At 64.3% G+C, this 57,671-nt stretch carries 49 protein-coding genes and 1 riboswitch (1 of these 50 running past the window's edge); of the genes, 26 read left to right on the top strand and 23 right to left on the bottom strand.

Features of this window, described 5'->3' with window-relative positions; all coding sequences use genetic code 11:
• The first annotated feature begins 257 nt into the window (after positions 1-257).
• The 5 genes from RBA41_RS12770 to bluB all read left to right on the top strand — a co-directional run bounded on the left by RBA41_RS12770 (position 258) and on the right by bluB (position 5,995).
• Positions 258-719 (top strand): RidA family protein, encoded by a 462-nt coding sequence (locus tag RBA41_RS12770; protein WP_099876827.1) that lies wholly within the window; start codon positions 258-260, stop codon positions 717-719.
• Between the two features lie 110 nt (positions 720-829).
• Positions 830-2,023, top strand: coding sequence for an aminotransferase-like domain-containing protein (locus RBA41_RS12775; RefSeq protein ID WP_167084908.1), 1,194 nt, complete (start codon positions 830-832; stop codon positions 2,021-2,023).
• 120 nt (positions 2,024-2,143) lie between these two features.
• Positions 2,144-4,258: a TonB-dependent receptor plug domain-containing protein gene (locus RBA41_RS12780; protein ID WP_306624293.1), complete on the top strand. Its 2,115-nt coding sequence runs from the start codon at positions 2,144-2,146 to the stop codon at positions 4,256-4,258.
• A 205-nt stretch (positions 4,259-4,463) separates the two neighbouring features.
• Positions 4,464-5,267, top strand: coding sequence for an alpha/beta fold hydrolase (locus tag RBA41_RS12785; RefSeq protein ID WP_306624295.1), 804 nt, complete (start codon positions 4,464-4,466; stop codon positions 5,265-5,267).
• A 68-nt stretch (positions 5,268-5,335) separates the two neighbouring features.
• Entirely contained in the window at positions 5,336-5,995 is a 660-nt protein-coding gene (gene bluB / locus RBA41_RS12790; protein WP_306624296.1) for a 5,6-dimethylbenzimidazole synthase, read from the top strand.
• A 62-nt stretch (positions 5,996-6,057) separates the two neighbouring features.
• On the opposite strand, the gene RBA41_RS12795 is transcribed toward bluB, so the two are convergent.
• From RBA41_RS12795 to RBA41_RS12805, 3 genes are read right to left on the bottom strand one after another with little or no spacing between them, the layout of a single operon-like run.
• Positions 6,058-7,620: an FGGY-family carbohydrate kinase gene (locus RBA41_RS12795; RefSeq protein WP_306624297.1), complete on the bottom strand. Its 1,563-nt coding sequence runs from the start codon at positions 7,618-7,620 to the stop codon at positions 6,058-6,060.
• An 18-nt stretch (positions 7,621-7,638) separates the two neighbouring features.
• Positions 7,639-9,213 (bottom strand): glycerol-3-phosphate dehydrogenase/oxidase, encoded by a 1,575-nt coding sequence (locus tag RBA41_RS12800; protein WP_306624298.1) that lies wholly within the window; start codon positions 9,211-9,213, stop codon positions 7,639-7,641.
• Positions 9,210-10,805, bottom strand: coding sequence for an FAD-binding oxidoreductase (locus tag RBA41_RS12805; RefSeq protein ID WP_306624299.1), 1,596 nt, complete (start codon positions 10,803-10,805; stop codon positions 9,210-9,212). Before RBA41_RS12805 ends, RBA41_RS12800 begins: the two co-directional genes overlap by 4 nt.
• 100 nt (positions 10,806-10,905) lie before the next feature.
• Between RBA41_RS12805 and RBA41_RS12810 the strand changes: the two genes are divergently transcribed.
• From RBA41_RS12810 to RBA41_RS12825, 4 genes are all read left to right on the top strand, one after another.
• Positions 10,906-11,946 (top strand): AraC family transcriptional regulator, encoded by a 1,041-nt coding sequence (locus RBA41_RS12810; RefSeq protein WP_306624300.1) that lies wholly within the window; start codon positions 10,906-10,908, stop codon positions 11,944-11,946.
• A 61-nt stretch (positions 11,947-12,007) separates the two neighbouring features.
• Positions 12,008-13,228 carry a succinyldiaminopimelate transaminase gene (dapC, locus tag RBA41_RS12815; protein ID WP_306624301.1) on the top strand — a complete coding sequence of 407 codons (1,221 nt, stop codon included), beginning with the start codon at positions 12,008-12,010 and terminating at the stop codon, positions 13,226-13,228.
• Between the two features lie 45 nt (positions 13,229-13,273).
• Positions 13,274-14,101: a 2,3,4,5-tetrahydropyridine-2,6-dicarboxylate N-succinyltransferase gene (gene dapD, locus RBA41_RS12820; protein ID WP_306624302.1), complete on the top strand. Its 828-nt coding sequence runs from the start codon at positions 13,274-13,276 to the stop codon at positions 14,099-14,101.
• 31 nt (positions 14,102-14,132) lie between these two features.
• Positions 14,133-15,278, top strand: coding sequence for a PilT/PilU family type 4a pilus ATPase (locus RBA41_RS12825; RefSeq protein ID WP_306624303.1), 1,146 nt, complete (start codon positions 14,133-14,135; stop codon positions 15,276-15,278).
• Positions 15,279-15,438: 160 nt separating this feature from the next.
• Here the strand turns inward: RBA41_RS12825 and RBA41_RS12830 are convergent, their stop codons facing one another.
• Positions 15,439-16,743, bottom strand: coding sequence for a hypothetical protein (locus RBA41_RS12830; protein ID WP_306624304.1), 1,305 nt, complete (start codon positions 16,741-16,743; stop codon positions 15,439-15,441).
• A gap of 296 nt (positions 16,744-17,039) precedes the next feature.
• A complete protein-coding gene (locus tag RBA41_RS12835) occupies positions 17,040-17,270 on the bottom strand; it encodes a hypothetical protein (RefSeq protein WP_306624305.1) in 231 nt (76 codons plus the stop codon).
• Positions 17,271-17,402: 132 nt separating this feature from the next.
• Between RBA41_RS12835 and RBA41_RS12840 the strand changes: the two genes are divergently transcribed.
• From RBA41_RS12840 to RBA41_RS12855, 4 genes are read left to right on the top strand one after another with little or no spacing between them, the layout of a single operon-like run.
• Complete coding sequence (locus RBA41_RS12840; protein ID WP_306624306.1) at positions 17,403-17,756, top strand: ArsC family reductase; 354 nt, start codon at positions 17,403-17,405, stop codon at positions 17,754-17,756.
• A gap of 19 nt (positions 17,757-17,775) precedes the next feature.
• Positions 17,776-18,927, top strand: a complete 1,152-nt coding sequence (gene dapE / locus RBA41_RS12845) for a succinyl-diaminopimelate desuccinylase (RefSeq protein ID WP_306624307.1) — start codon at positions 17,776-17,778, stop codon at positions 18,925-18,927.
• 13 nt (positions 18,928-18,940) lie between these two features.
• A complete protein-coding gene (gene prmB / locus RBA41_RS12850; protein WP_306624308.1) occupies positions 18,941-19,831 on the top strand; it encodes a 50S ribosomal protein L3 N(5)-glutamine methyltransferase in 891 nt (296 codons plus the stop codon).
• Between the two features lie 26 nt (positions 19,832-19,857).
• Entirely contained in the window at positions 19,858-21,855 is a 1,998-nt protein-coding gene (locus tag RBA41_RS12855; RefSeq protein ID WP_306624309.1) for an ATP-binding cassette domain-containing protein, read from the top strand.
• An 82-nt stretch (positions 21,856-21,937) separates the two neighbouring features.
• Here RBA41_RS12855 and RBA41_RS12860 read toward each other — a convergent pair whose 3' ends face one another.
• Positions 21,938-22,426, bottom strand: a complete 489-nt coding sequence (locus tag RBA41_RS12860) for a chemotaxis protein CheW (protein ID WP_306624310.1) — start codon at positions 22,424-22,426, stop codon at positions 21,938-21,940.
• 199 nt (positions 22,427-22,625) lie between these two features.
• On the opposite strand from RBA41_RS12860, the gene RBA41_RS12865 reads away from it, so the two are divergent.
• Together RBA41_RS12865 and arfB are read left to right on the top strand one after the other, a co-directional pair.
• Complete coding sequence (locus RBA41_RS12865) at positions 22,626-23,681, top strand: HDOD domain-containing protein (RefSeq protein WP_306624311.1); 1,056 nt, start codon at positions 22,626-22,628, stop codon at positions 23,679-23,681.
• Positions 23,678-24,076: an alternative ribosome rescue aminoacyl-tRNA hydrolase ArfB gene (gene arfB / locus RBA41_RS12870; RefSeq protein ID WP_306624312.1), complete on the top strand. Its 399-nt coding sequence runs from the start codon at positions 23,678-23,680 to the stop codon at positions 24,074-24,076. Before RBA41_RS12865 ends, arfB begins: the two co-directional genes overlap by 4 nt.
• Positions 24,077-24,112: 36 nt before the next feature.
• Here the strand turns inward: arfB and RBA41_RS12875 are convergent, their stop codons facing one another.
• Positions 24,113-26,014, bottom strand: a complete 1,902-nt coding sequence (locus RBA41_RS12875) for a flagellar assembly protein A (RefSeq protein WP_306624313.1) — start codon at positions 26,012-26,014, stop codon at positions 24,113-24,115.
• Positions 26,015-26,213: 199 nt separating this feature from the next.
• Positions 26,214-26,606 (bottom strand): hypothetical protein, encoded by a 393-nt coding sequence (locus RBA41_RS12880; protein WP_306624314.1) that lies wholly within the window; start codon positions 26,604-26,606, stop codon positions 26,214-26,216.
• 270 nt (positions 26,607-26,876) lie between these two features.
• Here RBA41_RS12880 and ompR point away from each other — a divergent pair, with 270 nt between their 5' ends.
• Positions 26,877-27,578: an osmolarity response regulator transcription factor OmpR gene (ompR, locus tag RBA41_RS12885; protein WP_229413824.1), complete on the top strand. Its 702-nt coding sequence runs from the start codon at positions 26,877-26,879 to the stop codon at positions 27,576-27,578.
• A complete protein-coding gene (locus RBA41_RS12890) occupies positions 27,578-28,951 on the top strand; it encodes a sensor histidine kinase family protein (RefSeq protein ID WP_306624315.1) in 1,374 nt (457 codons plus the stop codon). The genes ompR and RBA41_RS12890 overlap by 1 nt, the downstream gene beginning before the upstream one ends.
• A 51-nt stretch (positions 28,952-29,002) precedes the next feature.
• Here the strand turns inward: RBA41_RS12890 and RBA41_RS12895 are convergent, their stop codons facing one another.
• The 3 genes from RBA41_RS12895 to RBA41_RS12905 form a co-directional block, all read right to left on the bottom strand.
• Positions 29,003-29,743 (bottom strand): hypothetical protein, encoded by a 741-nt coding sequence (locus tag RBA41_RS12895; protein ID WP_306624317.1) that lies wholly within the window; start codon positions 29,741-29,743, stop codon positions 29,003-29,005.
• Between the two features lie 167 nt (positions 29,744-29,910).
• Positions 29,911-31,359, bottom strand: a complete 1,449-nt coding sequence (locus RBA41_RS12900; protein ID WP_306624319.1) for a flavin-containing monooxygenase — start codon at positions 31,357-31,359, stop codon at positions 29,911-29,913.
• Positions 31,356-31,907, bottom strand: a complete 552-nt coding sequence (locus tag RBA41_RS12905; protein ID WP_306624321.1) for a hypothetical protein — start codon at positions 31,905-31,907, stop codon at positions 31,356-31,358. Before RBA41_RS12905 ends, RBA41_RS12900 begins: the two co-directional genes overlap by 4 nt.
• A 157-nt stretch (positions 31,908-32,064) precedes the next feature.
• On the opposite strand from RBA41_RS12905, the gene RBA41_RS12910 reads away from it, so the two are divergent.
• Entirely contained in the window at positions 32,065-32,436 is a 372-nt protein-coding gene (locus RBA41_RS12910; protein WP_374709547.1) for a YXWGXW repeat-containing protein, read from the top strand.
• A 120-nt stretch (positions 32,437-32,556) separates the two neighbouring features.
• Here the strand turns inward: RBA41_RS12910 and RBA41_RS12915 are convergent, their stop codons facing one another.
• Entirely contained in the window at positions 32,557-32,907 is a 351-nt protein-coding gene (locus RBA41_RS12915; RefSeq protein ID WP_306624323.1) for a hypothetical protein, read from the bottom strand.
• A gap of 273 nt (positions 32,908-33,180) precedes the next feature.
• The gene (locus RBA41_RS12920) at positions 33,181-33,492 is read right to left on the bottom strand and encodes a thioredoxin family protein (RefSeq protein ID WP_099876759.1); all 312 of its coding nucleotides are present in this window, start codon (positions 33,490-33,492) and stop codon (positions 33,181-33,183) included.
• Between the two features lie 139 nt (positions 33,493-33,631).
• On the opposite strand from RBA41_RS12920, the gene RBA41_RS12925 reads away from it, so the two are divergent.
• Positions 33,632-34,423, top strand: coding sequence for an oxygen-binding di-iron domain-containing protein (locus RBA41_RS12925; protein WP_306624324.1), 792 nt, complete (start codon positions 33,632-33,634; stop codon positions 34,421-34,423).
• Positions 34,424-34,589: 166 nt separating this feature from the next.
• The gene (locus RBA41_RS12930; protein ID WP_306624326.1) at positions 34,590-35,423 is read left to right on the top strand and encodes an SGNH/GDSL hydrolase family protein; all 834 of its coding nucleotides are present in this window, start codon (positions 34,590-34,592) and stop codon (positions 35,421-35,423) included.
• A 16-nt stretch (positions 35,424-35,439) separates the two neighbouring features.
• Here the strand turns inward: RBA41_RS12930 and RBA41_RS12935 are convergent, their stop codons facing one another.
• Together RBA41_RS12935 and RBA41_RS12940 are read right to left on the bottom strand one after the other, a co-directional pair.
• Positions 35,440-36,339: a LysR family transcriptional regulator gene (locus tag RBA41_RS12935; protein ID WP_306624328.1), complete on the bottom strand. Its 900-nt coding sequence runs from the start codon at positions 36,337-36,339 to the stop codon at positions 35,440-35,442.
• A 65-nt stretch (positions 36,340-36,404) separates the two neighbouring features.
• A complete protein-coding gene (locus RBA41_RS12940; protein ID WP_306624329.1) occupies positions 36,405-36,542 on the bottom strand; it encodes a hypothetical protein in 138 nt (45 codons plus the stop codon).
• A gap of 440 nt (positions 36,543-36,982) precedes the next feature.
• On the opposite strand from RBA41_RS12940, the gene RBA41_RS12945 reads away from it, so the two are divergent.
• On the top strand, positions 36,983-38,188 hold the full coding sequence (locus RBA41_RS12945) for an MFS transporter (protein ID WP_306624330.1): 1,206 nt from the start codon (positions 36,983-36,985) through the stop codon (positions 38,186-38,188).
• Between the two features lie 154 nt (positions 38,189-38,342).
• Here the strand turns inward: RBA41_RS12945 and RBA41_RS12950 are convergent, their stop codons facing one another.
• Positions 38,343-39,053, bottom strand: coding sequence for a glutathione S-transferase (locus RBA41_RS12950; RefSeq protein WP_306624332.1), 711 nt, complete (start codon positions 39,051-39,053; stop codon positions 38,343-38,345).
• Positions 39,054-39,182: 129 nt separating this feature from the next.
• On the opposite strand from RBA41_RS12950, the gene RBA41_RS12955 reads away from it, so the two are divergent.
• Both RBA41_RS12955 and RBA41_RS12960 read left to right on the top strand, forming a co-directional pair.
• Positions 39,183-40,340 (top strand): iron-containing alcohol dehydrogenase, encoded by a 1,158-nt coding sequence (locus RBA41_RS12955; RefSeq protein ID WP_306624334.1) that lies wholly within the window; start codon positions 39,183-39,185, stop codon positions 40,338-40,340.
• Positions 40,341-40,408: 68 nt separating this feature from the next.
• Positions 40,409-40,507, top strand: a riboswitch (TPP riboswitch).
• Between the two features lie 76 nt (positions 40,508-40,583).
• The gene (locus RBA41_RS12960; RefSeq protein ID WP_306624337.1) at positions 40,584-42,692 is read left to right on the top strand and encodes a TonB-dependent siderophore receptor; all 2,109 of its coding nucleotides are present in this window, start codon (positions 40,584-40,586) and stop codon (positions 42,690-42,692) included.
• Positions 42,693-42,743: 51 nt separating this feature from the next.
• On the opposite strand, the gene RBA41_RS12965 is transcribed toward RBA41_RS12960, so the two are convergent.
• The 3 genes from RBA41_RS12965 to RBA41_RS12975 form a co-directional block, all read right to left on the bottom strand.
• Complete coding sequence (locus tag RBA41_RS12965) at positions 42,744-43,265, bottom strand: AAA family ATPase (RefSeq protein ID WP_306624339.1); 522 nt, start codon at positions 43,263-43,265, stop codon at positions 42,744-42,746.
• Positions 43,262-43,858, bottom strand: coding sequence for a nicotinamide riboside transporter PnuC (gene pnuC / locus RBA41_RS12970; RefSeq protein ID WP_306624341.1), 597 nt, complete (start codon positions 43,856-43,858; stop codon positions 43,262-43,264). Before pnuC ends, RBA41_RS12965 begins: the two co-directional genes overlap by 4 nt.
• Before the next feature lie 86 nt (positions 43,859-43,944).
• Positions 43,945-46,092 carry a S46 family peptidase gene (locus tag RBA41_RS12975; RefSeq protein WP_306624342.1) on the bottom strand — a complete coding sequence of 716 codons (2,148 nt, stop codon included), beginning with the start codon at positions 46,090-46,092 and terminating at the stop codon, positions 43,945-43,947.
• Between the two features lie 214 nt (positions 46,093-46,306).
• Between RBA41_RS12975 and RBA41_RS12980 the strand changes: the two genes are divergently transcribed.
• The 3 genes from RBA41_RS12980 (at position 46,307) to RBA41_RS12990 (ending at position 53,330) form a co-directional block, all read left to right on the top strand.
• Complete coding sequence (locus tag RBA41_RS12980) at positions 46,307-48,067, top strand: WG repeat-containing protein (RefSeq protein WP_306624344.1); 1,761 nt, start codon at positions 46,307-46,309, stop codon at positions 48,065-48,067.
• 74 nt (positions 48,068-48,141) lie between these two features.
• Complete coding sequence (locus tag RBA41_RS12985) at positions 48,142-51,384, top strand: WG repeat-containing protein (protein ID WP_306624346.1); 3,243 nt, start codon at positions 48,142-48,144, stop codon at positions 51,382-51,384.
• A 62-nt stretch (positions 51,385-51,446) separates the two neighbouring features.
• Positions 51,447-53,330 carry a WG repeat-containing protein gene (locus RBA41_RS12990; protein ID WP_306624348.1) on the top strand — a complete coding sequence of 628 codons (1,884 nt, stop codon included), beginning with the start codon at positions 51,447-51,449 and terminating at the stop codon, positions 53,328-53,330.
• Positions 53,331-53,538: 208 nt separating this feature from the next.
• Here the strand turns inward: RBA41_RS12990 and RBA41_RS12995 are convergent, their stop codons facing one another.
• The 4 genes from RBA41_RS12995 to RBA41_RS13010 all read right to left on the bottom strand — a co-directional run.
• On the bottom strand, positions 53,539-54,894 hold the full coding sequence (locus RBA41_RS12995; protein ID WP_306624349.1) for a DUF4214 domain-containing protein: 1,356 nt from the start codon (positions 54,892-54,894) through the stop codon (positions 53,539-53,541).
• A gap of 122 nt (positions 54,895-55,016) precedes the next feature.
• Entirely contained in the window at positions 55,017-55,508 is a 492-nt protein-coding gene (locus RBA41_RS13000; protein ID WP_306624350.1) for an SET domain-containing protein, read from the bottom strand.
• 9 nt (positions 55,509-55,517) lie between these two features.
• Positions 55,518-56,903, bottom strand: a complete 1,386-nt coding sequence (locus RBA41_RS13005) for an efflux transporter outer membrane subunit (RefSeq protein WP_306624351.1) — start codon at positions 56,901-56,903, stop codon at positions 55,518-55,520.
• Positions 56,904-56,911: 8 nt separating this feature from the next.
• On the bottom strand, positions 56,912-57,671 hold the 3' portion of the coding sequence (locus RBA41_RS13010; protein WP_306624353.1) for an efflux RND transporter permease subunit. The gene runs 2,450 nt beyond the window's last position; the window shows 760 of its 3,210 coding nt (coding positions 2,451-3,210); its start codon lies off the right edge, out of view; the stop codon is at positions 56,912-56,914.

Raw genomic sequence — 57,671 nt, forward strand, 5'->3', positions numbered from 1 at the left:
CAAGTTTTCGTGGGCGAGCAAAGTCGACACACCCGATATGCGTCCACACTGTTTCCGATCAAAAATGGTTTGCATTGAAGTAAAGCAAATGTTTCGAGTCAGAGCTCTGACCCCGGTTGTAGGCGCTTTAGAAGTTGTTTAGCCGGAGTTTGCCGCCGGTTATGCGAGGTTCTGGCAGGGCGCGATTCCGGTGGGCAGCCGGTCGTGCCCGACGTACAATACTGCCTTGTTCTTTCTTATCGCATCGAGGAATCGCCATGACCGTCTACGACAAACTGAAATCGCTCAATATCACCCTCAGCCCGCCAGCCGCACCCGTCGCCGCGTATGTGATGTACGTGCAAACAGGAAATCTGGTGTTTATTTCCGGACACATCGCGAAGAACGCCGATGGTTCCGTGAACGCCGGTCAGCTGGGCAAGGAAATCACCACCGAACAGGGCGTCGCCGCCGCGCGCGCGATTGCGATCGATCTGATGGGCACGCTTCAGGAAGCGTGCGGCGGCGACCTCGGCAAGGTCAAGCGCGTGGTTAAGCTGATGAGCCTGGTTAATTCGACGCCCGGCTTCACCGACCAGCACATCGTCACCAACGGCGCCTCGGAACTGCTGGGCGAGGTGTTCGGCGATGCAGGCAAGCATGCCCGCTCGGCCTTCGGCGTGGCGCAGAATCCACGCGGCGCCTGTGTGGAAATCGAAATGATCGTCGAAGTCGCTTAAACCATCAACATCCGGACGCTGCTTATCCGGCGGCGTCTTTCCAGCCGCTTACCCAGCGTGCTCTATAATCGGCCCAGTGCGAACCCGGCCGCCTTGACTGTGAGACCAGTATGAAAATCGAAAATCCAAACCCCATCGAGTGGCGTTTTTCCGAGCGCGCCAGCCAGCTTCAGAGTTCGTTCATCCGCGAAATCCTGAAGATCACCCAGCGTCCGGAGATCATCTCCTTCGCCGGCGGCCTGCCCTCGCCTGCCACCTTCCCGGTCGAACACATGAAGGCGGCCTTCGACAAGGTCCTGTCCGAAAACGGTAAAGTGGCGCTGCAGTACGGCCCGACCGACGGCTACCCGCTGCTGCGCGAGTGGATCGCCAATTCGCTGTCGACGGCCACCTGCAAGATCCTGCCGGAACAGGTCTTGATGACCTCCGGCTCGCAGCAGGCGCTCGACCTGCTGGGCAAGGTGCTGATCGACGAAGGCAGCCGCGTGCTGGTCGAAACGCCGAGCTACCTGGGCGCGCTGCAGGCGTTCTCGGTCTACCGTCCCGAATTCAAGTCGGTCGCCACCGACGAGCATGGCCTGGTGCCGTCCTCGATCGCGGCCGTGGCCGAAGGCGCGCGCCTGCTGTACGCGCTGCCGAATTTCCAGAACCCGACCGGCCGCAGCCTGTCCATCGAGCGCCGCCAGGAACTGGTCGAAACCTGCGCCCGCCTCGGCCTGCCGCTGATCGAGGACGATCCGTACGGCGCGCTGAGCTACAAGGGCGAGCCGTTCCCGAAGATGCTGAACATGAATCCGGACGGCGTCATTTACATGGGCTCGTTCTCGAAGGTGCTCACGCCCGGCATCCGCCTCGGCTACGTGGTCGCGCCGCTGCCGCTGGTGCGCCGCCTGGAGCTGGCCAAGCAGGCCGCCGACCTGCACACCGCGCAGCTGACCCAGATGGTGGTCTACGAAGTGGTCAAGGATGGCTTCCTCGACCAGCACATCCCGACCATCCGCGCGCTGTACGCCAACCAGTGCCAGGCGATGCTCGATGCGATCGCCGAATTCTTCCCGGCCAGCGTGACCTGGACCAAGCCCGAAGGCGGCATGTTCATCTGGGTGACCCTGCCCAAGCATATCGACGCCATGAAACTGCTCGACCAGGCCATCGCGGCCAAGGTGGCTTTCGTGCCGGGCGCGCCGTTCTACGCCAACGAAGCCGAAACGAACACCCTGCGCCTGTCCTTCGTGACCGTGCCGCCGGAGCGCATCCGTGAAGGTGTCGCCATCCTCGGCAAGCTGATCGCCGCGCAGCTGTAAGCGCCGCTTCACCAGTGCCAACGCCGTCCCCCAGCTCACTGGCGGACGGCGTTTTTGCATTTGTATGCCGCATGGGTCCCATGTTATCTTGAGGCTAATTCAACAGCGTCGAGGAAGCGGATGGTCAATCGGATCGCGAACGCACGGCTGGTGGCCTTGTCCATCGCGCTGGCCTGGCCCGGCGCGGCCATGGCCCAGAGCACCGATGAAGAGGAACTGGCGCTGACCTACGGCGAGCGCGCCGTGGTCAGCATCGCCACCGGCACCCGGCAGCCGCTGGCACGCGCGCCGGCGGTAGCCTCGGTCATTTCCGCGGCCGACATTGCGGCCATGGGCGCGAGCGACCTCGATCAGGTGCTGGAAAGCGTGCCTGGCCTGCACGTGTCGAGCTTCTCGGCGCCCTTCAATCCCATCTACAGCATCCGCGGCATCCACACCGGCTACAACCCGCAGGTGCTGATGCTGGTGAACGGCCTGCCGATCACCTCCGTCTTCGCCGGTAACCGCGGCCAGGCCTGGGGCGGCATGCCGCTCGAGAACGTGGCGCGTATTGAAGTCATTCGCGGCCCCGGCTCGGCCCTGTATGGCGCCGATGCCTTTTCGGGCGTGATCAACGTCGTCACCAAGACCGCGGCCGACCTCCGCGGCGTCGAATCGGGCGTGCGCCTGGGGAGCTTCAACAGCCGCGACGCCTGGGTGCAGTCCGGCCACGCCTGGGGGCCGCTGCGCGCGGCGCTGTATCTGCGCGCCGGCGGCACCGATGGCGCCAAACGCGTCGTCGAACAGGATGTGCAGAGCGGCCTCGATGCCCTTTTCGGCACGCGCGCCTCGCGCGCTCCCGGCACGGTCAGCGCCAGCCGCCGGGCGTTCGATGCGCGCACCGATCTCGAATGGGGCAACTGGCGCCTGCGCGGCGCGTACCAGAAGCGCGAAACGGGCATCGGCGTGGGCCTGGCCGACGCGCTCGACCCGGACGCGCGCGTACCCGAGACGCGCACCTACCTGGACCTGAGCTACAGCAAGGCGGGCTTCGTTCAGCACTGGGACTTGTCGGCGGTGCTGGGCTACCATGCGCTCAACAACCGCCCGGGCGACCCGGCCTACCGCCTGTTCCCGGCCGGCGCCTTCGGCGGCGCCTGGCCCGATGGCGTGGTGGGCAATCCCGGCCACGCCGAGCGCCATTACAACGCCAGCGTGTCGGCCTTCTACACCGGCTTCGATGCGCACCGCATCCGCGTCGGCGCCGGCTACCGTGTCGATGACCTCCACAGCGCCACCGAAACGAAGAACTTCAGCTTTGCGCTGGTACCGGGCGTGGGCGCCACCCTCACTCCCCTGCCCGCGCTGGTGGACGCCACCGGCAATCCGGCGCTGGCCTACCTCACGCCGCACAAGCGCGACATCCAGTACGCCTTCGTCCAGGACGAGTGGCGCATCGCCAACGACTGGACCCTGACCGCGGGCGTGCGCCACGACCGCTATTCGGACTTCGGCGGCACCACCAATCCGCGCGCGGCGCTGGTGTGGGACGCCGCGTACAACGTCATCGTCAAGGCCATTTACGGCCGCGCCTTCCGCGCCCCGCATTTCGTCGAACAGTACACGATCAACAACCCGGTCAACGTGGGCAATCCGAACCTCAATCCGGAAACCATCGAGACGGGCGAGCTGGCCGTGTCGTGGCAGCCGGCCGGCGACTGGCGCACCAGCCTCAATCTGTTCCGCTACCGCATGCGCGACATCATCGTGGCCGCGCCCAACGCCGATCCGGGCACCGGCAAGACGTTCCGCAACACGGGCGACCAGAGCGGACGCGGAGTCGAGTTCGAGGCCGCCTGGACGCCCGTGCGCGCGCTGCGCCTGGCCGCCAGCATGTCGTACCAGCGCAGCATCGATGAAGCCAGCGGCAGGGATGCCGGGCTGGCGCCGCACCGGCGCCTGTTCGCGCGCGCCGACTGGCGTGCGGCGCCGGCGTGGCGCATCGGCGCCACCGTCAACCACGTGGCCGACCGGCGCCGCGAACCGGGCGACACGCGCGCGCCCATCGCCGACTACACCACCACCGACATGAGCGTGCTGCGCGAGCGCCTGTTCGGCAACTGGGAGCTGCGTGCTTCGGTCCTCAATCTGTTCGACCGCGACGTGCGCGAGCCGAGCGTCGCTCCGGGTAATATCCCGTTCGACCTGCCGATGCCGGGGCGCGCATTGTCGCTGCAGATCAGGCACGCCATGTAAGCGGCGACCAGATAGTTCCCATCGGAAGGATTCAGATCACCAGCGCATGACACGTGCAGCAAGCGGCGCCATTTACCCGTGAGGCATAAAGCCACACAATCGCCGTAACAGACACAACTGAATTGATAACAGGAATACAATTAGCCGACAACAGCGCGCTCTGATAGGTACGGGAGCAAATGCTGGGCACACTCGTGGATGCGCCATGAATATTGAGCATCGCAACAACGTCACCTGTTACGGGAACGGTCCCTCGACCCTGGTATTCGGTCACGGTTTCGGCTGCGACCAGAGCATGTGGCGCAAGCTGCTGCCCTCTTTCACCGAGCGCTACAAGGTCATCCTTTACGATCTCGTCGGCAGCGGCAAGTCGGACCTGTCGGCCTACAACGAACTCGACTACGCCACCCTGCACCGCCACGCGGAAGACTTGCTCGAAATCATCCACGAATTTTCCAACGAGCCGGTGGTTTTCATCGGCCATTCGGTCAGCGCCATGATCGGCATGCTGGCCGCGATCCGCGAGCCGGCCATGTTCGCCGGCCAGGTCATGGTCGGCCCATCGCCCTGTTTCATCAACGATGGCGATTACATCGGCGGCTTTAACCGCGAAGACATCGACGGCTTGCTGGGCCTCATGCACGACAACTACCTGAAGTGGGCCGCCAACATCGCCCCGATGATCATGGGCGCGCCGGACCAGCCCGACCTGCAGCAGGAGCTGACCGCCAGCTTTTGCCGCAACGATCCCGAAATCGCCCGGCACTTCGCGCGCGTCACGTTTTTGTCGGACCACCGCGCCGACGTGCCGCGCTCGCACACGCCGACGCTGGTCCTGCAAAGCACGGACGACATGATCGCGCCGCGTGAAGTCGGCGAATACATGCGCAAGCACCTGCCGGTGAGCTGGCTGGCCTTTGTCGACAATATCGGGCACTGCCCGCACATGAGCGCGGCGAGCGAAAGCACGGAGCTGATCCAGACCTTCATCACGCGTTTGCTCAAGTAGGCGCGCTGCCGGATAATGCGGGTCGAAGCGGCGCACCTCGCGCCGCCGCGACAACCTGCGAGAAGACCTTGACCGACCAATTCAACCAGAGCGATATCGACGCCGTCTACCGGGTTATCGCCGCGCGGCGCGACGTGCGGCACTTCGTGCCGGGCGCCATCGACGAGGCGCTTTTCGCAAGGCTGGTCGAAGCGGCGCACCAGGCGCCCAGCGTGGGGCTGATGCAGCCGTGGCGCTTCATCCGCATCCGCAGCGGTGCGGTGCGCGAAGCCATCGTGAAGCTGGTCGACGAGGAGCGCCTGGCCACGGCCGACGCGCTGGGCGAGCGCGGATCGGAATTCATGCGGCTCAAGGTCGAAGGCATCCGCGAATGCGGGGAACTGCTGGTGGTCGCGCTGATGGACCGGCGCGAGGAGTATGTGTTCGGCCGCCGCACCCTGCCCGAGATGGACCTGGCGTCGGTCGCCTGCGCACTGCAAAACATGTGGCTGGCCTCGCGCGCGGAGGGGCTGGGCATGGGCTGGGTGTCGCTGTTCGATCCAGACAAGCTGGCGGCGCTGCTGTCGATTCCGGAGGGAGGCAGGCCGGTTGCGGTGGTCTGCATCGGGCATGTGGCGCAGTTTTATCCGATGCCGATGCTGGAGATGGAGGGGTGGGAAAAGCGCCGCAAGCTGGAGGATCTGGTATTTGTGGATAGTTGGGAGCAAAAAACCGCGCCGTCCGCGTAAGCGTGTGGCCGTTCTCGCCCCCCTGGCCCGTCGGTTCTGACAGTGCCAGAACCGACGGGGCATCAAGGCTTCCTCGGATACCCCGTAATCTCCGCAATCTGCGCATACATCGGCTGCAGACACGCGTACATCTTGCGGTACACCTGCTTGTACAAGCGGTCGTACATCGCCTGGTTCGCCGCAATCGGCTCGAACACCCGGCCGATGCGCGTCATCCCAGCAATCGCCGCCGCAAAGTCCGGATACAAACCCAGCCCCACCGCCGCCGCGATCGCCGCTCCCAGTCCCGACGTTTCATACACATGCGGCCGCGCGGTCGGCAGCCCGAAAATGTCGGCCGTCAGCTGCATCGCCGCGTCGCTCTGCGACCCGCCTCCCGACACGCGCAACTCGGTAATCGGCACCCCGCTGCGCTTTTCGGTGCGTTCCTTCCCTTCGCGCAGCGCATACGCCAGCCCTTCCAGGATCGCGCGGTACACATGCGCGCGCGTGTGCACATCGCCAAAGCCGATAATGGCGCCCTTCGCCTCCGGCCCCGGCACGCGGATGCCGGGACTCCAGTAAGGCTGCAGCATCAGCCCCATGGCCCCGGCCGGGACCGCGTTCACCAGTTCATCGAACAGCTGCTCCGGCGCCACATCCTCTTCCAGTGCGCGCGCGCGTTCGTGGTGGCCGAACTGCTCCTTGAACCAGTTGACCATCCAGTAGCCCCGGAAAATCTGCACCTCGGTGCTGTAGGTGTCCGGAATGGCCGCCGGATACGGGGGAATGAAGGGCGTCACTTCCACATAGCGCTTGCTGGTGGTGTTGATGGTGGCGGTGGTGCCGTAACTGAGGCAGCCGATATGCGGCGCCTGGCAGCCCGCCCCGATCACTTCGCACGCCTTGTCGGCCGCCGCCGCCAGCAGCGCAATGCCGGCCGGGATGCCGGTCAGCGCGGCCACCGCGTCGCCAATCACGCCGATCACGGTACCGGGCGCCACCAGTTCGGGCAGCATCTGCGGCGTGATCGCGAGCGCCTGCCACTTCCAGTCGCGCGGCCCGGCCCAGCGCTGGCGCTTGTAGTCGAACGGCAGATACGCCACCTGCGAACCGGTCGAATCGACGTAGCGCCCGCACAGCCGGTAATTCAGGTAGCCGGACAACAGCAGCACCTTGTGGGTGCGGTCCCACACGTCCGGCTGGTGCGCCTTGATCCAGTTGATCTCGGCCTCGCCGCGAAAGTAGTCGATCGTGCCCTTCACGCGCGCCAGCCGGAACGCGGCGTTCCACCACATGCCCACGGGCGGCGCCAGGTCGGTGCGGCGCTGGTCCAGCCAGGTGATGGCCGGGCGCAGCGCCTTGCCATCCTGGCCGACGTTGATCACCGTGCCGCGCTGGGTGGTGACGGCCACGCCCTGCACCAGCGCCTTGTCGGCACCAGGCTGCTCCCATAGCTGCTTGCAGGCGCGGCACAGCGACTGCCAGTAGTCTTCCGGGTCGTGTTCGGCCCAGCCGGGATGCTCGGAAAAATAGCTCTCGAAGTGCACCTGCGATTTGGCGACGATATTACCCTGCAGGTCGAACAGGATCGCACGCACGCTCTGCGTGCCGTTGTCGATGGCGAGGATGGTCTTGTCAATCATGGCTGTTCATCCTCTCGGTCAGGCTGGAAGGCCGTAGTGCGCCCGCCATAATGCCAGATAGGCCGCTTCGCTCGCGTTCCAGCGCGCGTCGTCCCATTCCAGCTCGCGCTGGCAGATGGCGCGGATGCGCGCCATGTGGCGTACCCCGCCGCCGCGCAGCTGCAATCCAAGCCGCGTGCGGCGCAGCAGCAGGTCTTCCAGATGCTGCACCGCTTCGGTGCGCGCGGCCCAGCGCAGTTCGGCCCACAGCGATTCGGTGCCGGGAATGGTGTCAAGCTCGCCCTTTTCGGCTGCGTCGATCAATGCCTGCGCGTGCGCGCCGTAGCGCCCCCGCAAGCGCCGCACCACCGCCGCGCGCAGCGGTGCGACCAGCGACGGCGCTGGCGCGAACACGGGGCGCGGCGCCAGGTCGTCGCGCCAGCCTGCCAGCAAAGGCATGGCGTGGCGCAGCGCATCGAGCGCGATGACGCGGAAGGTGGTCAGCTTGCCGCCGGTGACGCTCAAGAGCCCGTTTTCCAGCCACACCGCATGGTCGCGCGATGCCTTGGACGGATCGCCCGCGCCGCTGTCGATCACCGGCCGCACGCCGGCGTAGGTGGCAATCACGTCCGACTCTTGCAGCGCCAGCTGCGGAAACTGCGCGTGCAGCGCCGCCATCAGATAGTCGAGTTCCGCCCGCGTGATGGCCGCTTCGCTGGCCAGGCCGTCGCCATGATCGACGTCGGTGGTGCCGACCAGCGTAATGCCTTCCCACGGAAAGGCGAACACCGGGCGCCCGTCGGCCGGGTGCATCAGGCTGACCGCCTGCGCCAGCGGCAGGCGCCACGCCGGCAGCACCAGGTGGCTGCCGCGCAGGGGGCGCAGGCGCGGCGCGGCGCCGGCATGGCCGCGCAGTTCGTCGGCCCAGGCGCCGGTGGCGCTGATGACCACGCGCGCACGCACCTCGTGGGTGGCGCCATCGCGCCCGTCATGCAGCAGCGCGCCATTGACCGTGCTGCCACTTCTCAGCAGCGAGCGCGCGGCCATGTAGTTGATCGCCACGCCGCCATGGGACTGGGCTTCCTGCAGCACGCGCAGCACCAGGCGCGCGTCGTCGGTCTTGGCGTCGGTGTAGAGCATGCCGCCCTGCAGTCCGGTGCGCGCCACGTTGGGCGTCATCATCGCGAATTCGCCGTCGTCGACATAGTGGCGTTCACGTTTTCCGGCCATCAGGTCGTAGATCGCCAGTCCGAGCAGGAAGGTCTTGCGGCCCGGTTTGCGGCCCACGTAGTCGCCGAAGGCAAAGCTTTGCGGTTCCACCAGCCCGGCGGCCCCGGCCAGCAGCGCGTCGCGCTCGTGCACCGATTCGCGCGTGAGAGCGAATTTGCCCTCTTTCAGGTAGCGCAAGCCGCCGTGCACCAGTTTCGACGAACGGCTTGATGTACCCCACGCAAAATCGCGCTGTTCGACCAGCAGCGCCTTCAGGCCGCGGCGCGACGCCTCCAGCAGGATGCCGGCGCCGGTGATGCCGCCGCCGATGATCAACAGGTCCCATTCGCGCGCCAGCAGCACTGGCAAGGTCTCATGCCAGCCGTTCCGCCAGTGGGCAGTCACGGCGACACCAGCTTGCCCGGGTTCATGCGCCCGTCCGGATCGAAGTGGCGGAACAGCGTGCGCATGGCGCCCATGCCCAATAAGCCTTTTTCGGACGCGAGGTACGGCGCGTGGTCGGCGCCAACGCCGTGCTGGTGGCTGATGGTGCCGCCATTGATGACGATCGCTTCCGACACGGTGCTCTTCAAACGGCGCCAGCGCCGCAAGTCTTCTTCGTAGCTGCCCGACAGGCGGTACACGAACGTGGTGTAGACGCTGGCGCCCTGCGCGTACAGATGCGACAGGTGGGTGTAGGCGTGCACCCGCTCGCCGCAGGAGGCCATGGCCTGCGTGGCGGCTTCTTCCAGCGCCTGCATCATCGGGGTGACGCCCGGCCAGTCGACCGCCGTCTCCACCGTGTCGATGGCGTAGCCCTGCTCCCATGCGGCATTGCGCAGGTAGACGTTGCGGAAGCGGTTCTGCTTCCATTTGTCGCCCATGGTGCGGCCCACGTGCACGCCGCCGCCGGCGCGCGCGACCGCCAGGGCGGCGCGCAGCGCGTGTTTGGCGTTGGCGGCGGTGCCGCTGGCGCCGATCATCAGCATGCATTTGCCGTCGGCGCAGCCGCGCCAGCGCAACCAGGTTTCCAGCGCGCCGATCAGGCGCTTGTGGCCGGCCAGGGTCAGCATGGTCAGCGTTTCGAGGGGATTGGACAGGCGCAGCATCGACAGCGGCAGCCTGGCCTGGGCCAGTTCGCGCGTGGCGGCGGCCGCCGATTCCCAGTCGGGGAAGAACACGGCGTGGAACGCTTCGTACTGCGGCAGGCGGCTCACGCGCACCGTCGCTTCGGTCAGGATGCCCAGGCGTCCTTCGGAGCCAAGCACGATCTCGCGCAGGTCGGTTCCCGCCGCCGACGCCGGAAAGGTCGGCAGGTCGAGCGTGCCGGCCGGGGTTTCGACCCGCCCGCCGGCGAACAGCTGTTCGATGCGCCCGTAGCGCAGCGACTGCTGGCCCGAGGAGCGCGTGACCACCCAGCCCCCCAGGGTCGAATATTCGAACGATTGCGGAAAGTGGCCCAGCGTGTAGCCGAAGGCGCGCAGCTGCGCTTCCAGGTCCGGCCCCAGCACGCCGGCGCCGAACGTCGCCAGCTGCGCTTCCTTGTCCAGATCGATCATGGCGCGCATGCGCGTCATGTTGATGGTGAGGACCGGCGCCGCTCCCGCTTCCACGCCGACATGGCCTGCCACGCTGGTGCCGCCGCCGTAGGGAATCACGATGGCGCCGCTGCGTGCCGCAAAATCGAGCAGGTCGCGCACTTCTTCCCCGCTTTCCGGATACGCCACGCCGTCCGGGGCGGTGTCGATTTTGCCGTAGCGAAGACGCAGCCAGTCGGGCAGGCTCTGGCCGAGCGCATTGGCCAGGCGCGCGCCGGCCGAGGTGTCGACCAGCGGATGCGGCGGCAGGCGGCTGGCGCCGATGCGCGCGCAGGCGTCGGCGTGGCTGGTCTCGGCACCCGCGGTCCCGGGCCCGAGGCGCTCGCCCAGAAACGCCAGCGCGTCCGCATTCAACGCAAATTCAATGGCGTCGTCGCCCCATCCGTTCCACCGCTTCATCGTTTTTTCCCGTTATACTTGGCTGTTCATCCACGGCCGCCAGCGTATGCGAAGGCGGGCTTCACGTATTGCGCTTTTATGACAACCGCCTTGTTCAAACATGCCAGCGATGCCCCCAGTGCTTCGGCCTGACGCGCGCCGCGTCACCGGGTCCTATCTGCAGCCGCTGCTCGAAGCGGCGCAGGCGCGCGGCGTGGCCCCGGCCGCGCTGGCCGGCGCCGCCGGCCTGCCCGCGACAGCGCTCGACCGGCTGCCCGACTCGCTCGGCGCGGCCGACTACGTGCGCCTGCTGGGCGCCGGGGCCGAGCTGGCGGACGATCCGCATTTCGGGCTGCACGTCGGCGAACGGGTAAAACTGGGCACATACAGCGTGTACGGACTGATTTTGCTGTCCTGCCGCGATTTTGGCCAGGCTTTCCAGCAGACCTTGCGCTACGAGCAGCTGGCGCACGACCTGGGGCGCTCGCTGCTGCATCTCGATGGCGAGCAGGCGCACTACGAATGGGTCAGCAACTACCCGGAGGGCAACCGCCACCTGGTCGAAAGCGTGTTTGCCGGCATCCGCACCTTCAGCACCTGGCTGGCCGGGGCCGCGCTGCCGGCGCCGCAACTGCGGTTCACGCATGCGCAGCAGGCCGACGGCGCCGAATACGAACGCATTTTCGGCGTGCTGCCGCGCTTCGGGGCGCCGGTCAACGCGGCCGGTTTCGACGCCCAGCTGCTTGGCTGGCCGGTGCCGAACGCCGATGTGGGGCTGTATCCGGTGCTGCAGCAGCACGCCGAACAGCTGCTGCGCGAACGCAGCCGGCGCGACGATGGCGTGGCGGCCCAGGTGCATGCGGCCATCATCCGCAACCTGGCGCACGACCGGGTGCGGCTGGCCAGCATCGCCGAGGAACTCAAGCTCTCGCCGCGCACCCTGCAGCGCAAACTGAGCGAGGCCGGGGCCAGCTTCCAGCAGGTGCTCGACCAGGCGCGCTACGCGCTGGCCACAGATTACCTGCGCCAGGGCAGCCTGTCGCTGGTCGATATCGCGTTTTTGCTGGGCTATCAGGAGCAAAGCGCGTTCTCCCACGCGTTCAAGGAATGGTCCGGCGTAAATCCCGGAGCATGGCGCGACAGCGGCCATTTGCGCCTATAATACGTCGCTGTTCCGATCTACGCTAACCCTGCGCTTCCCCTGCGCCAAACCTGGCAACGCCGTGAATCCACATCTCGACAAACTGCACCCCTACCCTTTTGAAAAACTGCGCCAGTTGTTCGCGGGCGTGACCCCGAACCCGGACTACGCCGCCATCAGCCTTGGCATCGGCGAGCCGAAACACCCGACGCCCGCCTTCATCCAGAAGGCGCTGGCGCACGGGGTGCCGGGACTGGCCACGTATCCGACCACGGCCGGCAGCGACGCCTTGCGCGGCGCCATCGCCGGCTGGCTGGAACGCCGCTACGGCGTGCCGGCACTGAACGCGGCCACCCAGGTGCTGCCGGTGAACGGCTCGCGCGAGGCCCTGTTCGGGATCGCCCATTGCGTCGTCGATGCGTCGAAACCGGCGCCGCTGATCGTCTGCCCCAATCCGTTCTACCAGATTTACGAGGGTGCGGCCTACCTGTCCGGGGCCACGCCGTACTTCGTCAATTCGGAGCCGGGCCGCAATTTCGGCTGCGACTACGCCAGCGTGCCGGACGATATCTGGCCGCGCGTGCAGTTGCTGTACCTGTGCACCCCGGGCAACCCGACCGGCGCCACCCTGTCGCTGGAAGACTGGAAGCAGCTGTTCGCGCTGTCCGACCGCCATGGCTTCGTGATCGCGGCCGACGAATGCTATTCCGAGATTTACCACACCAGCAGCGCGCCGCTCGGCGCGCTGGAAGCGGCGCACCAGCTCGGGCGCAGCGGCGGCGAGACCCCGTACGCGAACCTGATCGTGTTTTCCAGCCTGTCCAAGCGCTCCAACGTGCCGGGCATGCGCTCGGGCTTCGTGGCGGGCGATCCGGCCGTGATCAAGAAGTTCCTGCTGTACCGCACCTACTGCGGCGGCGCCATGTCGCCCCCGGTGCAGGCGGCGTCCATTGCGGCCTGGGGCGATGAAACCCACGTCCAGGAAAACCGCGTCAAGTACCGCGAAAAATTCGCCCTCGTCACCCCGCTGCTCAAGGAAGTGATGGATGTGGAACTGCCCGACGCCGGCTTTTACCTGTGGGCCGATGTGCGCCGCAGCGGCCTGTCGGACACCGAATTCGCGCGCCGTCTTTACGCGGAATATAATGTCACGGTCCTGCCGGGCAGCTACCTGGCGCGCGACGCCCACGGCATCAACCCGGGCAGCAACCGCATCCGCATGGCCCTGGTCGCCGAAGTCGACGAGGGTGTCGAAGCGGCCCAGCGCATCGTCCAGTTTTGCAAGGCCCTGAAGTCGCACTGAATCCGTCGAACCGAATCCGCCATACCACCTAATAAGATACCGATCATGACCCAACAACTTCAAAACCTTATCGACACCGCCTGGGAACAGCGCGCCGAGATCACCCCGGCCAACGGCACCGCGGAACTGCGCGAGGCAGTGGCCCACGTGATCGCCGGCCTGGACGACGGCAGCATGCGCGTGGCGCAAAAAACCGGTGCCGACTGGGTCGTCAACCAGTGGATCAAGAAAGCGGTGCTGCTCTCCTTCCGCCTCGAGAACAACAGCGTGATGACGTCCGACGGCACCATGCAGTTCTACGACAAGGTACCGACCAAGTTCGCCAACTACACGGCCGACGATTTCGCGCGCGGCGGTTTCCGCGTGGTGCCGCCGGCAGTCGCCCGGCGCGGCAGCTTCATCGCCAAAAACGTGGTGCTGATGCCGTCGTACGTCAACATCGGCGCCTACGTCGATGAAGGCGCCATGGTCGATACCTGGGCCACGGTCGGTTCGTGCGCGCAGATCGGCAAGAACGTGCACCTGTCCGGCGGCGTGGGCATCGGCGGCGTGCTCGAACCGATGCAGGCCAATCCGACCATCATCGAAGACAACTGCTTCATCGGCGCCCGTTCCGAGATCGTCGAAGGCGTCATCGTCGAGGAAAACTCGGTCATTTCGATGGGCGTGTACATCGGCCAGTCGACCAAGATCTACGACCGCGCCACCGGCGAAGTGAGCTACGGCCGCGTGCCGGCCGGCTCGGTGGTCGTATCGGGCAACCTGCCCTCGGAAGATGGCAGCTACAGCCTGTACTGCGCCGTGATCGTGAAGCGTGTGGACGCCAAGACACGCGCGAAAACCGGTATCAACGAATTGCTGCGCGGTATCTGATACAGTAAAAGTCCAAACCAGGAGAAAAAAAATGGCAATGGACCGCTTGTTCCATCTGATGAAAGAAAAAAACGCGTCGGACATGTTCTTCGCGGTCAATTCGCCCGTCCACATCAAAATTAACGGCAACCTGATTCCCATCAACCAGCAAAAACTGGAGCCGGAAAACATTTCCGCCCTGCTCGCGGAAATCTGCACCCAGGCGCAGATGGATGAGCTGATGCGTGAAAATGAGCTGAACCTGGGTATTTCGGTCGCCAACCTGGGCCGTTTCCGCTTGTCGGCCTTCCGCCAGCGCGGCACCATTTCGGCCGTGTTCCGCTTTGTGCCGGCCGTGATTCCGGCCCTGGAAGACCTCGGCCTGCCGCACGTGCTGGCCGACCTGATCATGGAAAAGCGCGGCTTGCTGCTGCTGGTCGGCGCGACCGGCTCGGGCAAGTCGACCACCATCGCCTCGATGCTGGACCACCGCAACGAATTGCGCGCCGGCCACATCCTGACCCTGGAAGACCCGATCGAATACCTGTTCAAGAACAAGAAATCGATCGTCAACCAGCGCGAAATCGGCAGCGATGCCAGTAGTTTCTACACGGCACTGCGCAATTCGATGCGCCAGGCGCCCGATTGCATCCTGATCGGCGAGATCCGCGACAAGGAAACCATGGCCGCCGCCCTGGCCTACGCCCAGTCGGGTCACCTGGTACTGGCGACCTTGCACGCGAACAACTCGTACAACGCGCTGAACCGGATCATCAGCTTCTATCCGATCGAAAACCGGCCGGCGCTGCTGCAGGATCTGTCGTCGGCGGTCAAGGCGATTGTCTCGCAGCGCCTGGTGCGCTCGGCGGCCGGCGGCACGCGCCAGGCGGCGGTCGAAATCATGGTCAACACGCGCTATATCGCCGACCTGATCGACAACGGCGAGATCGGCCAGATCAAGGAAGCGATGGAAAACAGCCTCTCGCCCGGCTCGCAGACGTTCGAGTCGGCCTTGTACGAGCTGGTCAAGAGCGGCCTGATCACCCAGGAAGAAGGCCTGGCCAATGCGGACTCGGCCACCAACCTGTTGTGGCTTCTTAACAACGGTCCGGAAGTGCGCGCCGCCAGCACCCAGGAGGCGGCGCCCAAGCCGGTCGAGGAATCGTCGTCGTTTACCGAGTTCACGCTCAACAGCTGATGCCGGCGGCGCCCGCCGCCCCCCCCTGCGCCGCCCGCGTGCAGGGGATTTTTTTCCGGCCGCGCCGGCATGGAGCGGCATCGGCCATGTGCCGGGCGTGAAGGACAAGCAGCCTGCCCTCTTCAATCGAGCTTGCTTTTGACAGCGCCGCGCCACAAGTTCATTCAAGCAGTTGCCGTTCCAGTATCCTTTGGATAAACTGGCCCCCACCGGGTTTTGCTGCAATCAACGCCCGCACATCCGCTTTCCCCACACTCTCATCGACGCCAGCAGCGCCGGCCGCCGTTATCACGGCCGCATACGCGTCCAGCACGTCGATACCTGTAATGTCGTAGCCCCATCCATTGGCAATGCCGCGCAGCGCCGTCATGCCGGCCGCTCGCGCAAACTCCGGCCTTTCTACAGCAAAATCCCTGGCCGCGCGTATGAGCGTGCGCGGGTCTGACGGGCTCCGATTTGCCAACTCAATGGCCAGCTCGAAGAAGCCCGCATCCTTTGCGGCAGCAAACCATTTCCCCTCCTGGCCAGGCTGGCTTGCAACCAGGTCGCGCAAAATGACCTCCCTCGGCATGGCCGGGTACTTCTTCACGATGGCCTTGAATGTCGCCACATTGGTCGTGGCGTACGTCGCCTGAACCGCGTAGCGCGAATATGCTTCGTCGGGAAACCCCGAGTCCAGCAGAACACCTTCGCAGAACGCCGCAATCGCCGCCAGGGGCGCGTTCAATCCTTTCGAGTCCTCGGCGTACGCAATTGCCTCTGCGCGCTTTCCTGCCGCCGCCAGGGCCCTGGCGCCCCACACCCTGTTGTGCCAGCACTTGTGCCGGTACTCGGACTTTGCAATCAATGCCAGCAGCTCGTCGTGGCGGCCAGCCGCATACATCGCGCTCAGGCATGCGCTCGTCCCCTTGAAATACCCAAACTCCCCACTGCGCGCGCAGTGCTCCCACATCGCCGTCAACGTTGGCGACAGGTAGTCGGCCCGGCCCGATGCAATTTCCGGCGTGGTGCAAAGCTCGCCCCAGAAGTCCCCGAGGTACTCGAGGTAGGGGATGTCATCTTCTTGAAAGGCTTCCCACAGACGGTCCAGCCATTTCTCTCGCACCGCGCGGCTGACCGTGGCCCTCGCGATGATTGGCACCAAGGTCTCGATGGCGCGGTTGACTGCGGAACCAATGCCGCCCGAGCTGCTGTCTACCTGTTCAATAGCCGGCGCCACCTTCTCCAGGAATAGCACAGCCCCCTCGGCGGCCAGTATCGGCTCCTTCTTCGCGACCGCCTTGATCTCGCTGATGGCTTCCTTGATGCGCAGAATTGGCGTGTTGGACTTCCAACCGAAGGCTCTGCGACGAAAGCGCGGCGCGAACTGAAATTTGTATGCTGTAGCCATTGTTTGGAACTTGCCCTGTAAGGTTTTTTTGACGGCCGTCGCGGGCCGGTCTGCCGCTGAGCCGTATTCCGGCATGGTTGTCGAAGCCAGGCCATGAATCGCATGAACGATTTATCTTGAAATGTTCACTTTCGCCGGCCTGCTTCAAAGGTGGTTAGCAGCTCCACGATGTCTTTGACACTTTCGCCAGACTCTTGTTTCCAAGCGACGCAGTCGGCTACCCGGGCCGGCCGCCCCCCCTCGGGCTGTTGTAGAGCTCAATGATACTTATCTATGATGGCGTGGCGGGCGCGATTCCTGGCCTGACATTTTAGCTGAGCCTGGTTCTGTTTGGGGGCGCGCCCTGGGCAAGGGCATCGTACGGCTTGGACTCAGATATTGCGGCCGGGAGTTGCCGCTTCATCGCTCCATTCGGCAATCCGGTCCAACTCTGCGCGCCGTTGATGAGCGCGCGGATCGCGCAAATGAACAAATGCATCAATCAGCGGAATCGGTCCGTTTGCCGTTTTCCCCGTCCAAATATCGAGAAAAGACGCCTTTCTCAGCGAGTTTGCAAGCAATATTTCAGGACCTTGGACCCGGGGCGACGGCGACGCCTTCATGCAATCGCCCTGGCCCCTCCCCGGCGGCGGCGCTGGCAGGGTCGCGCCTGTGGTATCCTCCCGGATTCCCCAAGAATACTCTGGCCAGCACGTCCGCATGCGGGCGCCGCTTGTCCACGCTCCTGATCGACCATGAAAAAAACCCTGTACGGCATTCCCAACTGCGACACCGTCAAAAAAGCCCGCACCTGGCTGACGGACCACGAGCAGGTTTTCGACTTCCACGACTTTAAAAAGCAGGGGCTCGAACGCGCCACCGTGGCCGCCTGGCTTGAGCAGCTCGACTGGGAAGTGCTGGTCAACCGCAAGGGCACCACATGGCGCAAGCTGCCCGACGAGCGCCGCGCGGCCATCGTCGACAAGGCCAGCGCGCTCGAACTGATGCTCGAACAGCCTTCCGTCATCAAGCGCCCTGTCCTCGCGGGCGCAGGCAAGCTGTCGGTCGGCTTCTCCGACGACCAGTATCGCCAGATCTTTTCACTGTAATGCCCTGCCAAAGACCCCAATGACCTTTTCCCGTACCCTCGCGCTGACCGAAAAACTGATTGCGCTGTCGTCGGTCACGCCCGATGACAAAGGCTGCCAGCAGCACCTGATCGACCTGCTCTCGCCGCTCGGCTTCGCGTGCGAGACCATCGAATCGAACGGCGTGACCAACCTGTGGGCGCGCAAGGGCAGCAGCGCCCCGGTATTCGTATTCGCCGGCCACACCGACGTGGTGCCGACCGGCCCCGTCGAACAATGGCAGTCGCAACCCTTCATTCCGACCCAGCGCGACGGCAAGCTGTATGGCCGCGGCGCGGCCGACATGAAGACCTCGATCGCGGCCATGGTCGTGGCGTGCGAAGAATTCATCGCCGAACACCCGGACCACACCGGCTCGATCGCCTTTCTCATCACCAGCGACGAGGAAGGCCCGGCCACCGACGGCACCGTGGTGGTGTGCCGCCTGCTGGAAGAGCGCGGCGAAAAGATCGATTACTGCCTGGTGGGCGAGCCGACATCGGCCAGTGTACTGGGCGACATGATCAAGAATGGCCGCCGCGGTTCGCTGTCGGGCAAACTGACGATCAAGGGCATCCAGGGCCACATCGCCTACCCGCAGCTGGCGCGCAACCCGATCCACCAGGGCGCCGCGGCGCTGGCCGAACTGGTCGCCGAACAGTGGGACGCGGGCAATGAATACTATCTGCCGACTTCCTGGCAGATGTCCAACATCCACGCCGGCACGGGCGCCAACAATGTGATCCCGGGCGACGTGGCGATCGACTTCAACTTCCGCTTTTCGACCGCCAGCACGTTTGAAGACCTCAAGGCGCGCGTGCATGCGATCCTCGACAGGCACGGCCTCGAATACGACCTGGCGTGGACCTTGTCCGGCCTGCCCTTCCTGACCCCGCGCGGCACCCTGTCCAATGCCTTGTCGGCCGCCATCCTCACCGAGACCGGCTTGCAGACCGAGTTGTCGACCACGGGCGGGACCTCGGACGGGCGCTTCATCGCCCGCATCTGCCCGCAGGTGATAGAATTCGGCCCTCCGAATGCCAGCATCCACAAGATCGACGAGCACATCGACGTGCGTTTCATCGATCCGCTCAAGAATATCTATCGCCGCACGCTCGACAACCTGCTGGCGCCTGCGCCGCACAACACATGACCCGAGAACAGCCATGACCACTACCCTGTTTACCACCCCGCGCGACCTGCTGCGCTATGCCATCACCCGTTTCAACGGCGCCAAGCTGTTTTTCGGCCACGGCAGCGCCGAAGCGCTGGACGAAGCGGCTTACCTGATCCTGCATACGCTCAAGCTCCCGCTCGACAAGCTCGATCCCTTCCTCGACGCGCGCCTGCTGCCTGACGAAGTACTGCAGGTGCTGGCCGTGATCGAACGCCGCGCCAACGAGCGCGTGCCGGCCGCCTACATCACCAACGAAGCGTGGCTGGGCACTTATGCCTTCTACGTCGACGAGCGCGTGATCGTGCCGCGCTCCTTCATCCATGAACTGATCCCGCACCAGTTCAGCCCCTGGGTGGAAGATCCGTACGCGGTCGAGAACATCCTCGAACTGTGCACCGGGTCGGGCTGCCTGGCGATCATGATGGCCGACGCCTTCCCCGACAGCGTGGTCGATGCGGTCGATATCTCGACCGATGCGCTGGCCGTGGCCGAGCACAATATCCGCGAATACAAGCTCGAAGGGCGGGTCAACCCGATCGCCTCGGACCTGTACCAGAATGTCCCGTTCAAAAAATACGACCTGATCATCTCGAACCCGCCGTACGTCAATTCGGCGTCGATGGCGTCGCTGCCGCCCGAGTACCTGCGCGAGCCGCAGATTGCGCTCGACGGCGGCGCCGACGGCATGGACCTGGTGCGCAAGATCGTCGCCGGCGCGGCCGAACGCCTCACGCCGAACGGCATCCTGATGGTCGAAATCGGCAACGAGCGCGATTACGCGGAAGCGGCCTTCGGCCACCTCGGCCTGACCTGGGTGACCACCAGCGCCGGCGACGACATGGTTTTCCTGCTCACCGCAGAACAGTTGCAAGCACAGTAATCCTCACTCATTACAAAAAGTAGAACATGATCCGTTTCCTGAACGTTAGCCTGATGCGCGGCACCAAGCCGCTGCTGGAAGGCGTCGACCTTACCCTCAACCCGGGCGATAAAATCGGCCTGATTGGTGCCAATGGCGCCGGCAAATCGAGCCTGTTCGGCATGCTGCGCGGCGAACTGCACCCGGACCAGGGCGAGATCGATTTCCCCGCCAAATGGCGCATGGCTTACGTGGCCCAGGAAACGCCGCCGCTCGAACGCGCGGCGCTCGATTACGCCATCGACGGCGACGTCCACCTGCGCAAGCTCGAAGCGGAACTGGCGCGCCTGGAATCGGAACCGGAATCGACCGACAACGGCATCGCCATCGGTGAAATCTACAGCGCGCTGGCCGACGCCGACGCCTACACGGTGCAGTCGCGCGGCGAACAGCTGCTGCTGGGCCTTGGCTTTTCGCTATCGCAGATGCAGCAGCCGATCGCCAGCTTCTCGGGCGGCTGGCGCATGCGCCTGAACCTGGCGCAGGCGCTGATGTGCCCTTCCGACCTGCTGCTGCTCGATGAACCGACCAATCACCTGGATCTGGACGCGATCATCTGGCTGGAAGACTGGCTCAAACGCTACGCCGGCACCCTGATCATCATTTCGCACGATCGCGACTTCCTCGACGAAATCGTCAACGTCATCGTGCACATCGACGAGCGCAGGCTGAAACGCTACTCGGGCAACTACTCCGGCTTCGAGCGCCAGCGCGCGGCCCAGATGATCCTGGCCGCCGGGGCGCTGGCCAAGCAGCAGCGCCAGCGCGCCCACCTCGAGTCGTTCGTGAACCGCTTCAAGGCACAGGCCTCGAAAGCGCGCCAGGCCCAGAGCCGCATGAAGGCACTCGAAAAGATGGAAGAACTGGCGCCATTGCGCGCCGCCGCCGAATTCTCGTTCGAGTTCCGCGAGCCGCTGGCCGCACCGAATCCGCTGCTGGTCATGGAAGACGTGGATGCCGGCTACCACATCCTCGACGAGCATGGCGACAAGGTCGGCGACAAGGTAATCGTCTCCGGCATCAAGTTCTCGCTGCAGATCGGCCAGCGCATTGGCCTGCTGGGTGTGAACGGCGCCGGTAAATCGACGCTGATCAAGACCATCGCCGGCGAACTGATGCCGCTGACCGGCGACGCCACGCTCGGCAAGGGCCTGTCGATCGGCTACTTCGCCCAGCACCAGGTGGAAATGCTGCGCCATGACGAATCGCCCCTGTGGCACCTGGCGAAAATTGCGCCGACCGTGCGCGAGCAGGAGCTGCGCAACTTCCTGGGCGGCTTCAACTTCCCGGGCAATATGGTCACCAGTCCGATCCGCCCGTTCTCCGGCGGCGAGAAGGCGCGCCTGGCACTGGCGCTGATCGTCTGGCAGCGCCCTAACCTGCTGCTGCTCGATGAACCGACCAATCACCTGGATCTGGAAACGCGCGAGGCGCTGACCATGGCGCTGGCGCAGTTCGAGGGCACGCTGGTGGTGGTATCGCACGATCGCCACCTGCTGCGCGCCACCACCGACCAGTTCATCATCGTCGCCGACGGCAAGCTGCAGCCGTTCGACGGTGACCTGGACGACTACAAGGACTGGCTGTTCCAGACCAAGCTTGGCAAGGGCACCACCGTGCTGCCGGCGGCGGGCAAGGACAACAAGACGGCCTTCCCGGTCGCGACAGCGGTAGCCATGCCAGCGGCGCCGGTGGCCGACAAGAAGGACCAGAAGCGCCAGGACGCGGAGCTGCGCCAGCGCACGGCCGCGCTGCGCAAACCGATCGAGGGCAAGATCAAGCGCCTGGAAGAGCAGATCGCCAAGCGCAACGAGCAGAAGGCGGAGGTTGACGGCAAGCTCGGCGAAGCGAGCATCTATGAAGCGGCCAACAAGGCCAAGCTGAAAACGCTGCTGGCGGACCAGTCGTTCTACAAGAAGGACCTGGCGCAGCTGGAAGCGGAATGGATGGAGCTGCAGGAGCAGCTGGAAGGTTTGGCGGCTTAACTGTCAGCGCGTCGCCCCGCGCCAAGGCGGGGGCGACGGCGCGCAGGTTCGCGCGAGCGCGAAAATGCCGCGGCGAGAGTTCTTATGCGGCCTTTTGCGCGCCGGCGACGGTCTCGCGCCGGATCGACATCAGCTTGTCGATGTCCACCAGGATCAGGCGCCGGCCATCGGTTTCGCCCAGTCCCATCAGGTAGTCGCAATCGCTGTCGCGGGTCAGGCCCGGAATCGGCATGATCTGGTCCGGATACAGGCGCACCACATCGGTTACCCCATCGACCACCATCCCCATCACGCAGGTCGACAACTGCAGGATGATCACGTCGGTCATCGGGTCGGGCGAAGCGGCGCGTTCGTTGAACGCGACCCGCATGTCCACCAGCGGCATGATCACGCCGCGCGACACCGCCACCCCTTTGACGATCGCACCTTCGGACGCGAAGCGTTCGAGCGACTTGAACGTGCGCAATTCCTTGACCTTACGAAAGTCCACCCCGTATTCCATCCCCCCCAACTGGAAGCTCAGGAACTCCATCTTGCCGATGGGGGCAGACTGCGTTGAAATCGTGTGCATGGTGGTCCTTTCGTCTCTGCGGGGCTGCGGCAAGGTCGCGAAACCCCATCGTAATGCGCGTGTGCAAGCCTCTCGTTGAGCCCGATCAAGGTTTCCGGCGGTCTGGCTGGGCTTGCAATGCAAGCGGAACGCTTTACAATGGGGCGGCAATATTCCGGGGGACAATTGCAAATTTGAAGGGTGGATAATGTATCAATGGGTGAAGCGAATTTTTTCGGCTTCCGAGCCGGCGCGGGATGCGCCCGGCCAGGTGCCAGGCAGCCAGCCGGCACCCGCCGTTGCCGCAAGCGCGGCGCCAGTGGGCAGCGCAGCCCAGCTATCTTTCGAGCAACGCGACGGGGTCAACGGCAGCTACTTCAATTGGCTGTTCGACAATGCCGACGTGCCCGGCCTGGACACCACGCCGCATGAAAACCAGGTGCTCGATGCGCTGACGGCCATCCTGGCGTCGCAGCAGTCGGGCGCGGCGCTGGTGCGGCGCCTGCCCGGCCTGCTGCCGCAGCTGCTGCAAAGCCTGCGCAGCGATAACTTTTCGGGCGCGCAACTGTCGCGCACCATCTCCAACGACGTGGTGCTGGTGGCGGCCGTGATCCGCATGGCCAATACCTCGTTCAAGGGCAGCGGCACCACGATCAGCAGCGTCGAACACGCGGTCATGCTGATCGGCCAGGAAGGCTTGCGCCACCTGCTCACCAGCGTCGCCTTCCGCCCCATCATCGACCTCAATTCGGGCCGGTACACGCGCCTGCTGGCGCCGCGCATCTGGGACCAGTCCGAGCGCTGCGCGGTGGCCAACCGCATGCTGGCCGAGGACATGGGCATCGATCCCTTCGAGGCCTTCCTCGCGGGCCTGGTGCAGAACGTGGGGCTGATCGTTACCCTGCGCATCATGGACCAGATGAGCCGTGGCGAGAAGGAACTGGGCTCGGAGATGTTCTGCGCGCGCCTGGTGCGCGACGCCCGCATCCTCACCTGCAGCATCGGACGCGAATGGAATTTCCCCGACAGCGTGGTCACCGCCATCGGCGAACAGGCAGGCATGCGCAAGGGCGTGACGGTGTCGCCGCTGGGACGCTTGCTGACCCAGTCCGATTACCTGAGCAAGGTGCGCATCCTGGTCGACAACGAGCGCCTGGACAAGGACGATCCGGTGCTGTTCAAGGGCCTGTCGCCACGGGCGATGGCGTGCTACCGCGAGCTCGATGCGATCGCTGACGATGCGGTAGCGCCTCCCGCCGCGGCGCCGGCGCCGTGAGTGCGGCCATCGATCCGGGCGAAGTGGAGTTTTCCGCGATCCGCGCCCAGGGACCGGGCGGGCAGAACGTGAACAAGGTGTCGTGCGCGGTGCACTTGCGCTTCGACGTGGTGGCGTCGTCGCTGCCGGACGCCATCAAGGAACGGCTGCTGGCATTGTCGGACCAGCGCATCACCCAGGCGGGCGTGGTGGTGCTCAAGGCGCAGCAGTCGCGCAGCCTGGAACAGAACAAGGAAGACGCGCTGCGCCGGCTGCAGGAACTGGTCGACAGCGTGGCCGTGCTGCCCACGGTGCGGCGCGCGACGCGGCCGACCCGCAGCTCGCAGCGCAAACGGCTCGACTCCAAGACCCGCAGCGGGCAGACCAAGGCGATGCGGGGAAAGGTCAGCGAGTAAGCGGCCGTGTTTCACGCCATTTGCCGCAGCGCCGCCTCATGCGCCCGATGCACCGCTCTGCCAGTCCACCGCCCCCTCTTCCGCCACTAAAATCACATCGCCCTCGGCGCGCTTGGTGCGCAGCTTGAGCTTGATGTCCTTGGCGGGAAAATCGTAGATGCTGGTGCCGTCCGGGTTATAGGTCATCGAACGCACCACGGTTTCGCCCTCAAGCTGCTTGACCGCCACCGAACTGACGCCGGTGCTGTCGCTGCGCTGCTGCACCAGCTCCGCCACCAGCGCGGCGCCGGCCTGCTGCTCCGTCTCGGCCGTCTTGACATCGAGCGACACCTTGGCGATCGCCTTCAACGCCGGCCCCACGGCCAGCGCCATCTTCTGGAACATCGGCACCTGCTCCTCGGTGAGAATCAATTCCTTCTTGCGCACCTTGGAGGCCAGCATGACGTACTTGCGCACCTCCGGCTCGTTGGTCATCGCTTCCATCTCGGCCTTGCGGCGCGCCGCCAGCTCGCCGAACTGCGCGACCCGCGCGGACATGGCCGCGATCACCTCGTCCAGGCGCGCCGTATCGGGCTGCAGCGCGAAGATGCTCATCTCGCTCTGGCGGCGCGGCCCGGCGCTGTTGATCGCGACCGTGCGCGCCGCGATGGCGCAGCCCTCGGCCTGGCTGATCACGACCTCGTCGGCCATGATCTCGCAGTTGACCGCATGCGTGATCGTCACGCGCGTGCCCGACACGATGCAGCTCTCGGCGCGGTTGATGATCACCTCGCCCAGGCTGGTCTGAATCACCGAGCCCGAGGCCACGCCCTTGACGCGGATGTCGCCGCGCGCATTGTGCGCGCTGCCGCCGACCAGGTTGCGGTTCAACAGGACCGCCCCGCCGCGCGAGATGATGCTGCCGAAGACGTCGGCGTGGATGGTGATGCCCTCGCCTTCGACCACGCGCTTTTCCTGCACCTCGCCGAATTCCTCGAAGTCGCCGGTCAGCTTGAGGTTACCCGTGGTGCGCGCGCTCACGCCATCGCGGCTGATGATCTTGTCGCCCACCGAAATCTTCCCGGTCGCGCTGTCCACGTTCAAAAAGCCGGCCTGCTGGGCGATCAGGAATTCGCCCTCGCCCGACACCTCGACCACGGTGCCCGGGCCGGCCATGGGCGCCACTTCCGTATCGCTGGGAATGGGCGGATCGATGCGCAGTCCGGACAGCTCGAAACCGGCCGTGCCGGACACGCGCGGCACCTTTTTGAGCAGCCGCACGCCCTTCTCGACTTGCGGAAAGCGGTTCTGGAACGCCATCAGATCGAGCTTGCCGTTGGCCAGTTGCAGCGGCGCGTCGCTGCGATGCAGGTCGCTGGTCACCTCGATCACATGGGCGTCGCGCCCGGGGCGCGGTTCGAGCAGGCTGGCCACCACCACGCGCTCGGACTTGCCCGCGTCGATGGCCTGGCGCACCGCGTCGACGTCGATGCCGAAGCGGATGCCCTTGCTCCACATGTCGGCGATGAATTCGTCGACATCGAGCCGGGCCAGGATCTCCGGCCCGTCCGGATCGTCGGGGTTGGTCACGTACACCGGCTCGAAAAAGTACTCGGCCTGGCCGCGGTTGATCTTGACCGCCTTGTAGAGCGGCCGGCGCAGCGGGCTGAACGGCTGGATATCGGAAGCGAGGCGGATGATCATGTGGCCGTCGGGCGAGCGCGGCAACGGTGGACCGGCGCCGTAAATGGCCTTGATCAGCAGCGGATAGTCGAGGTCGACCAGGTAGCTGGTGGCGAAAATGCGGTCGATGGCGGCGCCGAAAGTCGTGCCGAGCACGCTCGGGTCGCCGTACACGCCGTCGGGGCGCTTGATGATGCAGTGGTCCAGCTCAAGATGCGCATCCCCCGCTGCCGCGGGCGAACGCGGCGCACTGACGCCAGATGATTCAATCGACACGACGGCACTCCATTGCAGGCTTATATACCTGGCAAGTATATTTCGCTATTAGTAAGTTTTTCCTAGCGTAACAGGTTGTGCCGCCCAAATAAACATGCGGATGCGTAAAACTCAACAAATGTAACGTTTTGGGCGGGGAGGCGGACGGCGGGGAATGGTGCGAGGGGAAACGGGCGCCGTGGCGCGCCCGGGAAAGCGGTCAGCGGCGCGGCGCGTTCCTGTAGATGTCGACGCCGGCTTCGTTGATCTGGCGGCGCAGGTCGCGCCGCTCGTCGGGCGTCATCATGCGGCCGCCGCGGCGGGCCGCATCGGCATTGTTCTGGGCATTCTGTTCCTGCTGGGCCTGCAACTGGCGGCGCTGCTCATCGGCGCGCGCCTCGAACTGGCGCTGCGTATCCTGGCGCTGCTGTTGCTGGGCGCGCTGGGCATCGGCGATGCGCTGGGTGTCGCGCTCCTTGTCGCCAGGATTGGCCTGGGCCATGGACAAGCTGGCGCAAGCGAGCAGGCAGCACACGGCCACACGACCGACGAACGCACGCCCGCAACGCTGTGCGCTTGCGACTGCCTTGGTTTGTGTGTGCGCGTTATTCATAATGATTCCTCTTCCGCGGTGCCTGGTAAACATATAAGCTTGACTTGCTTGAACCCAGTGTATGACCATTTGCACCGAGGCATAAGCCGAATTGGGTAAAGTTTGTAACAGTATGTAATGACCTTCGCGCTGGGTGTTTTATCGGGCGATATGACGTTACCATAGCGACATGAATCTGACAAATCTGACAGCCAAATGAACACATCCTCGACCCCGATCTCAGGCAACAATACAACGCAGGCTAACGCCAATGGTCATGCCGCCAAAATTATGGTAGTCGATGACGACGTGCGCCTGCGCGATTTGCTGCGCCGCTATCTCACCGAACAAGGCTTTTCGGTGGTCACCGCCGAAAGCGCGCCGGCCATGAACAAGCTGTGGCTGCGCGAGCGCTACGACCTGCTGGTACTGGACCTGATGCTGCCCGGCGAAGACGGCCTGTCGATCTGCCGCCGCCTGCGCGGCGCCGGCGACCAGACCCCGATCATCATGCTCACCGCCAAAGGCGAAGACGTGGACCGCATCGTCGGCCTTGAAATGGGCGCGGACGATTATCTCCCCAAACCGTTCAATCCGCGCGAACTGGTGGCCCGTATCGGCGCCGTGTTGCGCCGCAAGGGTCCGGACGAGATCCCGGGCGCGCCGTCGGAAACGCCGCAGTCCTTCGAGTTCGGCCAGTTCGTGCTGGACCTGGGCACGCGCACGCTCAAGAAGAATGGCGACACGGTGCCGCTGACCACCGGCGAATTCTCGGTGCTCAAGGTGTTCGCACGCCATGCGCGCCAGCCGCTCTCGCGCGAAAAACTCATGGAACTGGCGCGCGGACGCGAATACGAAGTATTCGACCGCAGCCTGGACGTGCAGATTTCGCGTCTGCGCAAGCTGATCGAACCCGATCCCTCCTCGCCGCTGTACATCCAGACCGTGTGGGGCCTGGGCTATGTGTTCATTCCTGAAGGCCAGCCACGCTAGTGTTTTCGCGCGATTCGACCACGCCCCATGGCACGCGCCTGAGCTGGCTCAGGAGCGGCCTGTTCTGGCGCACCTTCCTGTTGCTCAGCATCCTGACCACGGTGTCCATGGCTTCCTGGATCGGGATGATCAGCGCGGTGCAGCGCGGCCCGCAGGTCGAGCAGACGGCCGACCTGGTCATTTCGGTGGTGACCATCACCAAGGCCGCCCTGACCCACTCGGCGCCCGAACTGCGGCGCGAGCTGCTGTTTGAACTGGTCAGCAACGAAGGCATCCGCATCTTTACGCTGGAAAGTTCGGACGCGGTCGATCCGCCGCCCGACAGCGCCTTGATGCCGGAAATCGAAGCCATCATCAAATCCAAGCTCGGCGCCGACACGCGCTTTTCCAGCCGCGTGAACGGCACCGCCGGCTTCTGGATCAGCTTCAAGATCGACGACGACAGCTACTGGCTGATGCTCGAACGCGAACGCCTCGAAGGTCTGACGGGCGTGCAGTGGCTCGGCTGGGCGACCGTGGTGGGCGCCCTGTCGGTGGTCGGCGCGGCGCTCATTTCGAGCCTGGTCAACCTGCCGCTGGCGCGCCTGACCGCGGCCGCGCGCGCCATCGCCCAGGGCAAGAAGCCGGACCGCCTGCCCGAAAAAGGCTCGAAAGAGATCATCGAGGCCAATCGCAGCTTCAACCAGATGGTGGAAGACTTGCAGCAGGTCGAATCGGACCGCGCCGTGATTTTGGCTGGCATTTCGCACGACCTGCGCACGCCGCTGGCGCGCATGCAGCTCGAACTGGAAATGGCCAAGCTCAGTAACGAGGCGCGCGAAGGCATGCAGTCCGATATCGGCCAGATGGACGCCATCATCGGCCAGTTCCTCGACTACGCCAAGCCGACCGAGGCGGCCACCTTCGTCGCGGTCGATATCAGCGACCTGCTGCAGGACACGGCGCGCGAAGCGGAACGCATGCTCGACATCCATGTGAGCACCCACATCGAAGAAGGCGTGCACGTGATGGGCAACGCGACCGACCTGCGGCGCGTCTTCAACAACCTGGTGGAAAACGCGCGCCGCTACGGCAAGACGCAAGGCAGCGACTTTACGGAACTCGATATCTCCTGCCGCATCAAGCCGCACGGCCTGGGCAAGCGCGTGGTGATCGAAGTGCAGGACCACGGCCAGGGCGTGCCGGACGACCATATCGAATTGCTGCTCAAGCCTTTCACGCGCATGGACAGCGCGCGCGGACAGGCCAACGGCGCCGGGCTGGGACTGGCGATCGTGGAACGGGTGGTGTTGCGCCACAACGCCGAACTGCAGGTCAGCAACCGCGAAGGCGGCGGCCTGCGCATCGCGCTGGTGATGCCCCTGGCTGGCTGACCAAAAATGCCGCGCGCGCCGGCTTGCGGCGGCGTGCAGGCGCTAGCGCTGTCAGGGCGATGGCACGACCGCGAAAAAGCGCCAGCTTCCGCTGCCACTGTCGCGATTCCAGCCAGTGCTGGTCGACACGCAACGTAAATTGCTGTTGCAGTTGTTATTGCGAATATCCAGATAGGTGTGACTGGCGCCATCGACGTAACGATTCATTAAATGAATATCCTGGCCCGTCAGGAACACATCCCCGGTGATAATCTCCCAGACGCTGCTATTAACGCTGGTATTTTTTGCCAGCGAAGTCGACACGCACATCCGGTTGCTTTGGCAGCCTTGGCCACGGGTATCGAGGTAACCGCCGGGAGTCCCGTCGATTGGCCCGCTAATATTTTTCACCGGATATTGATTTATCAAATAAACGAAATCGCCCGGGCTCACCTGGTCCCCCTTCGTTTTCATCGATCCATCCGCGGGAAGGATCATCCAGCTGCCACTACCCTGGTCCCGATTGTCCACGGTGGCGGTGGACACGCACAAGGTGTTCCCGTTGCAGCCGCTGGCGCGCACGTCAAGATAGCCTCCCGGCCCGAGGGTGTAGCCGTTTTGCAGGTGATAAATCTGTCCATACACCACGGGATCGGCGGCTGTTCCGGTGCCGGCCGCAGTCGTGCTCACCGCGCTTGTCTGGGCAAGAGCGGGCGCAATCGAACAACTCAGCAGCATCATGCCGATGAAGCGGACAAGACGGGCGGGAGCTGAGGAATTTGCCGATATACATCTATATTTATTCATGAACATGGTTTTCTCCAGATGAGCTAACTACATGAAAATGGATCTATCCGACGCGGTGAAGCTCACTGAGCTTACAGGAGATAACACCGCCATTCCATGTATTTACATCGCGAATGCTCTGCCGCGATCTTGTGTCGCAATGACGCGACGCATGCCTTCACGCGCTTCCCGATTCACGCCCGCACGATGTAGTTGCCGATGTCGAAGCGGCGTGTAGCCCAACGGTAAGTAAAGGTGAAGCCGGGCCAGATCGCGTAATTCCTGCCGTGGCTGTCGAGGTAGCAGTTCTTGCAGCCGCTGCTCCACACGCCGCCGCGCAGCTTGCGCTGCAATGTCGCGTTCCAGATGCGCTGCACCTCTTCCTTCACCTCGACCGACTGCAGCTTTTGCGCGCGGATGATCTTGATGGCACCGACCGCGTAGTTCACGGCCGATTCGATCATGTAGATCATCGAACTGTGGCCAAGGCCCGTATTCGGCCCGACGATCGTGAAGTAGTTGGGAAAACCGGCCACGGTGCAGCCCTTGTAGGCGTCCAGGCTGTCGGCGAACATGCGCTTGCCGCCACGTCCGCGCACCTCGACGGCATGCAGCACGCGCTCGACCTCGAAACCGGTCGCGAAGATGATCACGTCGGCCGCCCGTTCGGCGCCGTCCTCGCTGACGATGGCGCTTGCGCCCACCTGCTTGACGCCGCCGGTGATCAGCTTGACATTCGAGCGCGTGAGGGCCGGGTAGAAATCGTTCGCCATCAGCACCCGCTTGCAGCCGAACTTGTAGCCGGGCGTGAGCTGGCGCCGCAGCAGCGGATCGGCGATTTGACTGTGCAGGTGGCGCCGCGCCAGCCACTGGGGCAGCGCCAGCATGCGCGGCGTGTAAAGGTACAGCGGCGCGCGCGATTCGTACAGCAGGTAGTTCAGCGCGCGGTAGGCCAGCCGCAGCGGCGCCACGCGCGCCAGCAGGGAGCGCTCGCGCGGGCCGATCATGCGGTCCGGCCGCGGCATGATCCATTGCGGCGTGCGTTGATAGACATCGAGCTGCGCGGCCAGCGGCGCAATCTCCGGAATGAACTGGATCGCGCTGGCGCCGTTGCCGATGACGGCAACGCGCTTGCCGCGCAGGTCGACCGTATGGTCCCAGCGGCTCGAATGGAACGTGGGGCCGCTGAAGCCGTCCAGGCCGGGCAAGGCGGGAATGGCTGCCCGGCTCAGGGCTCCGGGGGCGCTGATGACGCTTCTGGCGGTCAGCGTGCCGGCGCTGGTGCGCACGGTCCAGTAGCCGCCCGCCTCGTCGAACTGCGCGCCTTCGTACGCGGTCGACAGGCGCAGGTGCGGCGCCAGGCCGAAGTCGCGCACCACCGAACGGGTGTAGTCGAGCAGTTCGCCCTGCCCCGCGAAACGGCGTGTCCAGTGCGGGTTGGGTGCGAACGAAAACGAGTACAGATGGCTGGGAATGTCGACCGCGCAGCCGGGGTAGGTGTTGGCCCACCAGGTGCCGCCGAACTGCTTGTCCTTTTCGAGGATGACGAAGTTGTCGATGCCGGCCTGCTTGAGCCGCACGCCGGCGCACAGGCCGCCGAAGCCGCTGCCGATGATGACGGCATCGAACTGCGGAACTGTCATCGATTCGGCACGCGCGTCTGCACCAGTTCGGCCCTGAAGCGCGGCTTGCCGTCGCGGTCGAGCGCGTAGCTCAGTTTCAGGCCGTCGGGCGAGACGCTCAGGGTCCAGACATTGGTGGCGGCGGCGGGAATCAGCTTGGCCGTGTAGGCGTCGGCATGGAACGATTGCGCAATGGCGCTGCCGTTGCTGCCGGCCGCGCCGCCGTACATCGTTTGCGCATCCGGCGTGCCGTCGGCGTGGCGGTGGTCGTGCTGCAGGGTGAGGCCGGACGGCGTACGGGTGACGATCCAGGTGCGCGACGTGTCCTCGCCCACGGCGAAGGGAATCCGGATCTCGCCGGCATTGCAAGCGCTGACGGTGGCGACCAGCTTCTTGCCGGCGAAGGCTTCTCCGCCATCGTTGGGCGCGACCGATGCGCCTTCGTAGACGGCGCCGCACAACTTGCCGAGGTTGGCGAAAAATGCGTCGCGCGCGCCGTTGGTGTCGGCCGCATTGCAGGGCAGCGCCAGCGCGCTGGCCAGGACGATGGCTGTGGTGCGCAGGATCATGGGCTTGTTCTCGTAGGGTGATGGTGGCGATGACGATAGGCGCGCACTACGCAAAAGTCAACATGTTGCACGCGAAACGCTATGCGCGAATCCGCACATACGTGCATTTATGCAAGAGGTATAACGTTAGAACACTATTCATAACCAGGAGAAGAAGATGATGAAGAAACTGTTGATTGCCGCCCTGATCGCCGGCTCGCTCGGCAGCGCTGCCATCCCCGCCAGCTCGGCGGTGATCATCGTGCGCGAAGCGCCCCCGCAACCGCGTTCCGAACGTACGCCGCCGCCACGCCGCGGCTATGTATGGGCGCCGGGACACTGGGACTGGCGCAACAATCATCACGTATGGGTGCGCGGTGCCTGGATTCGCGACCGCAAGGGTTACCACTACACCGCGCCGGCATGGCAGGAGCGCGATGGCCGCTGGGAAATGCAACGCGGTAACTGGGCACGCGGGCGACGCGATAACGACGGCGACGGCGTTCCGAACCGTCACGATCAACGGCCGAACAATCCGAATCGCCAGTAATCGATCGCTGGGGCCGGGCCCGGCACCAGGCGCCGGGTTCGAGGTCCCGCTCAAGCCGCGCGCTGCAGCTTGCATCTTCGCCCCGCCCGCGCGGGGCGAAAGCAAACGATGGCGCCAGGTTCAGCAAGGCGACGGCTGACCGCCGCATTGCTGAACAAGGTAGTCGCGCACCGCGCGCACGTCGGTAAACGGCATTTCGCCGATCACCTGGCGGATATGCCGCAATGCATCCCACAAGAATTCATACTGCCCCTCCCGCACCGGCACCAGGCTGTACACGCCCGTGGTGGTCGTGAAAAAGTGGCGCTCGTTAGGGACGGTGAACGCCGGCATCAGCGGTGCCCCTTCGTCATCCCAGAAACGCCACAGCAACGCCTCGACATCGACCGCGTCGCAGTAGGCGGACGCCGTCAGCGCGTCGGGGAAGACGAGCAGGGAGCACTCTTCGGTGTCGGCGGCAAAGATCATCATGTCCAATCGGGTGCGCAGGGTGATGTTTTTCTGGCATTACCCTTACCTCAACCGTAACACATAAAACAACATTTCGCGACTGTTTGACCGCAAATGCACCGTTCCTGCGTCAGCCAGCGCCAATCGGGCAGGATCGCGCGTTTTCATCGCCATCCGCGCCGTCATGACGCGTACGCTTTTCGCGCGCCTTCCTCGCCGCAGGAGCCGATCGGGACAGCCTGGCAGGGGATCGGGAGGCGCCGCACGCGCTGGCGTACAGGCAATGGCATGCGTCTACGCCGCCAGCGCCTTGCGCACTTCGTCCGTATCGGCCGGCCGCACCACGCGCGCCACTTCCTGCCCATCTTTGACGACCACCACGGTGGGCCAGAGCTTGACCTTGAAGGAACGGCCAAGCTTGCGGCCGCTGCCATCTTCGACCTTGATATGGCGCGCGTCCGGAAACGCGGCCAGCGCCTGTTCGATCAGCGGCGCCGCAGCGCGGCAATGGCCGCACCAGTCGGTGCCAAAGTCCAGCACCACGACGCCCGGTGTGGCGTCGATGTCGCTGCGATCCGGCTGTGCCGGGGAATACGGTGTGCTCATGCGCGTGCTCCTGATGTCATCCGCATAAGCCTACCGCAAAAATCCGCGCGAGGCTGCACAACTCGAACGATTTGAATCGGAAACATTGCCAAAAACCAATTGAGGGCTTAGAATAAACCCTTTTATAAGTAGGGTTATCATGGCGATCGAACTGTTCAATAACGGCAAGCACATCTGCCTGATGTTCTCCGACCTGGTCGATGAAGGCGAGGGAGCGTCGGTGCAGTCGAACCAGTTCCTGATTGTTCAGGACGGCACCGGCATCCTGCTCGATCCGGGCGGGGTACTGACCTACAACGAGCTGTTCGTGGAAATGAGCAAGTACTTTCCGCCCAAACAGCTACGCTACGTGTTCGCCTCCCATGCCGATCCCGACATCATCGCCTCGCTGCCGCGCTGGCTGGCCGGCTCGGATACCAAACTGCTGATCTCGTCCATCTGGTCGCGCTTCGTGCCGCATTTTTGCGCGCAAGGCAAAACCGAAGGCCGCATCATCGCCATTCCTGACGAAGGCAGCCTGTTACCGCTGGGCGATACCGAATTCCAGATCCTGCCCGCCCACTTCCTGCACGCCGAAGGCAATTTCCAGTTCTTCGACCCGGTCAGCCGCATCTTGTTCTCGGGCGACATGGGGGCATCGATGTTGCCGGAGGGGCTGGCCATGGACCCGGTGCAGGATTTCGACAAGCACTTGCCCTACATGCGCGGCTTTCATTCGCGCTACATGGTGTCGAACAAAGTCTGCCGCTACTGGGTCGAGATGGTGCGCAAGCTCGATCCGGAATGGATGGTGCCGCAGCACGGCGCGCCGTTCAAGGGCCGCGCCATGATCGCGCGTTTCCTCGACTGGATCGACACCCTGCCCTGCGGCGTCGACCTGATGACCCAGGAGATGTATCAGGCACCGCGCAGCATCACCGTCACCCTCTGATTATTGCCGAATAAAAATTTATTTTCAATCAAGGGATTGCCCAAGTTATTATCGTACTGACATAGCCGCGGGAGCTGCCGCCGCTCCCCGGCCGTGCGATGTCGATGGTCAGCTGGTCCGTTGCGCGCCGCGCGCGGCGGCAGTCACTTTGGGAGTCACCTTGGTAATGCATCGTCAAAAATGGCTTGTCGCCGCGTGCAGTCTGCTGGTTTTCCAATCGTCGTTCGCCCAGCAAAAACCGTCCCAGCCTCTTCCGTCTCAATTTCCCCTGCTGCTGATCGGCGCCTCGTTTGCCGAAGGTAAAACGCCGTACCACGGCGCCGATGCGCCACTGGGCGGCATCGCCGTTGGCTTCGGCAATTACCTCAGCCTGGGCCAGGCGCTCACCCGCCACCGCAAGCTGCCAGGCTATGTGATCAACGAGGCACAGGCTGGCGCGGGCACTTTTGCCCATCCGTTCTGCGCACCCGGCGCCGCCACCTGCGGACCGGCCGGCTGGGACAGCTACCAGAGCCAGCTCGAACGCGCCCTGTCGCGCGTGGCCCTGCCGCCGACCTTTACTTCCTACACGGCCAGGTACGTGGTGGTGACTACCGCGAACGATTGCCTGCATGCGGACGCCGCCGGCATACCCCAGTCGGAATCGCAGCCATGCACGCCGAACGACATGAACGCAAGCGTCGATCGCCTTGTTGCGGTCGGCAAATTCGCGCTGTCGAAAGGCGTCACACCGATCTTCGATGTCGCTCCACAGTATGACCACCTCGATCTGCCGAAGTTCCAGTCGGCGTTCGGGCTGGCGTGGGTGATCGGCGAGCAGGATTACAACCAGCTGCGCACGCTCGGCACAACGCGCCTCAAGGCTGAGCTGCCGGGCGCCATCGTGCTCGATATCTGGAAGGATTACACGCATATCGGCGATGGCATTCATCCGGACTACGAGACGGCCGAAAAGGCGGCGGACGTGATCGCCAAACACTTGCGCAAGCTCGACCGCTAGCAGTTAGCGGGCCGGCTCAGCGCGTCAGTACCGTCGCGCCCAGCCGGTCCGCCAGAAAATCCACCAGCGCCGCCACCCGCGGCGCCAGCGCACCCTGCTTGTAGAACACTGCCCACACCGGCTGCGACCACGGCAGGGTCAGCGGTTCGAGTACCGGCACCAGCCGGCCCGCCGCGACATCGGCACGGGTCAGAAAATCCGCCAGGCAAGCAATGCCAGTCCCCGCCAGCACCAGGTGGCGCAGCGTTTCGCCGCTCGATGCAGTCACGGCCGGCGTCACGCTGACGCCCTCCCCGCCCGCGTCCGCCAGCGGCCAGGTGTTGAGCGAGGCCGGCGCGGTAAAACCCAGCAGCCGGTGCGCGCCGAGTTCATGCACCGTGGCAGGCATTCCATGCCGGGCCAGGTACGATGGCGCGGCCAGCAGGCGCAGGGCGCTGCTGCCGAGGCGGCGCGCATTGAGGCTGGAATCGGCCAACTGGCCGATGCGGATGGCAACGTCGGCCCGCTCTTCGATCAGGTCGACCAGCGTTTCGCCGCTGGCCAGTTCAAGCCGGATCAGGGGATAGGCATCCAGAAAGGCCGGCACCAGCGGTGCAACCAGATGGTCGAGCGCGGGTGTGGCGGCGTTGACCCGCACCAGCCCGGACGGCTGGGAACGGCGCGCGGACACTTGTGCTTCGGTATCTTCCAGTTCGGCCAGGATCTTGCGGGCGCGGCCGAGCAGCCAGTCGCCCTCTTCGGTCAGGTCCTGGCGCCGCGTGGTGCGGTGCATCAGCGTCATGCCGAGCTGGGATTCGAGACGGGCAATGGCGCGGCTGATGCCGGATGGCGTTTGCCCGAGCCGTTCGGCGGCGGCGGAAAATGATCCGGTATCGATGACTGCGGCAAACGCACTCAGCGCTTCGACGTCGATCATTGCTGGCTCTCCCCTGTTTGGCTCATGTCAGAAGGGCATTGTACGGGAGAGCGGCGACAGGGGTTTCAGGGAGCCATCTCGGCCACGGCCGCATCCGTCAGGGTTTCAGGCAGGGCAATGCTGCGCAGCGCAAACGGCTCGGCCGCCTGCCCGCCTCGCTTGCCGAACAGGATGCTCTTGAAACGCCATGGTCGGCGCTGCAAGCGTACAGGCGACCGGCAGCATCGTCGGCAAGCAAGCCTTGCACCGACATCAACCCGCCCTCCCCGGCCGCAATGAACGGCTCGGCAACGCTGGCGCCCGGACGGACCTTCACGATGGTGGACTCGGTCGCGCTGCCGGTGAACAAGGTGCCATCCGTGGCGATGGCCGTCGTGGCTGCGCCGGCCTATCTGCAGACGCATCCGGCCCCCGCATCGCCCGAGGACCTGGCCGCGCACGCCTGCATCGAGCTGCGGCTGCTCAGTTCCGGACTACAGCGCGTAATCGTTCCCCATTGCCTTCGCACAGGCGGGATGAATGCATCCCAAACCCTTTCATTAGTGACTCCCAGTCAAAAGTCTAGTGTGCCGTGGGGCATTTTTCTTCCTTCTGTTTCCGAGCACACTGCATGGCATCGCAAACCGCCTCAACTGGAGAATCCATGCCACTCGCACTCTGGGCGCTGACACTCAGCGCTTTCGCCATCGGAACCACCGAATTCGTCATCGTCGGCCTGATCCCCAACATTGCCGCCAGCCTTGGCGTGTCCGTTCCCTCCGCCGGGCTGCTGGTGAGCCTGTACGCGCTGGGCGTGGCCATCGGCGCGCCTGTCCTGACCGCCCTCACCGGCCGCGTGCCGCGCAAGCAGTTGCTGCTCGGCTTGATGGCGCTGTTCACCATCGGTAACCTGGTCGCCTGGATGGCCCCCGGCTACTTCGCCCTGATGGCCGCGCGCGTGCTCACCGGCCTGGCGCACGGCGTATTCTTCTCGATCGGCTCCACCATCGCCACCAGCCTGGTGAGCAAGGAAAAAGCCGCCAGCGCCATCGCCCTGATGTTTGCCGGCCTGACCGTCGCGCTGGTTACCGGCGTTCCGCTGGGCACCTGGATCGGCCAAAGCTTCGGCTGGCAGTCGACCTTTCTGGCGGTAGCGCTGCTGGGCGTGATCGCATTTATCGGCAGCTACTTCCTGGTGCCATCCACCATCGCCATGAGCCCGCCAGCGAGCCTGATGACGCAACTGGCCGTGCTCAAAAAGCCGCGCCTGCTGCTGGTGTACGCCATGACCACCCTGGGCTACGGCGGCACCTTCATCGCGTTCACCTACCTTGCCCCGATCCTGCAGGAAGTGTCCGGCTTTTCGGCATCGAGCGTGAGCCTGGTGATGCTGGTCTACGGCGTATCGGTCGCATTCGGCAATATCTGGGGCGGCAAACTAGCCGACAAGAAAGGCCCGATCAAAGCCTTGCAGATTGTGTTTGCATTGCTGGCCGCCGTCTTGCTGCTGCTGACCTTTACCGCATCGAACATGTGGCTGGCGCTGGGCACGGTGCTGCTGTGGGGCGCGGTTGCCTTCGGCAATGTACCCGGGCTGCAGGTGTACGTGGTGCAACGTGCCGAACGCGACGCGCCGCAGGCCGTCGATGTGGCATCGGGCCTGAATATTGCCGCTTTTAACGTCGGCATCGCCCTGGGCGCCTGGGGCGGCGGGCTGATCGTGGCGCACGTCGGACTGATGGCCACGCCGTGGATCGGCGCCATCGTCGTGGTCGGCGCGCTGGGACTGACGACGCTGGCCGGCTGGCTCGACCGCCGCGACGGACTGGTGCATGTGGCTGGCGCAAGCCGCGCGGTCGCGGCGCACTGAGCGCGGGCGTGCGGCCAGAGCCTGCGGGCGTACAACCACCGGCTGCCCGCGCGCGACTACAGGCTGCCAGCCTGCGGCCACAGGCATCGGGCTGCGACAGAACCCGCCGCCTGTGCCGTGTCGCCCATCACCCGACCGGCGTACTCCCCCGCACTCAGCGGTCGAGTTCGGGGTAATGCCGAAAAATGCCGTCTTCGTTAAACGCAATCCTCCGCTTCGAGGCAAGGTAGGCGGCAATATTCGGCCGCTGTGCCACATGGTCGTGCAGCGCGACCAGCCCGGGATAGTCCGGTTCCAGCCGCTTCATTGCCTTGGGAAACGCATAGCGCAAGCCCTCCATCACCTGGAACATGGACAAATCCGCGTAGGACAGGCGCGAGCCCACCAAAAACCCGCCGCGGCGCTTGGGCTGCTGCAGCACACCCTCAAAGTAAGACAAGAACTTGGGGATCCGGTTCCCGATAAAGTCGGAGGCGCGGCGTTTGGCTTCCTTTTTCTGATCCTCGTAATACAGCGACACGCCGACAGGATGATGGGTGTCGTGCGCTTCGTTGACGAGATCGGCAATGGTCAGCTGCAACTGATGCACCCACAAGCGGCCCGCTTCGGCGCGCGGCGCGAGGCCATGGCGGGCGCCGAGGTACAGCAGGATGTTCGCGGTCTGGCCGATGGTCAGCGCGCCGGCGGTGAGAAAAGGCGGCGCGAACGAAGGCGTGGCCTGGGCCGCAAGGGCGGCGGCGACCTTGTCGGCGCCATTTTTCTGGCGTCCCACGTCGACATACGCGGCGCCGGCTTCCTCCAGCGCCAGGCGGATGAATTCGCCGCGTCCCTGGATCGTCGGCCAGTAATAAAGTTCGTACGTCATCGTGCCTCCCATGCATGGATCGGTCGAGGGATGATTATGGCCCATCCGCCGTTTTCGCCCGCCTCCCGCAAGAATCCCGTGCTTGAGCGATAATCTCCCACCACCCGTTTGCCCATACAAGGAACCACCGTGCTCAACTTCGACTTCTACAATCCGACGCAGATCCTGTTCGGCCAGGGCCAGATCGCCGCCATCGCCAAACAGATCCCCGCGTCCGCGCGCGTGCTGCTCGTCTACGGAGGCGGCAGCATCAAACAAAACGGCGTCTACGACGAAGTGCTGGCCGCCCTGGCCGGCTTCACCGTCACCGAATTCGCCGGCATCGAACCGAACCCCAGCTACGAAACGCTGATGCGCGCCATCGCCCAGGTCAAGGCCGAGAAAATCGACTTCCTGCTCGCCGTCGGCGGCGGATCGGTCATCGACGGCACCAAGTTCATCGCCGCCGGCGCCCTGCTCGAAGAGGACCCGTGGACGATCCTCGAAAAACGAGGTAACAATATCGTCGCCGCCATGCCCTTCGGCGCGGTGCTGACCCTGCCCGCGACCGGCTCCGAAATGAACAGCGGCGGCGTCGTTACGCGCAAATCGACGCACGAAAAGTTCTCGTTCATGAGCCGCAAGTGCTTCCCCAAGTTCGCGGTCCTCGACCCGAGCAAAACCTATTCGCTGCCCACGCGCCAGGTCGGCAACGGCGTGGTGGACGCCTTTGCGCACGTGATGGAGCAGTACATGACCTACCCGGTCGGTGCCAAGGTCCAGGACCGCTTTGCCGAAGGCCTGCTGCTCACGCTCATCGAAGAAGGCCCGCAGGCACTGGCCAATCCCGACGATTACGACGTACGCGCCAACGTCATGTGGTGCGCCACGCTCGCCTTGAATGGCCTGATCGGCGCCGGCGTGCCGCAGGACTGGGCAACTCACATGATCGGCCACGAGCTGACCGCCCTGCATAATCTCGACCATGCCCAGACGCTCGCCATCGTATTACCGAGCATGCTGCGCGTGCGCAAGGAGGGCAAGCGCGCCAAACTGCTGCAGTTCGCCGAACGCGTGTGGAATCTGTCCGGTGGCGATGAAGATACCCGCATCGAAGCGGCCATCACCCGCACCGAGGAATTCTTCGAGCAGATGGGCGTGAAAACGCGCCTGGGCGACTACGGCCTTGGCGCCAAGGACCTCGACGGCATCTTGAACGCCCTTGAAGCGCACCGCATGGTCAAACTCGGCGAACAGCGCGACGTCACGCCCGACGTGAGCCGCAAAGTGCTGGAAATGAGCCTGTAACACCGGCGTCAGGCACGCCGCACACGCTGGCACGGGCCCCCTCCGCCCGTGCCAGCTGTGATAAAATCGACATTCGCTAGGGGTCCTGGAATTCACTTTCCGGGTGAGAGATACCCTCCGTACCTGATCTGGATAATGCCAGCGAAGGAAAGCGCAAAGTAGTCCCCTCCTTTGTTTGCTCCCCCGTTGGCTCCGGCTTTTTCAAGCAACGCACCGCACGCCGGCGCGTAATACGAGCACACTATGTCATCGCCAAAATTCAAGCAGTCCGTCATCGCCCTGTCCATCGTGCAGGCGTTCGCCTTTTCCGTTCACGCGCAAACGACCTCGCAGTCGATGCCGGAAGTCGTCGTCACCGGCGCCAAGCAGATCGCCGCCGACCGCGCCAGCGTGGCCGGTTTCTCCGACACGCCGCTGCTGTACACGCCGGCGACGGTGATGTCGATCAGCCGCGAGCAGATGCAGGACTACAGCATCCGCAACAGCACCGACGCCATGAAGTTCGACGCCAGCGTCAGCGATTCGTACAACGCCGTCGGCTACGCCGAGCAGTTCTCGATCCGCGGCTTCGCGCTCAATAACGGCGCGAGCTACCGCAAGGATGGCATCGCCATCTCGGGCGACACCCAGATCCCGCTCGAAAACAAGGAGCGCATCGAGATCCTCAAGGGCTTGTCCGGCCTGCAGGCTGGCGTGACCGCGCCGGGCGGCATCGTCAACTACGCGCTCAAGCGCCCGACCGACACGCCACTGCGCTCGGTCACCGTGGAAGCGCGCGAGCGCGGTACCGTGTACGGCGCGGTGGACCTGGGCGGCCGCTTCAACGACAAGCGCTTCGGCTACCGCGTCAACGCCGCCGGCGAGCGCCTGCGCTCCTACGTCAAGGGTGCGGACGGCGAGCGCTCCTTCGTGTCGGGCGCGTTCGACTGGCAGATTTCGCCCCAGGCGCTGCTGCAGCTCGACATGGACTACCAGAAGAAATCGCAGATCACCGCGCCCGGCTACCAGCTCATTCGCGGCGTCGCGCTGCCGGCCAATATTTCGGCCAAGACCTTGCTCAATGAGCAGCCGTGGACCAAGCCGGTCGACACCCGCACCAGCAATATCGGCCTGCGCTTCGAGTATCTGATCAATGACGCCTGGCGCACCACCATTACCGCCAACAAGCATGAATTCAAGCGCGACGACTTCACTGCATTCCCTTACGGATGCAGTAACGAAGGCGAGGGTTTCTATCCGGGCTACTGCTCGAACGGCGACTACGACGTGTACGACTACCAGAGCGTGGGCGAACGCAAGTCGCCGCTCGGCGCGCAAGCCCTGTTGCAGGGTAAGTTCGCCACCGGCGCAATCGGCCACGAACTGACCATCGGCGCGACTTATCTTGAACGCAGCGACAAGGCCGGCGAATACGTGTACGACTACGTCGGCTTCAGCAATATCTACAACAACCTGATCGTGCCGCCGGTGGATGCGAGCCGCACGACCGGGCCGCTCACGGAGCGCCTGAACGACCATGAACGCGGCTTTGTGGTGCAGGACATCCTGTCGCTGAGCGCGCAGTTCAAGCTGCACACCGGCTTGCGCTATGCCGCCATCAAGCGCAATGCAAGCACCGACACCAGCTTCCTGCTGCCGAACGTCGCGCTGGTGTACAACCCGACGCCCGACTGGACGATCTACGGCTCGCTGGCGCACGGAATGGAACACGGCGGCGTGGCGCCCAAGCGCACCACCAATCAATTCGCGTCGCTCGAACCGAGCCGCTCGAAACAGGTGGAATTTGGCGTCAAGGCGATGGTCAACGAGGCGCTCAGCATGTCGGCGTCGGTGTTCAGCATCGAAAAAGGGCTGGAATACACCAACGCGGCCAATACGTTCGTGCGCAGCGGCGAACAAAAACACAGCGGGCTGGAACTGGCTGCCCAGGGCAAGGCCGGCAAGGATGTGAAGTACAGCGTCTCGCTGATGGCGCTGGACACGCAGCAGGAAGGTACCGGCACCGCGTCGCTGGACGGCAAGCGCGTGACCAACGTACCGAAGTTCAAGACGGCGACGGTGCTGGAATATGCAGTGCCGGCGATCGCAGGCTTGAAGGTGAACGGCATGTGGCAGTACACCGGCAAAAAGGCGTTCGACATCGAGAACAAGACGATGGTGCCGGGTTACAGCGTGTTCAATCTGGGCACCGCGTACGCGACGCGTATCGCCGGTATGTCGACGACGGTACGTGCGACGGTCGACAACGTGGCGGACAAGTTCTACTGGCGCGATGTGACGCAGGAACTGGGCGGATATCTGCTGCCGGGTGCCCCGCGTACGGTGCGGGTGTCGGCGCAGTTTGATTTTTAAGTAAGCCCAACAACCGTCGTTCCTGGCACTGCCAGAAACGACGGCGAAGAGTTAGCGGAACGCGGTGAGTAACCGTACCGCCTGCACCATCCGCTCTTCCAGGCTACCTGTGACAAGCGAATACCTGATCCCCCGCTCATCGAGCATCTGAACCACCTGCTCGTGAATCGTCTGGCGCACCGCCTCCGATTCGCGCTGCAGCCCATCCGCTTCCCAAGGCCCATCGGGCGCCGTCACGAGCGTTATCGCATACGCGTGGCGCTGCTCCAGCAACGACAACTGCGCATCCACCCTGTTCCAGTACCAGCGGCTGTAAATGGCCGTCATCAGCGGCGTGGTATCGCAGAACAGAAAACGGCTGGCTTGCCGAGCCGCCGCGTCTTCGCGCGCCATCTGGGTCTGCGCAATCGAAAACTGGTCGCTCTCTTGCGGCACGCGGCCGCTGGTATCGACAAATTCGCGCAGGTACTCGGGCACCCACACGGTACCGAAGTGCGCCGCCAGCGCCGCGGCCAGCGTCGATTTTCCAGACGATTCCGCGCCCAGGATGGCAACCCGCAGCACCTGCGTCATTGCTTGCCGTCCGCAATGCGCACCCAGGCGCGCCATCCGAACCACGCCATCACGACAAACGCCGCATACAGCACCGCCGTCGCATGCAGGTCCTTGTGGATGTACAGGCCGACATACAGCACGTCGACCACGATCCACACGATCCAGTTTTCAACCTTCTTGCGCGATAAAAGCAGCTGGCCGAGCAGGCTGCCCGCCGTCAGGAAACCGTCGATGTGCGGCACGTCGGTGTCGGTGTACCTGTACAGCGCGTAGCCGATCACGGCGTACAGCACCAGCCAGCCGGCGATACCGCCAATCCAGCCGAGGCGGCTCGACCGCGTCGCCACCAGCGGAGCATGCTGCTCGCCGCCATACAGCCACTGATACCAGCCCCACACCGACACGGCGATGAACACGCCTTGCAGGCCCATGTCGCCATACAGGCGCGCGTTGAAGAAGACGATGCCGTAGACGGCCGACGAGGCGATGGCGAACAGCCACGCCCAGTGAATCTGGCGGATATTGAGCGCGACGGTGATGACCGACAGGACCAGCGCTGTCAGTTCGATCGGTGTAGTGGCCAGGCCAAGCAGGACAAAGGATTCGTTCATACGGAGGGAGTGGCGGAAAGTGGCGCAATTGTAGCGTATGCGCCGCTTTCCAAAAGGTGGGGACGCCGCCCCCACCTCGACCGCATTTATTTGCGCGGGTACTTGATGGTCATTTCCTTGAGCAGGTTGTCGGCATGGTCGACTTCCTTCATCACCCACAGCATGTAGCGGATGTCCACGTGAATGGCGCGGGTGATGTCGCTGTCGAAGTACCAGTCCTTGGTCACCGATTCATAGGTCGAATCGAAGTTCAGGCCAACCAGTTCGCCGCGCTTGTTCATCACTGCGGAACCGGAATTGCCGCCCGTGGTATCGGCACTGGACAGGAAATTGACCGGCACCGTATTCAGCACCGGGTCCTTGAAAACGCCGTAACGCTTTTCCTTGACCGCGTCCAGCAGCGGCTTCGGTGCGTTGAACGGCTCGGCCGCGGTGTGCTTCTCGACGATCCCTTCGACGGTCGTGAACGGCCCCTTGACGATGCCGTCGCGCGGCGAGTACGGCGCCACCGTGCCGAAGGTCACGCGCAGGGTCGAATTGGCGTCGGCGTAGACCGGCTTGCCTTGCGATTTCTTCCATGCGATCACGGCCGACATGTACTGAGGGATGATGCGTTCGAGATTGCCGTCGATTTCCTTGCGGCGGTTTTCCAGCGCCATGGTCACGTCGTGCAGCTTGACGGCCAGCTCGATGAAGGCGTCGTCCGACTTGGCAAACGCCGCCGCATCCTTGCCGATCCAGCCCAGGCGCTTGGCGGTGTCGCCCAGCTCCGACTGTTTGTACAGCGCGCCGACGGCGCCAGGTGCCGGCAGAAGCGCGTCCAGGCCTTGCGGATGCATCTTCGCGGCCAGCTTCTGGTAGCGCTGCAGGCCGGCGGCAAAGCGCGCCTCGTCCACGCTGCCCACGTACGATTGCTCAAGGCGGGTCAGGCGCGCCTTGATGAACGACAGGTCGCGCTCCTGGTAGCCGGTTTCGCGCTTGGCGTCGGGCTTGGCCGCTTCCAGCGCCAGGCGGTAAACCGTGCGCGCGCTCTTCAGCAGGTCGCTGTTTCCGGCGACCGACCAGGCGAATTCCTGTTCCGACAGCGCCATGTCGGCAGCGATGGCGGCGTCCAGGTCGGCCAGCAGCGTTGGCGACACGCCCTGCTGGTTACCCGGCTTGTTGAACCAGGCGCGGAATTCGGCGTCCTGCACATCCTTGATCGCGGCGATGTCCTTGCGCGCGAAGCCATCGAGCAGGCCCTGGGTTTTCTTGAGCACGTTATTGATGCTCTTGACCACGCTGGCGTAGCGCACGTCGTGGGCGGCGCTGCCCTTGGTGGCGGCGGCGATGACGGCCAGGTCGGCCTGCATTTCGGCCACGCGCACCGGGAAATTGGCGTCACGCGCGAACCGGATCTCGGACGGCAGCTTGTAGCGGCTGGTGCGGCCCGGATAGCCGGCCAGCAGGATCGGATCGCCGTTCTTCAGGCCTTCGGCCGAGACGACCAGGAAGTCCTTCGACTTGTACGGCACATTGTCCGGTGACGGATCGGCCGGACGGCCATCCTTGCCGACGTAGGCGCGCAGGAAGGCGTAGTCGCCGGTCTGGCGCGGCCACTCGAAGTTATCGACGTCGCCGCCGAAATTGCCGATCATGTCCGACGGCGCGTACACCAGGCGCACATCGCGGATCATCAGCTGGCGGATGCGGTAGTACTCAAGGCCGCGGTGAAAGCTCGGTACCGAGCAGCGGTAAGCTTTGTCGGTCTCGCATTCGGCGGTCAGGGCCTTGATGCGGTTCTGGACTTCTTCGTTGCGCTCGCGCCCGGACATCGACGGCGACAGGCCCTTGAGCACGCGGTCGGTGACGTTTTCGACTTTTTCGGTGACGTAGACCAGGGTATTCGGGCCGCCCGGCAGTTCGGCGTCGCGCGTCTTGGCGAGGAAGCCGTTGACGATGTAGTTCTTGTCGGCGGTCGAATTGCGCTGGATGGCGCCGTAGGCGCAGTGGTGGTTGGTGACCACCAGTCCATCGCCGGACACGAACGAGGCCGAGCAGCCGCCCAGCGACACGATGGCGCTCATGGGGTGCTTGGACAGGTCGGCGAGCTTCTCGGCAGGGATGGTGATGCCGATGCGTTTCAGTTCCGACGACAGTTGCGGAAGCTGGTATGGCTGCCACTGGCCTTCATCGGCATTCGCGGTAGCGAATACGCCGAGCAGGGCGACGGGTAAGGCGATGGATTTCAACAAGATATACCCCAGAAGATAAAAGCAAGCGGGGAGTATATCGCTGATGCAAAGCGGTGGAAATGATTTTGTCGGGGGCGTATTGACGGACGGCGCGCCGGGAGCGAATGGTCGCCGGCGGGGCGGCGGCATCTTCAAAGTCCTGCGTTACAATCAATAGTTAATAAATAATTACCCTCGCTCCATGCCTACACCGCCTATCCTCATCAGAAACCCCATGAAAGCAGCGGGCGAGCCACCCGATCTGCTGGTGCTTCATCACGGCCAGGTGCGCCAGCCTGTCCCCGCCCTGTTGCAGGTGCTCGGTAAATTTTGCGACGACGGCGACGGCGGCGCCATCGTGGCGGCAGTCGCTGTCGACGGGCGCCATGGCTACCTTAACGCCAGCGGGGACTGGATCGTCGAACCCACCTTGAAAGACGCGCGTTCGTTCGGCAGCGATGGACTGGCGCGCTTTTGCGACCAGGGCCTGTGGGGCTACCGCGACCTGAAGGGCGCCGTGGTCATCGCGGCCCAGTACGAAAAGGCGGAAGCGTTCAATTTCGGCCTGGCCGCCGTCATGATCGGCAACCGTCAATGGCGCTACATCGATACCAGCGGGCAGTTCGCGTTCGACGGCATCCTGCCCCATGCCGGGCCGTTCACTGCAGCCGGCCTGGCCGTGGCATGCGGCTCGACCTACAAATGCGGCTACATCGACCGCAGCGGCGCGTGGGCGATCGCGCCGCGCTTCGAGTGGCCGGCGCCGTTTTCGCCGCTCGGTGTGGCCCCGGCCACCGAGAACGGCGAGCTGTATGGCATCATCAATCAGCAGGGCGAATGGGTGCTGGCGCCCTGCCACAGCCAAATCGACGCCTTCAACGACGATGGTCTGGCCTACTTCCAGGCTGGCCGGAATCACGAAGGCTACCTCGATGCGAGCGGCGTTCCGGTCATCCGCGACATGTACAAGCTGTCGCCGACCATGTGCAGCGGCATCGTTGTGCTGAACAACCTCAGATACGTGACTGCGCGCGGCCCGCTGGCATTCGACGCTACCCTGGACTGGTTCGGCGACTTCAACCCGCACGGCTTCGCGCTTGCGCGCGCCCGTGACGCGGCGCGGGGACCAGTGTGGGGCATCGCACGCGCGGATGCGACCTTCGCGATGGCGCCAGCCGACATGCTTGAACCGCTGACGGACAAGGACCACAACATCGCCGGATCACAGGCCGACACGCCACTGGTCGCTTTCCTCGCACGCGACGGCAGCATCGCCATGCTCGACCGCGATGCCCGCGTCATGTTCCGCCTGCGCGCTCAAACAGGCCCCAACGGCAGCTACGCGGCGCTGTACGACGATGCGGACCGCCTGCTGTGGCAAGGCCCGCCGTGCGCCACGCTGCAACTGCCGCAGCCCTACTTCTGCGCGTACGCTGAGGCGCTGCTGGTCGAAGTGCGCTCCGTCGACGGGCTGGTCCCGTATGCCGAAACGATGGTCGCGGCAACCAATGCCAAACTTCACAACATCGGCGCGCTGCTGCAAGCCGTGGAAAACGGCGAAGAGGAGACAGAAGACGCTTACGCCTACACCACCGGCAACGACGACGTCTTCAACCAGGACGACGACCCCGACGCCGGTGCCAGGCTGGCACGATCGCTGCGCACCAGGCGCCGCATCTTTCGCTCCTACCTCGACGAGGGCGAGAACATGCGTTTTGAATTCCTCAATGACGAGCGCCACGACATGATGACGGCGATGTACGCGCGCTGCGTGGCGCGCCTGGCCGCGCATTTCGGCCCGCCCTCGCTCGATCCCGACTACGCTGGCGCCGCACCGGCGCCGGACACGCAAGCCTGGCGTATCGGGCAACTGTGGCTGGGAATCTGGGCCGACAGCGAGTATGGCGACGGCGACTCATGGCAGCACATCTGGCTCGTCTGCGCACCATCCCGGGAAGCGCTGGAGTCGGCGTTGGCAAGCCACCGCGCGCCCTGAGCGCCCACTATCACCGCCCAATCGACTGAAACATGCGACATATGATTACCCAGCCTACCCTCATCCGAAACTACATGATGCGACCAACCGACGAGTGGAACGAACTGCTCGTGCTTCACGATGGGCAGGTCCACGTCGCGTCCCCCGGACTGCTGCAAGTATTCGGGCCATTTCTTGATGACGACGCAGGAGGGACCATTGTCGCCGCGATGGCCGTCAACGGCATGTACGGTTATCTGAACGCCAAAGGCGAATGGGTGGTGGCGCCGACACTCGAATATGCGCTTCCGTTCAGCGAAGGACTATCGCATTTCTGCGAAGATGGCTTATGGGGATACCGGAACCTGAGCGGAAAGGTCGCCGTCCCGGCTCAGTTCATGCGGGTGGAACCGTTCCGGCAAGGCCTGGCCGCCGTTCAGATGGGACGAAACAAATGGCGCTACATCGACATGAGCGGTCAATTCGCTTTCGACGCCAGCTTCGGCCTCGCCAACTCGTTCAGCGTGGTCGGCCTCGCCGCCGCGCGCGGCACCTCCAGCAAATACGGCTACATCGACCGCACTGGCGCCTGGGCGATCGCGCCGCGCTTTGCATTGCCGTACGCGTTCGCGCCGGCAGGCGTGGCGCCGGCGACCGAGAAAAACAACAAGTATGGCCTCATCAACCAGCAAGGCAAATGGGTTCTTGAGCCGTCCTACGAGCAAATCCACGACTTCAATGACGACAATCTTGCCTTCTGCAGGGAGTCGTACAACCATGACGGCTATCTCGACACGCATGGTGTGCTCGTCATTCGCGACATGGACCGCTTGTCGCAAACCATGCAGTGCGGGATTGCCGTCGATTCCCATCACACGTGCATGACCGCGCAAGGCGCGCTGGCATTCGACGCTTCCCTGGACTGGTGCGACCAGTTCAACGCCGACGGCTTCGCGGTCGCGCATCTGCGCAGTGCAACGCAAGCGCCTGCATGGGGTATCGCGCGCACCGACGGCACCTTCGTCGCGACGCCCGCCGACGTCATCGAACCGCTCAAGGTTCAGCATGCGCATGTCGTTCCGTCGGAAGCAAATACACCGCTGGTCGCCTTCCTGGCGAGCGACACGCGCGTCGCCCGGCCGGACGGCGCCCCTCCCGCCAGGAGCATCGCCCTGATCGACCGCGACGCGCGCATCGCCTACCGCTGGTATTCCGAGCCCTGCCCCGAGGGCAAATACCCCGCGCTGTACGACGGCGCCGGCCAACTGCTGTGGAAAGGCGCGCCGAACGACGTGCTGCATGCGCCGACGTTCTTCTTCTCCGCGTCCGCCGATTCCCTCCTCACTGAGCTCGGGAAATTCGACGATCTGACCGGGCTGGCCGAATCGATGGTGCAGGCATCCGAGGACAAACTGCACAATATCGATGGGTTGTTGCAGATGCTGGCAAGCGGCGAGGACGAAGAAACCATCGACAACAACAATAACGATGACTTCGAGGAGTATGACGATAGCCTCAGCAACGAAGAGCAGCTGGCGAAGTTGTTACGTACGCGACACCGCATCTTCCGCTCCTATCTCGACGAGGACGAAAACGCCCGCTATGAGTTTCTCGCCGCCGAACGGCAAGCGCTGATGGAAGCGATGCATGCGCGCTGCGTGGCACGCCTGACGCAGCGTTTCGGCTCGCCGGAGCGCGACCCCGATTACGCCGGCGAAGCTGCCACGCCCGACACCGTGGCGTGGTGTATCCAGCTTGCCCAACCGATGGCAGGACCAGAATCGGCGCGGCCGGAATCGAACCAGCTCTGGCTGGGAATTTCCACCCAGGTCGGCTATGGCGACGGCGACGTATGGCACCACATCTGGCTGGCTTGCGCACCGTCGAAAGAGACGCTGGAAGCAGCTCTAGCCGACCGCGACCTGGCCTACCGCGTTGACGACGACGATGACGGCGATCACGCACCAGACACTGGCAACTGGCCGGCGCGCGTACGCGCGTCGCCTGAAACCATACTTACCATGCCCGAGGAACTGATCGACGACCCAATCGCCGATGCCGCCATCGAGTCCGACCTCCGCGCTTACCCGTTCCTGCCGCCGCGTTTGCAAACCGCCGCACGGCTGGAAGCACTGATTCGGCGTGACGCATCGGCTGCAGCGAACATCCCGCCGGTGGCCATGACCGCCGACGGCCTGGCCCTGGCGCGCTCGCTATATGCCGGCAACCCCGAATGGAAGTACTACGACGCGCGCAATTCGGCCATCCCCACCGAGCTTGATCATGCGTGCCTGGACCATATCTGGGGCTGCCTGCTCGACGAGAAAACGTGCGAGACCGCCTTGTTCAACGATGCGAATATCCGCCATGTGCCGTGGTGGCTGCACAGCGAGAAGATCGCCGGCATGGCGCTGGCCGCGAACATCAACAACCTCTATTTTATTGCCCGTTCGGCGATCACGCCTGAACTTGCCGAGTACGTGTCCAGCCGGGGCAACCCGAAGCTGATCGCACGCATCCCGCCCGCGCTGCTGACGGAGGAGCTGTGCGCGCGGGCGGTTCTGAAGAACGAAGACGCGTTTGCCACAGTGCCCGATGCGCTCAGGGAGGCAGTGGCCAACGCGCTTATCGCGCGCGATGCGGAAGCGGCGGACGGCACCGGAAGCCGCTGGCATGCCTTGCGCGCCTGGACACATCTGGCAAACGGTGATCGCGATGCAGCGATCGCCGATGCCCAGCACGCGATCAGTCACACCGACTCCCCGGTGCACATGCACTACGTGCTTGCCAGCGCCTGGCGCGACAAAGGCGATCTTCAGCGCGCCGCGCTGGAAGCGGCCAAGGTGCTGTCGCTATGGGACGACTACGTTCCCCGGTTCGGCCCGGACGCCGACGTCGCCTGGCTGCACGCCCTGGCACAAGGAGCGGCCAGCCAGGCGGACGACGCAACGCTGCTGAAAGAACTGGCGTCGCAGCCGCAGCTGCTCGCAACCATCCCGGGACGACGCATCACTCGCGCCATGGTCGGCGCAGCCGTTGGCATCGATCCGCAAGCCGTGCGCTTTGTGCCGCGACGCCTGATGACGACGGCGCTCTACGAACTGGCGTACAGGGAAGGCTGCAAGCAGTTCGGGCAGCTTCCGCCGTCGGTCATGAGCGAGGCGTTTTGTCTCTCCGCCGTGAACGAGCAAGGCTACGAACTGAAACATGTGCCGCCGGAGCTGCGCACGCTCGCTCTGTGCATCGCATCGGTGCGCGAACGCAGCTGGGTCATCGACGACGTGCCGGCGCCGCTGCGTGAAGCCGTCCTTGGCGCACCCGCCTTGCCGTCCGTCTGAACAATCACTTACACGAAAGCGGTCCGCACATGATCGAGCAGCCGATCCTGATCCGAAATTACATGCACGCCCCAAGTGAAGAGCCCTACCTGCTGGTAGTTAACCACGGCCGCGTAACACAGCCCGTTCCCGCCCTGAAGCGCGTCCTGGGCGCGTTCCACGACAATGGCCAGGGCGGCGGCATCGCGGCGGCGCAGGCCACAGATGGCCACTATGGCTACCTCGATACGCACGGCGCATGGGTGGTCGAGCCGACGCTCGACAACGCGCGTACCTTCGGCGAAAATGGCCTGGCACGCTTTCGCAGCGATGGGCGATGGGGTTATCTCGACCTGACAGGAAACACCGTCATCGCGCCGCAGTACGAAGCCGCACTGGCGTTTTGCGCAGGCTTGGCGGCTGTACGGACGGCCGCCAACAAATGGGCCTACATCGACACCAGCGGCAAACCAGCCTTCAAGGGCACCTTCCGCGAAGCGCATAGCTTCAGCGCCGCCGGCCTTGCCGCGGCGAGCATCAAGCGCGACCTGTTCGGCTACATCGACACCAGCGGCGCCTGGGCTATCGCACCGCGCTTCGCAAGCGCCCTGGCATTCGACGCCCAGGGCGTGGCGCCGGCCTCGGAAGACGGTGAGCTGTTTGGGCTGATCGGCCTGCGGGGAGAGTGGATCTTGCAGCCTTGCCACCGGAAGATCGGCCAATTCAATGCCGACGGCCTGGCCTACTGCGAAGAAGCCGGCGAGCGCTGGGACGATGGCGGCTATATCAACGCGCGCGGCGAGCACGTGATCCGCCACAAACGGCGCCTGTCTCCGAGCATGTCGTGCGGGTTCGCGGTGGAAGCCGACGGCGCGTACGTCGACGCGCAAGGGACTCTGGACTTTGGCGTGTACGTCAGCTGGGCACATCGTTTCAACCAGTTCGGCTTCGGCATCGCGCGCTTCGCCGGCGTCGAACGAACACCGCAGGGCGCCGTCGATCTGCCGCCCGTGTGGGCCATTGCCAGGGACGACGCAAGCATTGCCATGCTGCCCGCCGACGTGCTCGAACCGGTAACGGATGACGACTGCATGGTTGTATCGGCCGAGGCGAACACGCCCCTGGCTGCCTTCATCGCCAGCGACAGGAGCGTCGCCCTGCTCGACCGCGACGCGCGCGTGGCGTACCGCCTGCGCGCCGAGCAGGGGCCTCAAGGCCGCCATGCGGCACTGTACGATGCCGCTGGTGCCCTTCTCTGGCAAGGTGCGCCACATGCGGCGCAGCACATGCTCCATCCGTTTTTCTCGGTATCCGCCGACGCGCTGCTCGAAGAGATCGATAGCGTGGACGATCTGATCACGTTCGCCCAAGCGATGATGCTGAAGACGGAAGAAAAACTGCACAATATCGACGCCCTGCTGCAAGCGCCCGATGGCCCCGGGGAGGACGAAGATGAAGGTGAAGGTGAAGACGAAGACGAGGATGAAGACGAGGATGACGACGAGGACGATGACCTCGACAGCGACGAAAAGCTGGCAAAATCGGTCAGCACGTCCCGCCGCATTTATCAGTCCTACGTGGACGGCCACGTGAACGCCGTGTACGAATTCCTCAGTTTCGAGCGCGAGCGGATGTCCGAAGCGATGTACGCACGCTGCGTGGAGCGCCTGGTTGCGCACTTTGGCCCGGCCGACCCGGCCCCCGACATTCCGGACGGCTCGCCAGTGGCCGGCCTGCCCGGGTGGCAGGTCGCATTGCGCCAGCCGATTGCCGGTCCGGATGCGACCCGGCCCGAATCGAACCAGTTATGGCTGTCCATCGAACTGGAAAGCGACAATGGCGACGGCAACGAGTGGCACAATATCCGCCTGCTATGCTCCCCTTCCAAGGAGACGCTGGAGGCCGCGGTTGCCGGGCGTTGCCCGGCCGCTCCGGCGCTGCCCCTCGAAGAAAACCCCGTGCCGTAACCGCGCCTGCCGCCGCCCAAAACCACTTCCATGCGGAGGGTGCGGCCGCCGAACTGCGGCTGGTGACTGCGGGCCGTGTCAGCGCTACGGCCATATCGACGCCAGCGGCATATGGATCGGCACTGCTGACATGGATGACGCGCGCGGCTACTGTGACGAGGGCATGGCGCGCTTCAATGAGGCCGTCCCGGCGTCGCTGTCGCCTCGCTTACAGGCTATCGAACCAGCCATCAGCGGAAGGCACGCCGACCAGCTCGATCGCCGCCGCGGAATGGCCGGCCCGCTCGGGCGCATTCAGGTCGACCGACATGCGTGGGGCCGAGATGGTGTTGATCGCGGCGGTGATCGGAGCGTGCATATAAATGACATCCGTTTCGTTCGTGACACTGGCCAGCAGCCCGCGCGCGGCGGCTGCCGCCGCACTGCCGCTGTAAGCCGCCGCCCGCTCGATCGTATCGAGAGCGAAGGTGAAGGTCGATGCCACATCAATCTTGTTCGCCACCGTGATGCTGTCAAGCAGACCCTGGGCCGAGGTATTCGACTGGGCACCGGCCATGATCGACAACGATGCGTTGGCGCGGGTCAGTGCGCCCGAGTCGATCGCCTCCGACCAGAACTTGAGTCCACTTTCGGCCGGCGCCCGGTTCAGCACATTGTGGAAAATGGCGTCAACGAAGGACTTGCTGTCGCCCTGGTAGAGAAGCTTCGATTCCGCACTCAAGCCGAAGGAATCGATCAATCCCTTGATGGCTGGATCGAACGCATATTTCGCCGCCAGCTCATTCGCACTGCGTGGCGCGCCCATGCCGATCAACTGGTCCTGGAAGCTTGCCAGCCCCTTGGGGTCGGCCGCACGCCCAAAATAGGCAATGTACAGCGACTGGGCCAGGTCGTTGTAGGTGAGGGTCAGCGGCTTGCCGTTAAATTCGATTTTTTCGATGTTGGTCAGGATATCGGCATCGGCAACGAATGCGGCCTGGATTCGGATCTCGGCGCCGTGTTTGACAAGCGAATACCCGACCTGCGGATCTTTATAGACCACCGTATCGGTGCCGGCACCGCCATCGATGTTTTCGTTTTTCGCGGTCGCGATCAAGCGGTCATCAGCCGCCGTTCCCATGACGTTTTCGCCGGAAGGGCGCACTGCGTCACCGTAAACAGCGATGCTGAATGCGCTCGAAAATGGGCTTTTGTCCCACCCGGGTGTGATGTAGAACTTGCCGGAATAGGGCGCAACGAACTCGCGGATTTGATCCAGTCCGGCCACGTTGTCGTTACTGGACGCGATAACGTTGCCGAACTTGTCGTACAGTTGCAGAACCAGGGCCGGGTAGTTGTTGTTATCGCTGGAGAAGGAGTAGCTCCTGTCCTGAACGGCGTCAACAGCAAACGTGACATGATCAAATGCAGTTTTCCCGCGGTTTTGAAAAAGGGCGATGCTGTCCCACTGTTGAGCAACTGACGCGCCTCCAAACGGGCCGTAAGGCTGGAACGGTAAAACACGGGCGCTGGCCATCTGCTCGGCGCTCAAATCAGGCAGCGCATCAATCGTCAAATAATTCATGAATTAGGGTTTTAATGTGATAAAAGTTACTTAATTATAACACATATTTCCCAAAAGACTTAACCCATCGATACCGCCCAAGCGCCGGACTGCGTGTAATCGATTCGGCACCGGCAAGCAGCTCAGCGACGCTTGCGTTTTTTCGGTGCCAGCATGGTGCCGGTGCAGGTCGGCGCGCCGCAGCGGCATTCGAAGGCTTTCTTGACGGCCGGCGTGTGGCGCTCTTCGTAGATCAGCGCATAGTTGTATTTGAGTTCTTCGTCGCGCATGATCGGGTGCAGCGCATGGATGAACACCCTGCCCTCGTCTTCCTGCGCCTCGCAATTCGGTTCGCAGGCGTGGTTGATGAAGCGCGAATCGTTGCCGCCACGGCCGCCGTCGATGACCATGCCGTCGGCCAGCGAAAAGAAAAAGGTGTGATTGACCGGGCCGCCGCCGGCTTCGGCGCGCGCCGCCGATTCGTCGGACGTGATGCGCTCGCCCGTGTATTCGGCGATCTGCTCCCCCGGTTCGATATCGCGCGTGGCGAATACGCCGTTGCCGTGGATGCTGGAGCGCCGTACTTCGTAGCAGGCGGGCTCGGTTTTACTGGATGTGGAGGGTGTGGTCTTCATCCATCTATTTTACTGCGCTTGCCAGCCACCGCCCAATGCCTGAATCAACGAAATCGCGGTGCTCTGGCGGTCGCCCTGCGCCTGCACCAACGCGCGCCGCGCGGACAGCGCACTGGCCTGCGCCTGCACCACGTCGCTGTATCCCACCTGCCCCGCCTTGTAGCGATTGAGCATCTGCGCCTCGACCTGGCCGGCCGACGCCGACGCCTGGCGCCGCAGCACCAGCTGCTGCGCCAGCACGCGCGTGGCGGAGAGCTGGTTTTCCACGTCGCCGAAGGCGTCGAGCACCGTCTGGCGGTAGCGCGCCACCGCCGCCTGCTGCCCGGCCTCGGCGCCCGCGACACTGGCGCGCGTGGCGCCGGCGTTGAACAGGCTTTGCGCAGCGCTCAGGCCGAAGGACCACAGCGCGTTCGAGGCGCTGAACAGGTCCGACACGCGGCTGCCCGCGTTGCCCACGGAGCCGCTCAAGCTGATATTCGGATAATAGGCCGAGCGCGCGATGCCAATCTGCTCATTGGCGGACGCCACGCGCCGCTCGGCGGCGGCGATGTCGGGCCGGCGCTGCAGTAGCGCCGACGGCACGCCAACCGGAATCTCGGGCACGAAGGCCTGCCACGGCGCGCTTGCCAGGGTGAAGTCGGCAGGCGCCTTGCCCAGCAAGATAGCGATGGCGTGCTCGAACTGGGCGCGCTGGCGCGCCAGCGACAAGGCGTCGATCCGGGCGTTGGCCAATTGCGTTTGCGCCTGCAGCACGTCGGATTTGGTGGCAATGCCGGCGTCGAAGCGGTTCTGCGTGATCTGCAGCACCCGCTGGTAGCCTTCGATGGTGCTCGCCAGCAGCGCCGCCTGGGCGTCGGTCTGGCGCACCACAAAATAGTTCGCGGCCAGTTCGCCCTGCGCCGACAGGCGCGCCGAGGCCAGGTCGGCGGCGCTGGCCTGGGCGTTGGCGCTGGCCGCGGTTACGCTGGCGCGCAGGCGGCCCCACAGGTCGGGCTCCCAGCTGGTGCCGATGTTGAGACGGTAATTGTTGTCGGCGCCGGCATTGCGCGTGCCCGAACGCTCCCCGCTGGTACTGAGCGACACACTCGGGAACAGACCCGCGCGCTGCTGCTGCACCAGTGCGCGCGATTGCGCATACGAGGCCACGGCTGCGGCCACGTTCTGGTTCGACACCTCGATTTGTGCCGCCAGTTCGTTCAAGACCGGATCGTTGAAGAGGGTCCACCACGGACCGCGGTCGAGCGCATCGGCCGGCGCGGCGGGCGACCAGCCCTGCGCTTCCTTGAATGCCGCCGGTTCGGAAGTGCTGGGCTTCACGTACGCCGGACCGACGGCGCAGCCGCCAAGCAGGAAGGCGGCCAGCGGTAAAAGACGAAGGAACGGGGTCGCGCGCATAGGAATACTCATTGTGGATTAGGTGAGGCAGTGTTGTCGGCGTGATGACCGAGCTGGCGCTCGGCGGGGCTGCGGCGGCGCAGCTTGTCCATGACGACGTAGACCACGGGCGTGGTGAGCAGGGTCAGGACCTGGCTGGCGATCAGGCCACCGATGATGGCGATGCCGAGCGGGCGGCGCAGCTCCGAACCTTCGCCGAAGCCGATCGCCAGCGGCAAGGCGCCCAGCGCCGCCGCCAGGGTCGTCATCAGGATCGGGCGGAAACGCAGCAGGCACGCTTCGCGCACGGCTTCGAGCGGGGTCAGGCCGCGCGTGCGCTCCGCTTCCAGCGCGAAGTCGATGATCAGGATCGCATTCTTTTTCACGATCCCGATCAGCAAAAACACGCCGATCAGGGCAATGATCGAAAACTCCATCTTGAACAGCAGCAGGGCCAGCACCGCGCCCACGCCGGCCGACGGCAGGGTCGAGAGCACGGTGATCGGGTGCACCAGGCTTTCGTACAAGATGCCGAGCACGATGTAGATGACGACGATGGCCGCCGCGATCAGCATCGGCTGCTCCTTGTTCGATTCGTCGGCCGCGCGCGCGGTGCCCTGGAAGCTGCCGCGTACATTGTTCGGCATGCCGATGTCGGCCTCCGCCTGTCTGACTGCGGCCTGCCCATCGGCCAGGTTGCTGCCCTGCGCCAGGTTGAACGACACGGTCGTCGCCAGTTCGCCATCCTGGTGGTTGACCGAGGTCGGCGTCGAGCTTTCGGCAAAGCTG

The sequence above is a fragment of the Massilia scottii genome, assembly GCF_030846495.1.
GTDB lineage: Bacteria > Pseudomonadota > Gammaproteobacteria > Burkholderiales > Burkholderiaceae_D > Telluria_A > Telluria_A violaceinigra.

What these genes read in the sequence shown, in the direction of transcription:
- RBA41_RS12770 (WP_099876827.1), top strand. Translation starts at nt 258, where the DNA reads ATGACCGTCTACGACAAACTGAAATCGCTCAATATCACCCTCAGCCCG.
- RBA41_RS12775 (WP_167084908.1), top strand. Translation starts at nt 830, where the DNA reads ATGAAAATCGAAAATCCAAACCCCATCGAGTGGCGTTTTTCCGAGCGC.
- RBA41_RS12780 (WP_306624293.1), top strand. Translation starts at nt 2,144, where the DNA reads ATGGTCAATCGGATCGCGAACGCACGGCTGGTGGCCTTGTCCATCGCG.
- RBA41_RS12785 (WP_306624295.1), top strand. Translation starts at nt 4,464, where the DNA reads ATGAATATTGAGCATCGCAACAACGTCACCTGTTACGGGAACGGTCCC.
- RBA41_RS12795 (WP_306624297.1), bottom strand. Translation starts at nt 7,620, where the DNA reads ATGATTGACAAGACCATCCTCGCCATCGACAACGGCACGCAGAGCGTG.
- RBA41_RS12805 (WP_306624299.1), bottom strand. Translation starts at nt 10,805, where the DNA reads ATGAAGCGGTGGAACGGATGGGGCGACGACGCCATTGAATTTGCGTTG.
- RBA41_RS12810 (WP_306624300.1), top strand. Translation starts at nt 10,906, where the DNA reads ATGCCAGCGATGCCCCCAGTGCTTCGGCCTGACGCGCGCCGCGTCACC.
- dapD (WP_306624302.1), top strand. Translation starts at nt 13,274, where the DNA reads ATGACCCAACAACTTCAAAACCTTATCGACACCGCCTGGGAACAGCGC.
- RBA41_RS12825 (WP_306624303.1), top strand. Translation starts at nt 14,133, where the DNA reads ATGGCAATGGACCGCTTGTTCCATCTGATGAAAGAAAAAAACGCGTCG.
- RBA41_RS12830 (WP_306624304.1), bottom strand. Translation starts at nt 16,743, where the DNA reads ATGCCGGAATACGGCTCAGCGGCAGACCGGCCCGCGACGGCCGTCAAA.
- RBA41_RS12835 (WP_306624305.1), bottom strand. Translation starts at nt 17,270, where the DNA reads ATGAAGGCGTCGCCGTCGCCCCGGGTCCAAGGTCCTGAAATATTGCTT.
- RBA41_RS12840 (WP_306624306.1), top strand. Translation starts at nt 17,403, where the DNA reads ATGAAAAAAACCCTGTACGGCATTCCCAACTGCGACACCGTCAAAAAA.
- dapE (WP_306624307.1), top strand. Translation starts at nt 17,776, where the DNA reads ATGACCTTTTCCCGTACCCTCGCGCTGACCGAAAAACTGATTGCGCTG.
- prmB (WP_306624308.1), top strand. Translation starts at nt 18,941, where the DNA reads ATGACCACTACCCTGTTTACCACCCCGCGCGACCTGCTGCGCTATGCC.
- RBA41_RS12855 (WP_306624309.1), top strand. Translation starts at nt 19,858, where the DNA reads ATGATCCGTTTCCTGAACGTTAGCCTGATGCGCGGCACCAAGCCGCTG.
- RBA41_RS12860 (WP_306624310.1), bottom strand. Translation starts at nt 22,426, where the DNA reads ATGCACACGATTTCAACGCAGTCTGCCCCCATCGGCAAGATGGAGTTC.
- RBA41_RS12880 (WP_306624314.1), bottom strand. Translation starts at nt 26,606, where the DNA reads ATGAATAACGCGCACACACAAACCAAGGCAGTCGCAAGCGCACAGCGT.
- ompR (WP_229413824.1), top strand. Translation starts at nt 26,877, where the DNA reads ATGGTAGTCGATGACGACGTGCGCCTGCGCGATTTGCTGCGCCGCTAT.
- RBA41_RS12895 (WP_306624317.1), bottom strand. Translation starts at nt 29,743, where the DNA reads ATGTTCATGAATAAATATAGATGTATATCGGCAAATTCCTCAGCTCCC.
- RBA41_RS12900 (WP_306624319.1), bottom strand. Translation starts at nt 31,359, where the DNA reads ATGACAGTTCCGCAGTTCGATGCCGTCATCATCGGCAGCGGCTTCGGC.
- RBA41_RS12905 (WP_306624321.1), bottom strand. Translation starts at nt 31,907, where the DNA reads ATGATCCTGCGCACCACAGCCATCGTCCTGGCCAGCGCGCTGGCGCTG.
- RBA41_RS12910 (WP_374709547.1), top strand. Translation starts at nt 32,065, where the DNA reads ATGATGAAGAAACTGTTGATTGCCGCCCTGATCGCCGGCTCGCTCGGC.
- RBA41_RS12915 (WP_306624323.1), bottom strand. Translation starts at nt 32,907, where the DNA reads ATGATGATCTTTGCCGCCGACACCGAAGAGTGCTCCCTGCTCGTCTTC.
- RBA41_RS12920 (WP_099876759.1), bottom strand. Translation starts at nt 33,492, where the DNA reads ATGAGCACACCGTATTCCCCGGCACAGCCGGATCGCAGCGACATCGAC.
- RBA41_RS12925 (WP_306624324.1), top strand. Translation starts at nt 33,632, where the DNA reads ATGGCGATCGAACTGTTCAATAACGGCAAGCACATCTGCCTGATGTTC.
- RBA41_RS12930 (WP_306624326.1), top strand. Translation starts at nt 34,590, where the DNA reads ATGCATCGTCAAAAATGGCTTGTCGCCGCGTGCAGTCTGCTGGTTTTC.
- RBA41_RS12935 (WP_306624328.1), bottom strand. Translation starts at nt 36,339, where the DNA reads ATGATCGACGTCGAAGCGCTGAGTGCGTTTGCCGCAGTCATCGATACC.
- RBA41_RS12945 (WP_306624330.1), top strand. Translation starts at nt 36,983, where the DNA reads ATGCCACTCGCACTCTGGGCGCTGACACTCAGCGCTTTCGCCATCGGA.
- RBA41_RS12950 (WP_306624332.1), bottom strand. Translation starts at nt 39,053, where the DNA reads ATGACGTACGAACTTTATTACTGGCCGACGATCCAGGGACGCGGCGAA.
- RBA41_RS12960 (WP_306624337.1), top strand. Translation starts at nt 40,584, where the DNA reads ATGTCATCGCCAAAATTCAAGCAGTCCGTCATCGCCCTGTCCATCGTG.
- RBA41_RS12965 (WP_306624339.1), bottom strand. Translation starts at nt 43,265, where the DNA reads ATGACGCAGGTGCTGCGGGTTGCCATCCTGGGCGCGGAATCGTCTGGA.
- pnuC (WP_306624341.1), bottom strand. Translation starts at nt 43,858, where the DNA reads ATGAACGAATCCTTTGTCCTGCTTGGCCTGGCCACTACACCGATCGAA.
- RBA41_RS12980 (WP_306624344.1), top strand. Translation starts at nt 46,307, where the DNA reads ATGAAAGCAGCGGGCGAGCCACCCGATCTGCTGGTGCTTCATCACGGC.
- RBA41_RS12985 (WP_306624346.1), top strand. Translation starts at nt 48,142, where the DNA reads ATGATGCGACCAACCGACGAGTGGAACGAACTGCTCGTGCTTCACGAT.
- RBA41_RS12990 (WP_306624348.1), top strand. Translation starts at nt 51,447, where the DNA reads ATGCACGCCCCAAGTGAAGAGCCCTACCTGCTGGTAGTTAACCACGGC.
- RBA41_RS12995 (WP_306624349.1), bottom strand. Translation starts at nt 54,894, where the DNA reads ATGAATTATTTGACGATTGATGCGCTGCCTGATTTGAGCGCCGAGCAG.
- RBA41_RS13000 (WP_306624350.1), bottom strand. Translation starts at nt 55,508, where the DNA reads ATGAAGACCACACCCTCCACATCCAGTAAAACCGAGCCCGCCTGCTAC.
- RBA41_RS13005 (WP_306624351.1), bottom strand. Translation starts at nt 56,903, where the DNA reads ATGCGCGCGACCCCGTTCCTTCGTCTTTTACCGCTGGCCGCCTTCCTG.